Below are 57,671 nucleotides of genomic sequence, written 5' to 3'. Positions count from 1 at the left end.
CAAATGAATTGATGGAGCCACAATATACCGAGTTTCTTGACACCGAAGGGCTCGCAGAGCAACTGCTCGTTGATATTGGCTGGAGCTACAATGCAGCGAATGCTCCGAACAGCCCTCCGTCTCTGAGTGTCATAGGTAATCGCTCGCTCAGCGAAGACGGCAGCCTGAATGTCGCTCTTTCGGCGACGGACGCGGATGCTGACTCCCTCACTTACTCTCTGGGTGCCAACAGTGCCGCACTCGGTGCCAGCATTAGTGGTACCACGCTTAACATCAATCCAACTGCTGATTTCAACGGTTCAGGAACCCTCACAGTTAACGTCACAGATGGCGAAGACACTGACTCAGAAACCATCACGGTGACGGTCACCCCAGTCAACGACACGCCAGTATTGGCCAGTATCGGAACCCAGACGGTTAACGAAGAATCGAGCACCTCTGTCACGCTGAGTGCGAGTGACGTCGACGGAGACTCCCTGACCTACCAGCTGGATAGCGCAACAGCGGCACTGGGAGCGTCTGTGAGTGGCAACACTCTCAGTATCAACCCGACGACAGACTTCACAGGCTCCGGCAGCGTAACGGTCAGCGTGTCAGATGGCAGTCTGAGCGACTCTGAAACCTTCACGGTGACGGTCAACAACATCAATGATGCGCCTGTACTGTCGGCGGTATCAGATCTGACAATCCCAGAAGACACTTCAACCACAATCACGCTGACTGCAACCGACATCGACGGCGACAGCCTGACCTTCAGTGCCGTATCAGCCGATACGGGCGTCGCGACCGTTGCGGTAAGCGGCTCAACCCTGACAGTCACTGCAGCGACCGCAAACTCCGCGACCACGACGATTACAGTCACAGTGTCTGACGGCACCCTCAGCGCCGATACCAGCTTTTCAGTCGAGCTGACAGACCCATCAGCCGTTCCGCCGATTACAATGACGCTTGGCGGCGTATCAATCAATGACGGAGCAACCTATGAAGCCCCACTCGGAGCGCTCACAGTCACTCCGGCTGGCGGCACCGGAAATTACACGATCAGCGCCTTCTTCAACGGTGAGGATGGTAGTGAGCTGATCAGTAATGGATCTCTACTCATGCCGGATTCGGGTGCCTTCGCGGGAGTCTATACGCTCGACGTCAGTGACGGCAGTGGCAACACAGCGACCTTCTATGTTGAGCGTCCGCTTCGCCTGACCGCCTCCGTCGACCCTCTACTGCAAAGCACCGACTCTGCATCGCTCTATATCGAAGGTGCCAGTGCAGCAGCCACCATCAGCCTGTCAGCCACGGGAGGAATCTCATTCACCGATACGACGGGAGCTGCGCTGACCTCTATCGATGCACCGGACTCCACCGCAGACTTCAATCGAGCCAGCGTTGGCCTGTCCCTGAGTGCCATCCTCAACGGTACAGTAACCGCAACGGCAAGCAATATTCCAGACAGCGAACTCAACCTCAGTATCGTCGCAAGTCGCACAGTGACTATTACGGTGAGGGACGACAGTGGCCGCCCGGTTGCTGGCGCGGACATCACCATCACAGACGAAAGAGTTGAAGGATGGGGCCTGGACGCAGACAGTGAAACAGATGCCAATGGACGAGCAACCATCACACTACCAGCGACTGCGGTAGACATTGAAATAGACGGGGATGAGTTCAGTTCAGAAGAACTGCAGGTGCCGGCCAATACCAACGCAGTTTCTGTGACACTTGAACCGGCAGCAGTGTCATACACGCTCACCGGTCTGATTCAGGCGCAGGGCTTCAACTTTGACTCTGAACTGCCCGAAGTCCGGATTAATCTCAGCGACGGTAGCCAGTCATTGGCGGACCTGAACGAATTGAGCAATACCCGAGTTGAGTATGAGTGGATGTCAACTCTGGCGAGCGCACTGCCGGAGAGCATGACCGTTGACCACAGCGCCCTACCACCGGTCACCGTGAACCTCAACCCAGCTGCCAGCTCTGAAATTGTCGATATCACCTTGATCACAGAAGCCGATGACGACTCAGCAACCGGCGCCGGCGCTGTCGGGATTTGGGCAACACTGATACTGCTGGGCCTTAGACGTCGTTTACTCAGCCCCAGAGCAGCTTAAGGCCTACCAGCAATGTAATGACCTCATACAGTCGCTTAATCAGCAGATTACCCGACTGTATAGAGGTATGCGCACCAAGGTAGCCGCCCACCAGCGAACCGGCAATCAAAGCAGGAATCCAGTCCCACTTCACTTCAGCGACCGCCCCCATAGTTACAGCTCCCGTGCCATTCCACCCCAGCCCCACCGCGACCAGTGTCTGAGCGACCGCGAGTTTGTACTCAAGACCGAACCAGTACACGAGCCAGAGTGTAACGAACAGGCCGGACCCTGCGGATAAGGCGCCATTGGCAAAGCCGATGATAAACAAACCCACTGCGCCGATGGCCAGCCCGGTAACGTCACGATGTTTTTCTGAGGTAGATAACCCCAGCTCAGGACGAAACCAGGAATACAAAGACAGCATCAGCGTCAGGATACCGAGCGCGATTTCCGCATGGCGCCCGTTCACGTCAAGAATAAAGAGCGCGCCCAGAACAACACCCGGTGCACCCGCAAGAAAGATAACCAGCAGAATCAGTTTATCGAGATGCCCTTCTCTCAGGTGCCGCATTGTCGCCCCAAGACCAAGAGCAACTGTCGCGATTTTATGTGTCGCCAGCGCCAGCGAAAAAGGCAGCCCCATGAAAATCAGAATAGGCAACTGAATCAAGCCGGCTCCACCACCAGCCAATGCTGAAAACCAGTTGGCAACAACGGCAATAAGAAACAAGACCAAATGTTCTGTATACTCGACCATAGAATTCTCAGTTAAAGGGATACCCCTGCATGACTTACGCTCTCTACTATCACGACTATTGCCCATTCTGTCAGCGCGTTCTTATGGCACTGCCGAGCTTCAGTGTTGACGTAGAAAAGCGCAACGTAATGCAAAATAACGAATACCGAAAGCAACAGCAGGAAGCAACCGGTCGTACCACGGTGCCCTGCCTGCTGATTGACGACGGTGAAACTCAGGAATGGATGTACGAATCCGGCGATATTATCCGTTATCTGAAGTCGCTCTGATTGTCTCCAGCAGCGAACCTAACGCCTCAGATGAACCAAGCAGACGCTGAACGGTATCTACAACCGCCTGTGTCTGCGGGTCGACCTCTACATTGATCATATCCCCCACACCCACCAGGCCGAAGGTGGTTACGTCACGAGTCTCAGGGATCAGATGCACAGCAAAGCGGTCGCCAGCCACTTCCGCGATTGTCAGGCTGCAACCGTTAAGTGCGACATAGCCTTTATCTAACAGATAAGGAGCGAGATTATCCGGCCGCTCCATCCACACCACCAGATTATTCGCAGTCTCAATAACCTCAACGACCCTAATCTGCTGCATGACGTGGCCCGATAGCAGATGACCGCCAATCTCATCACCGAACTTAGCTGCACGTTCAATATTCACGATACTTCCAGCCTTCAGGTCGCCAAGGTTGGTGACCTTAAGGGTTTGACCAATAGCGTCAAAACTCACACGGCTACCAGTGCTACTACCAGCACCACTCCCAGAGCTGGCCGGAATAATTTCCCGTGCCGTCAGACAGGTGCCGTTGATAGCAACAGAAGCTCCAATCACAAGCCCATCAACAAGCTCATCAGAGAAATCAAAAATAAAGGTCGCGAAATCCTCCTTCTTGAGAACATCAGCAACAGCAAGTCGGGTCTGCACAATTCCAGTGAACATTTCGGGCCTCGGGTCATCACAGTTGTGGCCATTATGCACTATACTCGGGGCTTATTCATAAAAGTCGAACGACCCTCTGGAAGGTGATTTTGGACGTTAAAAAATCAGGGCTGATTCTGTCTGGTGGTGGTGCCCGAGCTGCGTACCAGGTCGGTGTATTAAAAGCTATCCATAAAATTCTCCCCAAAGGCCACTACAATCCGTTCGATGTTATCTCAGGAACATCTGCAGGTGCGATTAACGGCGTAGCACTTGCCAGTTATGCAGAAAATTACCGGATTGGTATTAAGCACCTCGAACGAATATGGATGCACTTCACCCCTGATCATATTTACCGCACCGATTTTCTCGGAGTTTCACACGGCATATTGAGAATGGCGCGCTCAATGGTCATGGGAAAACGATTTAAAAATGATCCAGTGTCGCTGCTCAATAATCAGCCATTACGGGAACTACTCGGCGAAGCCATTAAATTCGACCAGATTCAGGGCGCTATTGATAACGGCGCACTTCATGCGATCGCGGTTAACTGCTCGGGCCTTGAAACTGGAGAGTCAGTCGCTTTTTTCCAAGGGCATTACAGTATTACCAACTGGAACCGTCACCGTCGGATTGGAAAACGTACGCGAATAACGCTTGACCACCTCATGGCGTCTTCAGCGATTCCAATGATATTTCCTGCGGTTAAATTACACGGCGAATATTTTGCCGATGGCGCAGTTCGCCAGCTTGCGCCGATCAGCCCTGCACTTCATCTGGGTGCAGAGAAAGTTATGGTGATTGGTGTTTCGGGTATCGCCCATAAGCGTAAAGATCACGTGAAACCTCCGGCGGCTTATCCAAGCCCGGCGAAGGTCATGGGTCATATGTTAAATGCCGCTTTCCTCGACAGTATGGAAACCGATGTCGAGCGCCTGCGCCGTATTAACCGGACTCTGACCAGTATTCCTGAAGATGTTCGAAAGGAAGCAGGAATGGAGCTCAAACCCATTGAGTTACTGGAAATCAATCCAAGCCGTTCCATTGATCAGATTGCTGGCGAGCATGCTGCTGAAATTCCTAAAGCCCTGAAAATGACCTTGGGTGGCAGTGGTAACGCAGGCCAGAACGGATCAGGTATTCTCAGTTACTTGCTGTTTTCTAAAGGCTTCTGTAAAGCACTGATTGACCTCGGTTATAGCGATGCCATGCAACGCGCCGATGAAATTCGCGGATTTTTCTCAGATCATTTTGAGGAAGAAAAGTAATGAGCACTCCGAAACGAATTGTCGTACTGACTGGCGCGGGCATTTCAGCCGAATCAGGCATTAATACGTTCCGGGATAATGGCGGCCTGTGGGAAAACCACCGCCTCGAAGATGTAGCAACGCCAGAGGCCTTCGAGCGTGACCCCGCGCTGGTTCAGCGCTTCTACAACGGTCGCCGGGCGCAACTTGCTGACGTCAAACCCAACCCTGCTCACATTGCTCTTGCTGAATTCGAAAAGGAATTTGCCGGTGACTTTTTACTGGTGACACAGAATGTTGACCATCTGCATCATGAGGCTGGCTCACAGAACCTCATACATATGCATGGTGAACTGAAAAAATCGCGTTGCCTCACCACCGGGAAAATCCATAGTCAGCAGGCAGATATTGAAGCAACCAGCCTATGTGAATGCTGTGGTACCGCCAGCTTGAGACCACATATCGTCTGGTTCGGCGAAATGCCGTTATACATGGATGAAATCTATCAAGCGTTAGAGAAATGCGACCTGTTCATCAGTATCGGTACTTCTGGCAACGTCTACCCAGCAGCCGGATTTGTAGAGGTAGCTAACAGCGTTAATGCCAGAACGGTAGAAATAAACCTGGAGCCTTCACGTGGCGCCGATGCGTTTCAGGAAGCCTTACACGGCCCGGCCTCAGTTAAGGTCGCTGAGTTTCTATCTACAATCAGCTGAGGCTCTATCTACAATCAGCCGAGGCTCTATCTACAACCAGCTGAGGCTCCTGCTTACCCACCTCAAAGAATACAGGCATAAAAAAACCCGCCGAAGCGGGTTTTTTCAACAGTACTGAAAATCAGTCGTTGTTAGTCGAACCAATCTTATGGATCGACAGGTCAGCACCGTTGAACTCTTCTTCTTCGCTCAGGCGAATACCCGATACAGCCTTCACCAGACCGTACACGATAAAACCACCAATCAGAGCGACTGCGATACCAGCAACAGTACCAATCAGCTGTGACATCAGGCTGACGCCACCAAGGCCGCCCATTGCTTCTGTGCCGAAGATACCGCAGGCAATGCCGCCCCACGCGCCACACAGGCCGTGCAGAGGCCATACACCAAGTACGTCATCGAATTTAGGGAACTTGTTCTGAGCCAGAGTGAATACCCACACAAACAGCGCACCAGCAACACCACCGACCAGCAGAGCACCTATGGGATGCAGAACGTCTGAACCCGCACACACAGCAACCAGACCTGCCAGAGGACCGTTGTGGATAAAGCCCGGGTCATTGCGACCAACGATCATTGCAACAACAACACCGCCAACCATCGCCATCAGGCTGTTAACAGCAACCAGACCTGAAATGCCATCCAGCGTTTGCGCTGACATCACGTTAAAGCCAAACCAGCCAACAGTCAGAATCCACGCGCCCATAGCCAACCACGGAATGTTTGATGGCGCGAACGCGGTGACTTTACCGTCACGGTAACGGCCACGACGAGCGCCCAGCAGGAAGACAGCTGCAAAGGCAATCCAGCCACCAACACCGTGCACAACGACTGAGCCTGCGAAATCGTGGAAGCCAGCACCGTACGTTTCTTCTAACCATGCTTGCAGGCTGAAACCAAAAACGGCATTCCCGTTCCAGATGATGCCTTCAAAAAATGGATATACGAATGCAACCGTCAGGGCAGAAGCAATCAGAATTGGGTAAAACTTCGCACGCTCAGCAATACCACCAGAAATAATGGCTGGAATTGCCGCCGCAAAGGTCAGCAGGAAGAAGAACTTCACCAGCTCATAGCCATTGTTTTCAGTCAGCTCCGCAGCACTGGCGAAGAAATCCATGCCGTAGGCTACCTGATAACCGATGAAGAAATAGGCAATGGTTGAGATACCGAAATCAGTAATGATTTTTACCAGAGCATTTACCTGGTTCTTATGACGTACTGTACCGACCTCTAGAAATGCGAAGCCCGCGTGCATCGCCAGTACCATGATGGCACCCAGCAGAATAAACATTGTGTTCGCGCTGTACATAAGAGTTTCGACAGCGGAGTTGATACCTGTGATATCCACGAGTTGTCCTCTGATAGTTCGTTAAATGTGTATTTGGCGCGGCGCACTCTAGCGGTGCCCTTTGCGCAACATCAGGGCAAAAGCCCATTAGAATCCTTCGATAGGGGAACGTTTAAGCAGAAGGCGTGCCACTTTGTCCACTTTGCGACAATCGAGCAATAGAAAACGCACAACTATAGAGCTGACGTGCGCTAGCGTGATGCAGGAATTCGTACGCGAAAAGAATGATCAACCAAACCCACCCCAATATGGCACCAACATCTAACACAGAAAATGTGATTGCACTTCAATAGTGCATTCAATCTGCAGGCCACATCCCATCCATCATCATTGGATAGGCCACGGGCCTAAAATCAGTAAACTCGATGTCTCTGACTATCTCAAAATCACTCCAGAGCATCCGTGCTCCCTTCAACCACTGGGTCGAAGCAACGCGTTTATGAATCATCTGGAGTTCTTCAGACGTGGCTGGCCGTGCCGGGCCAGCTTTGCCGTAGAGCCGGACTCCGGGTTCCGAGGCAAAACGTCCTGTTAGCAGCGACTTAAGCCAGAACCAGCGCCCCACATTTACTGCCGACACGCAGACGCTTGGGTTCGAGTCTATGTTCTCACCCAATGACACTGCGTAGTGATCGAAGAAGAACCCTGTCTGATCATCACGGAGGAATACCGTGCCGACAGGGGTAATATGCGGAGTACCGTCAGGACAGACCGTCGCAATAGAGCAGTGCACTGCTGAGGTCTGCGACTGCTCTAACGTGCGTTTGATTTGTGGCCAGTTCGATTTTAATGACATGCTTTAACCCTCCCTGGTTAAGCTAAACTTAAAGTTTAATTGCCGTGCGAAATTTCAAAACACACATGAATATTCTGGCGACGTTCGAAGTCCTTAGGGATCGACTTGCCAGTCACATCCCGGATGCTGAACTCTGACAGGGCTTCACGGTCGAGGCTGAACTTACGCAGGTTGTTAGAGAAGATCAGTGTTCCGCCCGGTGCCAGCCGGTCCATCGCCATGCGGATCAGGTCAACGTGGTCACGCTGAATATCGAGTACGCCTTCCATACGCTTCGAGTTTGAAAAAGTCGGCGGGTCCATAAAGATAAGATCGTACTCGCCGGTGTCGTCTTTCAGCCACTGCAGGCAGTCGGCCTGAATAAAACTGTGCCCGTCCGGGTTCAGATCATTAGCACGGAAATTATCACGCCCCCAGTTGAGGTAAGTCCGCGACATGTCCACACTGGTCGTCTTTGCCCCGGCTACCGCGGCATGCAGCGACGCGGTCGCCGTATAGCAGAACAGGTTAAGGAAACGCTTACCGCCCGCCTGTTTCGCGATATGCAGACGTGTCGGCCGGTGATCAAGGAACAAGCCTGTATCGAGATAGTCACGAAGATTCACCAGCACATTCACCTGCCCTTCGCGGACGCTCATGGTGCGCTTTTCATCGCTCTGCTTTTCGTACTGACGTTTACCACTCTGACGTTCACGACGCTTAAGAACAATCTGCTCCGCAGGTACGCCAGTGACTTCAGGTAAGGCTGCCAGAACATCCAGCAGACGTTTCTCGGCGACCTGAGGGTCAATCGATTTAGGCGGCACGTATTCCTGAACGTGGAGCCAGTCTTCGTAGCGATCGACCGCCACCGCGTATTCCGGAATATCCGCATCGTAAATGCGGTAACAATGAACGTTCTCGCGGTTTGCCCACTTACCGAGGTTCTTCATGTTCTTCTTCAAACGATTGGCAAACGCCTCTACCGGGCCACGAATGGCCGTTGGCTGCGGTCGAGAGGAACGTTCATCAGCGGCGCCGAAGACCAACAGCTTGGTTTCGATTTTGCCGTTCATAAACTTATATTGTTTATCAAGAGGACGACGGATAGCGCGGGCCAGGTCCGTATTGCCGGTAAAGATAGCAACACGCCACTCAGGTAATTTCATCGTGGCATCATGCAGTTGCTGATACAGAGGCGCCAGCTGAGGTAGTTCGCTCAGGCGCTCACCATAAGGCGGGTTAGAAATCACCATACCGCCCTGCTGTATCACCTCTTTCTGCACGCGCAGATCGTTAATATCGCGGCGCTCCAGATGCACCTTGCCAGCCAGACCTGAACGCTCCAGGTTCTTGTTTGCCGCATTCAGCTGCTCAGAATCAATATCAAAGCCATACAGACGGTTCTTCATAGCATTGATGTCATCGGTACGACGCTGGCGCGCTTCATCAACCAGCTTCATCCAGAGCTTACGCTCATGACTCTTCCAGCGATCGAAACCCCAACCCTGTCGGTTAAGCCCTGGTGCAACATCTGCGGCCATGAGCCCGGCTTCAATCAGCAAGGTGCCGGAGCCACACATAGGATCAACGAGGGTCTTGCCCTCTTTTGCCAACTCAGGCCAACCCGCACGGATCAGCAGGGCCGCGGCCAGGTTTTCTTTCAGCGGTGCTTTACCCGGCTGCAGGCGATAGCCCCGACGGTGGAGGCTGTCCCCGGAGACATTCAGAAACAGCGACAGACGCCCTTTGCGCAACTGGGCTTCGATACGGATATCACCCGACTTATCGACCGATGGACGCACGCCCGTCTGCTCACGGAAGACATCGACCACCGCATCTTTGATGCGCTGCGCACCAAACTGAGTGTTGTTGATAAAACGACTGCTGCCGTGAAAATCGATACGGAACGTGGCTTCAACAGGAAATAAAGAGGGCCAGTCGACCGTCTTCGCCATTTTGAACATTTCATCGGCGCTTTCTACCTGACATTCCAGTAATGGAAGCAGCAATCGGCTGGCGAGACGTGACCATAAACACACCCGGTACGCCGCTTCAAGATCACCGTGCCAATAGACGCCAATGTGGCTTTCTTTATCAACACTTCCGCCTAAGTGTCTGATTTCATCGGCCAGCAGTGCCTCGGTGCCTTTTGCACAGACAGCCAGCCAATTGGTATTTGGATCGTTATATTCTACGTCACTCATACATTCATACACTCAGGGTAATAGCGAAAAGGCGCTAAAACCTTATCACTTAGAAGAAATAATTCATTAACATTCACCGTGTTGTCACGGTACAACTATACGTGGTCCGCCGATTTTTCTGTGGCTAACCGATGTTTTAATAACAGCGAGGAAGCAACTCTATGAAAAGACAGAAACGCGACATGCAGGAAAGAGCCTTTGCACGTGGCTACCGGGCAGGCGTAGAACGCCGCTCCAAAGATCTGGCCCCAGCAGGCCCAACACACGACGACTGGATGGCTGGTTGGCGATCCGGACGCGAAGACAACTGGGATGGTTATACCGGCGTTTCTGGTATTCATCGAATGGCGGTGTAATTACCCGCCACTGAAGAATTTTACTCCACTCCTGACGAGTTTCGTCAGACTCACGCCTCCCCCACCCGGGGAGCTTGGCCCGGCTTTGCCGGGCTTTTTATCTGCTGTTATTTAATCAGTGTCGATCAGGCTTTACTGAGAGAGCGTACACACTCACCGATCAGCTCTGGACCACGATAAATAAAGCCAGAGTAAACCTGCACCAGAGATGCGCCTGCACGTACTTTATCAACCGCGTCTTCACCTTCAAGAATACCGCCAACGCCGATCACCGGCAGACGATCGCCCAGCACACCACACAGGCGCTCAATGGTCATGGTTGAAAGATCGGTCACCGGCGCGCCGGATAAACCACCAGCCTCAGCGCCATGCTTAGAACCTTCAACGCCTTCACGAGACAAGGTGGTGTTGGTCGCAATGACGCCGTCGATTTCACAATCGAGAAGCGTCTGCGCCACAGTATCAATTTCTGCGTCTTCCATATCGGGCGCAATCTTCACGAAGATTGGCTTGTAGCCATGCTCTTTTGCCAGCTCGGCCTGACGCGCTTTCAGCGGCATCAGCAGGTCACGTAGTGCATCGCCGTACTGCAAGGTGCGCAGCCCTGGTGTATTCGGTGAAGAGATATTGACCGTGATATACGTGGCGTACTGATAGACCTTCTCAAGGCAGATCAGGTAATCGGACGTCGCATCTTCAACAGCGGTGTCAAAGTTCTTGCCGATGTTGATGCCCAGCACACCTTTAAACTTCGCTTTCTTTACTTGCTCAACGAGGTGATCAACACCTTTATTGTTGAAGCCCATGCGGTTGATGATGGCGCGCTCTTCCGGCAAACGGAACAGACGCGGCTTTGGGTTACCAGGCTGTGGACGCGGTGTGATAGTACCGATCTCAATGAAACCAAACCCCAGGCGCGCAAAAGCATCAATGTAATCGCCATTTTTATCCAGCCCCGCCGCCAAGCCGACCGGGTTCGGAAAGGTGATTCCAGCAACGGTTACTGGCTGGTCTGGCACCTTCTTAGCCAACAAACCCAGTACACCAAGCTTCTCAGCTCTGCCCAGCATCTTCAGCCCCAGATCATGGGATGTTTCTCCATCCATCATAAACAGGAACTGTCGGGCAAGGCTGTACCAACTCATAGCTATCTCTCAATACATCAGGGTGATAATAGATTTGCGCGCATTATAGGGACTAATGCTGCCGCTGTAGATCCCTCTCGGCTAAAAAGTCAGCCGACGCGCTCAATTCCCTCGAATTTGCCTTGCTGGTTAAACAGAATCGCAAAGCGTCCGCGCACACCATCACGGGTAACAACGCGCTGCAGCACACCTGCCGGGAAGCGTACTTTCCTGCCGTCAGTTGAATACGCCAGTACCGTCCGGGCATCACCCTGATAGTAGCGGAGATACTCATCGCTGCTGATATTCAGGTCGACAATGATTCGTTGCATCATGGTGCGACTCCCTGCCGATCGCCCGCAACCGCACGTTGTTCACGCTTCACATCCTGCCGGATACGCCACTTTTCCAGCCACTCCCGAACGCCTTTTATCCAGGAAATACGGCTTTCGGTCATAAGTTCAGGGTGACGCTGAGTCAGAATAACCTCGGGCTGAAGATAATCCGGAAGCACTGCAAGACCGTGCTGGTTAATAAGCACAGGCGCCAGTTCGCCATAACGCTGCCAGGGCAGCAGCGTTGGATTACACACAGGCCCGGTATTCAGTACTTTCTCGAGCAGGCCGAGTGTACGCATCATCGAGCAGTTAACACTCTCATTCCAGGCCGGATCAATGTACTCACGCCAATCGAACTTTGCCGCGACGACCCACTTTTCATCTTCACAGGCAACATAAGGCGGAAGGGCCCGTTCCGACAGAGGGTCCGGGTACTCCGACAGAATCCGATTCCAGAACCTGAGGCCGTTAAAATTAGCGACCAGATCAGCAAACGAGTAAACCCCTGTCGTTTCAGCGCCGAAATAGACTGACTCAGTCCACTCCCCGAACAGAAGGGCGTGCTTCAATGGCAGAGTCATCCTCTCCGTTTCGCGAAAATAGCTGAAACCCTCAGTAAAAAAGTGTCCGAACTTATCCGTACCGACAAAGTGCTCGCCGACACGAACGACTGACGCCACCCGCTCAGACAGAACGAGGGTCGGAGAATGCGGCCAGGTGAAATCGCGATAGATGGAATCCGGAAGGGTCATTCGAATACGATCGAGATCAGGGTGCTGCTCAGCAAACGATTCGACCTGACCCACAATTGGCCGGGCCAACAACACACGGAAAGAGTCGTAGAGACGGTCCACATCACAACGCGACTGCTTGGGAACACGCTGAACTTTACGGGGCTTGAGGTGTGGGGCATTGCGGTTAGCTCGTACCAGAGCACGGTCAATCCGCTGCGCAACCTCTGCATTAAGAAGCGATCGGCTATCGGCCATGTCCACGGCAGGCAACTGGCTGAAATGATCAACCTCTGCCGCTTTCGCAATCAAAGGTAGAAAATTGGACAGCAGAAAAGGAAGAACTAGTAGTCTGATCAAAACCTGAATACACGCCGGTGAAAAACGCAGTTTTACACCGGCGCAGGCATCAGATCAAATCTCAGGCGTGGCGACTCGCCTGAGCAAGGTCCAGAAGCTCTCTCAGAGCGACCGCAATCATCGGGAAGCTGGTCTGCTCGATACTCTTGAGATCTTCAAGCATACGCCCCCAGCGCTCAACCAGGATGTCCTGCTCTTTCTCCCAGTGCTCAATCGCCAGTTCGAGATCTGTTTCGTCAGAGTGTCCTTTAAGGATACCGACGGTTAAGGACCGCTGCTGCCAATCAAGGTCATCACGGAAACTTTCACGTGCCATCGCTTCCCAATGGTTACTGGTGGGCAGATCATTAATCTGACGCAAGAACCAGTTAAGCGACAGGTGATCGCCCACACCGAAGTAGGCCTGAGTAACACGTTCGACCGGGCAATCCGATTGAGCCGCCGCTTCGATAATACCCAGCGAAGAATAAAGTTCTCCTGCACCGGCAGTAAACGCCGCTAACGTCTTTGGTACACCCTGCTCCTGTCGTTTATCAAACTCCTTCTGCCAGCGCTTGAGTGCGTCACCCTTAAGAGTCGAACTCAGATTATGAGCTATGTGTTGAACTGCCGTGCCGAAGCGTTCAACTTCACTGGCAATATCGACCGCTACACGACGATTACGCAGGAACCAGCGAGTGGCACGTCGCACCAGACGCATCAGCTCCGCCATCATATTTTCCTGCACTTCCGTCGAGACCTTGTAGTCCAGCGCACTTATCTCCCGCCAGTGTTCATGTAGCGAGAAGGTATCACGTGCTGTCACGTACGCACGCGCAATATCAGTAATCGAAGCACCAGTGGAGTCACCCAGACGGTTCACGAATGTGATCCCCATGTGGTTAATCATGTCATTCGCTAACTGAGTCGCGATGATTTCTTTACGTAGCCGATGGTTATTAATGGCTTCAGAAAACTTCTTATTCAGCGCCTCAGGGAAAGCCGTCGACAGAATCTTCGAAATATATTCATCAGACGTAATCTTCGACGCATTCAAGCGCTCTTTCATATCCGCTTTAGTATATGAAATCAGCACAGCCAGCTCTGGTTTCGTCAGGCCCGTATTATCATTGCGGCGATCCTGTAACTCTTCTTCATCCGGTAAGAATTCGAGTGAGCGATTGAGCTTGCCCTGCTGCTCGTAGTCCTTCATCAGACGAATATATTCATCGAGACGTTCGCGGCAGTCACGATAGGCTAGTGCAATCGCCTGTGTCTGATGGTAGTTGTTATTTAATACCAGATCCGCGACAGGATCGGTCTGCTCAAGGAAAACCTGATTGCGCTGTTTACGAGTGAGATCACCATTATCCATGATCTCATTGAGCATAATCTTAATGTTTACTTCGTGGTCAGAGCAGTCTACACCACCTGCGTTATCGATAAAGTCCGTGTACGACGCACCGCCATTCAGCCCAAACTCGATACGACCTAGCTGAGTTACACCGAGGTTCCCTCCTTCGCCTATAACTTTGGCACGGACATCTCTACCGTTAATTCTGAGTGTATCATTGGCCTTATCACCGACATCGGAATCAAGCTCAGACGATGCTTTGATATAGGTTCCGATACCACCGTTCCAGATCAGATCGACTTCAGCTTTCAGCGCCGCTTTAATCAACTCATTCGGTGCCAGCTTGCTCTCTTTGATACCGAAACGTTTCTTCATTTCAGGCGTAATGTCGATACTCTTTGCTGAACGTAAAAATATACCGCCGCCCTTGGATATCAGAGACTTATCATAGTCCTCCCAGCTGGATCGCGGCAGCTCAAACAGTCTTTTTCGTTCTTTGAAGCTAGAGGCTGAATCTGGTTCAGGGTCGATAAATATATGCATGTGGTTAAATGCCGCGACCAGCTGAATGTGCTCGGACAGCAACATGCCATTACCGAACACATCACCGGCCATGTCACCGATGCCGACCACAGTGAAATCATCCGTCTGAACATTCACGCCGCGTTCACGGAAGTGACGCTGCACGGACACCCAGGCACCGCGTGCTGTAATGCCCATTTTCTTGTGGTCGTAACCCACCGAGCCACCGGAAGCAAAACCATCTCCCATCCAGAAACCGCGGTTGACTGCAATTTCATTGGCAATGTCTGAGAAAGTTGCTGTGCCCTTATCGGCTGCAACAACAAGATATGGATCAGGCTCGTCGTGACGAACCACTGACTCAGGTGGAACAATCTCACCTTCAATCAAATTATCAGTGACATCCAGGAGCGCACTAATGAACGTCTGATAACAAGCCACACCTTCAGCTATAAAAGCATCGCGTCCACCGTCAGTCGGTGGACACTTCGACACAAAGCCACCCTTAGCACCGACAGGGACAATGACCGCGTTTTTCACCTGCTGTGCTTTCACCAGGCCCAGCACTTCCGTGCGGAAGTCATCGACGCGGTCAGACCAGCGCAAACCACCACGGGCGACTTTTCCGCCTCGTAGATGCACACCTTCGATACGGGGAGAATAAACAAATATCTCAAACATGGGGCGCGGCAGAGGAATATCGGTGATCTCTGACGGCTTAATTTTGAATGAAAGATAGCTCTTTGTTTTTCCATCAGCATCTGGCTGGAAGTAGTTGGTACGCAGCGTGGCCTTGATCAGCTCTATATAGCGACGGATAGCTCGGTCTTCATTAAGCTGATCTACACCGTCAAGCGCTTCATGAATCTTACCTTCAACCTCAGCGACGGCTTTATTACGATCATCAGCAGACTGATCATTAAGGCCAAAACGTGCATGAAAAAGATTAACGATCTGAGCACTGATCGGAATATAACGGCTCAATGTGTCAGCAATGTAGTTCTCAGAAATACCGAAGCGAATCTGCTTCATATAGCGTGCGTAGGCTCTGAGCAGTGCGATGTCTTTCCAACCCAGCTTAGCACCCAGCACCAACCGGTTAAATGAGTCGTTCTCAGCCCGGCCATCCCAGATGGCACGGAATGCTTCCTGAAATACCTGTTTCACCTCGGCAATATTGATGCTGTCAGACAGGGTATATTTCAGTGAGAAATTATGAATCCAGACACGACGGCCATCACTGCAGACGATCTCATAAGGATGCTCACCCATCACCCGCAGACCGAAGTTTTCGAGCACAGGAATAATGTCAGACAGCGGTAGAATGCTATCCGGGTTAAACAGCTTGAACCTGAGTTCATTCTGGCCTCCCTCCAGCTCCCGATAGAAGGACATACCGAGTTCACCTGCAGAGGCAGACTTTAAGGTATCCATATACTGAATATCAGCTACGGCAGTGCGGGCAGAAAAGTCCTCGCGGTAGCCCGCCGGAAAGGCAGACCGATATTCGTGATAAAGAACATTACCGCGCTCTTCTCCGACCTGTTCCACCAGCGCAATATGCAGATCATCAGTCCAGGAGCGGACCACCTGACGAATCTTATTGGCGACAATATTTTCGTCATAACTCAGCTCTTTTTCTGGATTCAGGCGAACAATAAAATGGGTCCGGGCCAGAACAGATTCTGAAAAATAAGTGTTGAACTCTATGTCTAGTGGACTGAATTCCTGAGCCAGAATATCTTCCATTTTCTGACGTAGCTCTGTGTTATAAACATCACGCGGTGTGTATGCGATGCACGACAAAAACTTACTGTAGGTATCCTTGCGCAGGTACACTCTCGTCTGGCGTCGTTCCTGAATATTCAGAACACTATTGGCTGTCTTATAAAGTTGATCAACATCGGATTGGAATAATTCGTCGCGGGGATACACTTCGAGGATACGATCGAGCTCTTTCGCGCTATGGCTCGAACGCTCAAAACCCGACTTCTCACGAATCGCTGTCAGTTTACGGCGGATAATCGGAATATTGTTCGGGGTTTCGATATAAACAATCGAAGTAAACAGACCCATAAACCGCATACCACCGACGACGTTTCCATGTTTATCGAATCGCTTTACAACGACATAATCGGGATAGGCAGGACGATGTATACGGCTGCGGTTACCGGACTTCATAAAGTTGATCAATGAAGGACCGGTAATGAACTCGCGGATTTCGGGTTCGAGTTCTTTCAACTGAACACGCGAACGCGTAGTGTCTATATTGCGGAAAATCCCAAGGTCGTGATCAGGATCTCGATCTACAATTTTACCGGATTTCGCATCACTGACGGTAAACTCATCATATGCCAGAAAGGTAAAGTGATTAGATGCCATCCAGTCAACGAACTCAGCGGCCTCAGTACAGGCTTCCTTGTCATTGACTGTGCAGGCATCACGCAGCTCCTGAGCTGTACTCTTTGCCTTTCCGAGCATTTCAGGAAAGTCGCGGACGCAGCGCTGAACTTCACTAAGCACATCTTCAATTTCCTGAGCCAGATCCGTCATCAACTGCTCATCAGAATGATGATCTACTTCGATATAAATAATGGCTTCAGGCGTTTTTCCTTTTCCTGGTTTCTGCCACTGACCCGTCGCCTTGAACTGGCCGCTCTCGTCACGCCCTGCATGTAATACACAGTAATGAATGGCGTGCAGCGACATCTGACGGGCATTGAGCTGCATTCGTACAGAATCTACCAGAAACGGCATGTCGTCGAAAACGATCTCGATCACCGTATGAAGTGACTGCCATCCATGATTTTCATGGTCGGGATTAAATACACGCACCTTCGGCTCACCGGCAGATCTATGCTGAATAAACTGCCAGCAGGACAAAGTCGCTCCGTACAGATCCTCTACTGACCGGCCGAGCACCTCATCTGAGGGTGCACCAGAGTAGTAAAGATCTGCGAATCGCGTTAACTGAGACGCGAGGGAAGACTCATTCCGTTCATTGATCAGAGCGTGTAAAGGTGTAAGCATTGCAGTCACTCGCCACAAGGTTCCAGTAATAGTTATGTCTAAAGCTTAGACTATCTGTCAGCTTTGCCACTTGAGCGTACGCAAGGATTGTTTACGCTACTTTACGGACATGCAGATAACTTTATTAACAAGGCGTGATCAGAGCGTTGACCGCCACAGCGGAATCTCTAAAATCCTTGTCACTCTGGAAAAACAGAGGCCAACACACCGATAAGAATCAGGACTGGATTCAGATGAGCTTACAGAACGGGTTCCAACAACTCCGTGATAATTTACAGAAAACCATCATTGGTCAGCCTCAATTGGTAGAGCGACTGCTCCTGACACTATTAGCGGATGGGCACTTATTGGTTGAAGGCGCACCTGGCCTTGCAAAAACCAAAGCCATTAACGCGCTGGCAGACCGAATGGAAGGTGAATTCAAGCGTGTTCAGTTTACGCCCGATCTCCTGCCGGGAGACATCACAGGTACTGAAATTTACCGCCCTGAAACGCAGAGCTTTGATTTTCAGGCCGGGCCAATCTTCCATAACCTGATTCTCGCCGACGAAATTAACCGGGCACCGGCGAAGGTTCAGAGCGCTCTTCTTGAAGCCATGGCTGAACGTCAGGTAACCGTCGGCGGTGTTACTCGTGAGTTGCCTGACGTATTTATGGTCATGGCCACTCAGAACCCAATTGAGCAGGAGGGGACCTATCCTCTCCCTGAAGCTCAGCTGGACCGCTTCCTGATGCACGTAAAAATTGATTACCCCGATGCCAGCGCAGAGCAGTCGATTCTGCGCTTGGCCCGTGGCGAAGCGCTGGCTCACAAAGACTACGATGGCAGTAAACTGACCGAGAAACACCTGATTGCTGCTCGCAGCCAGGTACTGCAGATGCACATGAGCGAAGCCGTCGAAGAATATCTGGTGCAACTTATCATCGCGACGCGTGAACCCGGTAAATACGGCGATGATCTCGCACGCTGGGTCGAGTTTGGCGCCAGCCCCCGTGGTACCATTGCGCTTGATCGCTGCGCCCGCGCGTATGCCTGGCTTGAAGGGCGTGATTACGTCAGCCCCGATGACGTACGTGCCGTAGCGCACGATGTGCTGCGTCATCGTATTCTGCTCAGTTTCGAGGCCGAAGCCAGTGGCCTGACCACAGATACTGTCATCAACGAACTGCTGTCGCGGGTACCAGTAGCCTGATGATCCGCCGCGAGTTTTCTGATGGAACAGTGATCAACCCCGCTCGCCTTGCGGGTCTGAGGGTACTGGCCAACCTTCTGCCACTGCACCGGCAGAAGAAAATCCTGAACGAGCAATCGGGCACTCATGCCTCTCGTCTGCGTGGCCGGGGCATCGATTTTGCGGAAGTTCGGGGATACCAACCCGGTGACGACATCCGCTCAATGGACTGGCGTGTCACTGCACGTACCGGTGAACCTCATATCAAGGTATTCCGCGAAGAACGAGAACGCCCTGTACTGCTGGTCACTGACCTGCGCAGTTCCATGAACTTCGGTACCCGGCGTGCACTCAAGCGAGTGGTGGCAGCTGATATTTCAGCCCTGCTGGCTTGGGCAGCTGCCATGCAGGGAGACCGCGTTGGCGGCCTGATATTCAACGATACCAACGAATTCGATCTGCGCCCGCACACCGGCCGGAAAACATTGATGGCCTACCTGCATCGTTTGGCTGAAATGCCCGTCACAGAAGCCGCAGCCGCTCAACCGCGCATGCTTGATATCTGCCGTCACCTGGCCCGCGTTGCACGCCCGGGATCTGCAGTTTATATCGTCTCCGACTGGCAGGGCTTTGATAAAGAGTGTGAGCGAGCCTTGTATAGCGTCTCCCGGCACTGTGACCTGATTGCTATACGCGTCATTGATCCACTGGAAATTCAGAAGCCTGCGGGCGACTACGTTCTGACCGACGGCCGACAACGCTCGCGACTGAGCATCAGCAGCCGGGACAGCGCCCAGCAGCTCACTGCCTGGCAGGAACGTACTAACCAACTGAAGCACTCGCTGCTGCACCTGCAGGCACCATTAATTGATGTTCAGACCCACGAGGACCCTCTCGATTGTCTGCGTCAGGGGATGGGCTTCACCGCAGATCTGTCCGGAGTCACAGTATGAACCCGGGTGCCCTGCCGTTAGAAGACATCATTGAACCCGCCGCCATTGGATTATTTCCGTTGGCCTGGGGGTGGTGGGCCAGTGCAGCCGTCGCGGTTGCTGTCGTTACCGCAATGACATGGCTATTTATTCGCTGGCACCGACATCGTGCGATGCTCACGCTCACGTTGCCGCTGCTCGATCAGGCAAAAAATGATTACGCTGAGAACGAAGACTCAACACGGTATTGTCAGAGCCTGAACAAAACACTGAAGCGTTACCTGAAGGCCTGTGACGAAAACAGCCAACTATCGCTCAGCGGAGAGGAATGGACGGCCTACCTGAACCGCATCAACTCCAAAGCGACACTATCCAGTAAGACAATCAATGCACTTGCTCACGGCTCATATCGACGTGAGCCTGACCTGGCTGTTGAGTTAATCGACAGTGAGCTGCGTCAGTGGTTAAAAAGAACAACGCCAGAACGAGTGCGTAAAGCCGTCTCGAATACTGGCAGGAAGGCGCCCCATGTTTGAATTTCAGTTCCCATGGGCATTTTTACTGCTGGTGCTGCCATTCATTGCGCGCTACCTGCTACCGGCCAGAGTTCAGGAAGACGCTGCCCTTAAAGTGCCAGACCTGAGCGACTGGAACAGCACATCAGGCAGTACACCAGACAACACTGCGAGTGGTATGCGCTGGGTTGTGCCAGCGTTAGCCTGGCTGGCCCTGGTGTTTGCGCTGGCCCGCCCTGTCTGGCTCGGAGAACCAATTCGCCTGCCCGCTGAAGGTCGTGATCTTATGCTCGCGGTCGATATCTCAGGCAGTATGGATACCGCCGATATGGAGTTGAATAATCGCCCGGTGAATCGCCTCGAAATTGTTAAACACGTGCTGAACGATTTTATTAATCAGCGCGAAGGCGATCGCCTGGGATTGATTCTGTTTGGCTCGAACGCCTATCTGCAAGCACCACTGACGTTCGACCGTGAAACCGTGCGTACCTTTATGAATGAAGCCGCACTCGGACTTGCCGGGAAACAAACCGCGATAGGTGATGCCATTACCCTCGCCGCCAAGCGTATGCGCGAAAATCCGTCAGACAGCCAGGTGATTGTTCTGCTGACCGATGGAGAAAACACGGCCGGCAAAGTAGACCCCGTCAGAGCCGCAGAACTGGCTTCTGAGCTGGGCATTAAAATTTACACCATTGGTCTGGGCGCTGAGAGCATGCAAGTCCCAAGCTTCTTCGGCAGTCGTACAATCAACCCATCACGTGAATTAAACGAAGGCGAGCTGCAAAGTATCGCCGACCTGACTTCGGCACGGTTTTTCCGCGCTCGTAATACTGAAGAGCTGAGCCAGATTTACGACTTAATTGATGAGCTGGAACCGACCGAGCGGGAGAATAAAACTTACCGACCTGAGTCCGGACTGTTTCAGTGGCCGCTGCTTGCTGCCCTGTTGCTTGGCTGGGTTCAGCTAGTGCTTGTACGACGGGGTCTGTCATGAGTGAGTTTCTGAATAACATTCACTTTATGCGCCCTATCTGGCTGATCCTCCTTATTCCGGCTGTCGTTATGACCGTCTGGCTGGCACAGCGGACGCTGCGCAAAGGTCGCTGGGATCAGTTGATTGATCCCGCACTGCAAGCACACATGCTCGACCGCACACCGGGTAAATCGTCCATGCTCGGCGTGATTGCCATATTCATTGCCTCAGCCATCGCCATCGTCGCCATATCCGGCCCAAGCTGGCAGCGCAAAGCGGTGCCTGTGATCAGTAACCCGGATGCTTTGGTGCTACTGATTGATATGTCGCTTTCAATGAACGCAACCGATGTCGCGCCTGATCGCGCCACCCGGGCAATTCGTAAAGCCACCGACATCGTCCGCGGCCGTGAAGATGGCATCACTGCTGTCATCGCCTACTCAGGAGAAGCCCACACGGTCGTGCCCTTTACTGATGACAAAGCAACCGTTGAGCACCTGCTGACATCACTGTCTCCCGAGATCATGCCGAAACTCGGTAGCCGACCAGATAAAGCTCTGACTCAGGCTCAAACGCTAATGACGGATGCCGGTGTCAATGAAGCCTCCGCTCTGCTGATTACTGACGGTATCCAGAACAAAGACGTCGAGCGCATTGCTCTCGCTCTGGGTGACTCGATTGACCTTAGCCTGATTGCCGTCGGCACGGCTGAAGGGGCCCCCGTCCCTATTGGCGACCAAGGGTTCCTAAAAAAAGGGGATGGCACCATCGTCCTGCCAAAGCTGGATACCGCGCCGATGCAGGCACTGTATGAGGCTACAGGCAGCCGCTGGCGGGCCATGAGTTATAATGACAGTGACTGGCGCAGCCTCACCAACAGTCTTCCCGGGAGTAACGACGCCAACGCACAGGAAACAACATTCGAAACCTGGCAGGATGCCGGCTACTGGCTCACCTTTTTGCTGATCCCCATCGCCATTGCAGGCTTTCGCCGGGGTGTACTGTTCAGCCTTGTTTTAATCCTGCCACTGCTCCCCGAAACGGCGAGCGCGAACGCCTGGAAAACGGACAACCAGCAAGCCGCTGAACTTATGGAGAGCGACCCGGCCCGAGCTGCTGAGCTGTTCAATAACCCTGAGTGGAAAGGCACAGCGCACTACCGCGCCGGAAATTACGAAGCTGCAGAAGAGGCCTTTACGCAAAGTGATTCTGCACAAGCGAAATACAACCTGGGCAATGCCCGCGCTCAACAAGGCAAGCTGGAACAGGCGGCTGAAGCCTATCGTGATGCACTGAAAGCAGATCCTGACCTGACGCAAGCGCAGAAAAATCTCGACCTTGTCGAAGAAGCAATGAAGCAGCAGGAGCAATCGTCGTCTGACTCTGAGGGTGATTCTGAAAATTCTGACAAGAATTCTCAGAACGACCAGCAACAGGACAGCTCGCAAAATAATGGTGAGAACAGCTCACAGGGCAATTCATCAGAGTCGCAGAATTCAGACCAGAATCAGAACAACAGTAGTCAGAATAACAATAGTCAGAACAACAGCAATTCCTCGGAAAATTCAGACGGTTCTTCAGGTCAGAACTCAGATAACCAGAATTCAGACTCTGAAGAGGACTCTGAACAGGAGTCAGCTGATGATGCCTATGCTGACAACATGGCTGAAAAAATGGCAGAGAAAAAGGCTGAAGAACAAGCCCAGAAGCAGGCTGAAGAAAAAGCCGGAAAGCAAGAACAGCAGCAAGCAGGAAAAGCCCAACAGCCTGAGACCGGAAAATCCGGAGATCGCGGTCTGGAAGACCAGCAGGAATCACAGAACGGCGATGAAGGTCAGGCCCAGAAACAAACGGTCGCAGAGCAACAGAGCAATGAAGAGAATGGAGAGTTCAGCCACCTGTCCCGCGAGCAGCAAGCGGCGATGGAGTCTGTACTCAACGAGGTCGAAGATAACCCGGGTCTGCTGATGCAACGGAAGTTTTTATATCAGTACCGCCAGAATGCAGATCAGACGGAAGAGGATGTTTTATGGTAATCCGCTGGATTATTACCGCAGCGCTATTAATAACCAGCCAGCTGGTACTCGCGGCTGAATTTATCTCAAGCGTTGATCGCAAACAGATTGGCCGCTCAGACCCGGTGACTCTGCAACTGCAGCATGTCGACAGCCAGGGTGGCTTTCTGAATCTGTTATCGACCGACATGCCAGACCTGTCGCCACTGGAGCGCGACTGGAATGTCGTCGGCCGCCCACGCATCAGCAAAGAAAGTTCAAACGTTAATGGCAAAAGTACCTCAACCACTCGCTGGGAAGTTGAATTGTTGCCCCGCCGGGCGGGTGAAGTACTGATTCCGGCCTTATCATACAAAGGCGAATACAGTGATCCTATTCGAATCAATGTCGAAGACACTGCGACGACAGAACCCGAAAAGTCGGAGCATTTTTTCTTCGAAGTAGAAGTCAGCAGCGGCACTCACTACGTACAGGAACAGCTACTTTATATTGAGCGCATGTACTACACAGTGAATCACGACGACGCATCTCTGTCGGAATTTGAAGTCGCTAACGCCCGCGTTCAACCTCTCATGGACCCGAAGAAACACATTACCGTGGTTGATGGTCAGCGTATCGGTGTTTACGAACGCCGCTACGCTATTTTCCCTGAATCTTCAGGCACATTAGTAATACCGGGGCAGCGCTTCACAGCGCGTGTTACCGACCGCTATAACCGCTTCCGTGGCTCGGCCGAAACCATCGTCAGCAAACCCATCGAGTTAACCATTAATCCGATTCCTGACAGTTATCCGCAAGCGCCATGGATTCCGGCCAGCCGCTTTGTTCTGGAAGAAACATTCAGTACGCCTCCGACCGAGTGGCAGGCAGGCGAACCAGTGACCCGTACTTTTACTATCAAAGCGACCGGGCTGAATTCTGGCCAGGTTCCCCCCGTCCCGATGGCAGACGTAGAGGGTTTGCGTTACTACCCGGATCAGACTCAGGACAACAGCTCTATTTCAGAACAAGGCATTGTGACCACGATTACTCAAAGCGTCGCCCTGGTTCCGGGAGTTGCAGGTGAGCTTATTCTGCCCGAAGTACGTATTCCATGGTGGAATACACTGGAAAACCGTGTTGAATACGCGACCTTGCCCGAGCACGTAATCACGGTCACTCCAGCAGCGACTGCGCCGCCCTCTTCTCAAACTTCACCCGGCATTTCTGAGCCCCCTGTCGAACCAGTCGCTGGCGAACTACCCGCTGATTCAGGGATCTGGAAACTTGCACTGGGTGCCTCTGTCGTTATGAATGGTCTGTTATTAGCAGTGGTTGCCTGGCTGATGCTGCGCCAACCTTCGAGTAGTGCAGCATCTGCAGTTCCGGATCATCAGGCTCGTAAAGAAGCCGCCGATAAAAAACAAAAAGAAGACGAGCACTACTACTGGCGAGAGCTTAAAAAGTCTGCCCGCGAGAACAATGCTCAGGCCATCCGTGAAAACATTATTCATTGGGCTTCAGCGGCATCAGGACGCCCGATGACCTCGCTTGCTCAGGCTGAGGTCTGGTTGAGTGATGTCAGGTTAAGCGCAGCTCTGGCTGAGCTGGATGCGACTCTTTACAGCGCCGATAAAAACAGCGCTTTTAATGGAAGTAGTATTACGCTGTTAATCGAAAGAGCGATGAAAGCAAACAAATCGCAGGAAAATCAGGAATCCCTTCCCGAACTCTACTGAGCATTATCAGGCTTTGCTCAGTTTCTTATGCTCGGTTTTCATGAGCGCGCTGAGCAGTCTTATTGACTGTTCAGCTCGTCCAGTAAGGCTTTAAACCCTGCCTCATCGTACACCGTCACTTCTAGTTTCTGCGCTTTAGCGAGTTTCGAGCCCGCTTTATCACCTGCAACCAGAAAGTCGGTTTTTGCCGATACGCTGCCCGTGACTTTAGCTCCCAGAGCCTCGAGAGCCGCCTTGGCGTCGTCACGTGTCATGTCCGACAGTGTGCCGGTAATGACCGCGGTTTTACCACTCAGAGGCGCGTCTTCAGCACTGCTGACGGGTTCTTTTTCTTCCCAGTGAATACCGGCTTTCTGTAACTGCTCGATTACCGTGCGGTTGTGCTCTTCAGCAAAGAAATTAACGATATGTGCAGCCACGATATCGCCAATGTCGTCAACCGCCACCAGCTGCTCATGCGTGGCAGACATAATACGCTCAAGGAAACCAAAATAACCGGCAAGATTGTTGGCCGTAACCACGCCAACCTCACGGATGCCGAGAGAATAAATAAAGCGAGCAAGCGTCGTGTGCTTCGATTTCTCAAGAGCGTTCAATACGTTCTGCGCGCTTTTTTCAGCCATACGCTCAAGCCCGGCTATCTCTTCGACGGACAGATGAAACAGATCATCAAGAGTGTCAATCAAGCCCGCTTCGACCATCTGCTCAATCAGCTTATCGCCCAGGCCTTCAACGTCCATCGCCTTGCGTGAAGCAAAGTGTTTAATCGCCTCTTTACGCTGAGCAGAACACACCAGCCCGCCGGTACAGCGAGCGACAGCCTCACCCTCTACTTTCTCCACATGTGACTCACAGACCGGACAAGCATCCGGCATCTGAATATCAGTCACAGTATCGGGACGACGTTCTTCAACAACAGAAACGACTTGAGGAATCACATCCCCTGCACGTCGGATAATAACGGTGTCACCAATTTTTACACCCAACCGGGCAATTTCATCCATATTATGGAGCGTTGCATTACTGACCGTTACGCCGGCCACATGCACAGGTTTTAAACGCGCTACAGGGGTTAAGGCACCGGTACGACCAACCTGAAAATCAACGCCCAATAATTCTGTTAATTCTTCTACCGCCGGAAATTTATAAGCAATCGCCCAACGCGGTGCTCTGGCGACAAAACCAAGCTGCTGCTGTAATGCCAGAGAGTTTACCTTGAAGACAGTTCCGTCTATTTCGTATCCCAGGCCCAGGCGCTTTTCACCAAGGCCAGCAAAAAATTTTTCAGCCTCTTCACGACCAGTTACAACTCGCATTTCTTCGTTAATGCGCAGCCCCCACTTCTGGATCTGCTCCAGCGTCGCGCTGTGAGTTTCTGGCAGCGTATATTCCTCACTGACCACTCCAAGACTGTACGCACAGAATTCCAGCGGACGCTTCGCCGTGATACTGGAATCCAGTTGTCGCAGCGAGCCCGCTGCCGCGTTTCTCGGGTTAGCGAATATTTTCTCACCCTGCTCCCGCGCACGTTCGTTGTAGGCTTCAAAGCCTCCCTTGGGCATATAGACTTCGCCGCGAATCTCAATGCGCTCGGGCACATCATCACCGATTAAACGCAGGGGAATATTTTTAATCGTGCGAACGTTCTGGGTGACATCTTCACCTGTTTCGCCGTCGCCACGCGTCGCTGCACGCTCCAGTAAACCATCGATATACAACAGGCTGATCGCCAGACCATCCAGCTTTGGCTCACAGGCATACTCGATGTCTTCACTGCTCTTCAGGCGATCACGAACGCGCTGATCGAACGCCGCAAACTCCTCTGCATTCATGGCGTTGTCCAATGACAGCATAGGCCGCTCGTGCTGAACTTCAGTGAAACCTGATAGAGGTGCTCCACCGACCCGCTGAGTGGGCGAGTCAGAGGTGATTAGCTCAGGATGCTCACTTTCCAGCGCCTGTAGCTCACGCATCAGGCGATCATATTCAGCATCAGGGAGCGACGGCTCGTCGAGCACGTAATAGAGGTAATTATGGTGATTTATCTGGTCGCGTAATTCCTGAATTTTATCTTCAGGTGCGGAAGAAGAAGAGGCGCCGGATGAAGGCGCCTCTGAAAACATATCTTGCTGGCTCATACTCGTTTTTTCGCAGCCAGCCGTTGCTGGCGTTCATATTCCAATATCTGCTGACGCTCATGTTCCATCGTCTGAGTCGTCATCGCACTGTGTGACTCGTCGAGCACATCAGCATTGAGGTTACGGGAAACCACCATCGCCATTTCAGACATCGCTTCGTACGCTTCCAGAGGGCGTTTGGCCCCCGGCAGGCTCATGAAGAAACTCAGCCCCATAAAGCTCTGATCTGCCATATGCGAAGGATCAAACGTACCCGGATTACGTACCTGTGCAACCGAGAACTGAATGCGCCCCTCACCATCAGCTTCTTCAAAACGGTGGAAAATATCTTTCTCGCCATAGCGCAGGTCACAGCTGTTGAACAGGAACAGCAGATCACTGCCGTTAAAACCGCCTTCTTCGCGAGCGATGGTATGTATCACCAGTACCAGTTCCGGGTCAGGTCGGTTGGCCAATACCTCTGCATTCGCACCGGCATAATTGACCGGCTGCGAGATAACCGGCTCTTCCGGCATGCTCTCGACTTCCTGATCAAGGTGCGGATCTTCAATATGTTCCGGGTCTTCGACTTCTGAGGTCTGGTAGGTCTCATTGGTATCCTGCGAAGAACCGACAGGAGATGACGCTTCAGTTTGTTCCTGAGTCTGTGAATCCTGATACGCGTCAGACATCACATCGTCTGTGGTCGGCGCACGATCAGTTTTAGCTACAGGCTCCGTTTGTAATTCCGGAGAAACGACGCGCGCTGGAGAGACGATACCTTCTTCGAAACTACGCTCATCTCCCAGTTCCTCAACGTCCAACAGCACCGGCACCTTTTCATTCAGGTCGACAGGCTTAACTGTCGGGATAATATCCGCTCTCGGTGGGGTCGTTTGCGCTGCTGGTTCTGAATGTACTGTTGGCTGTGTCGATAAGCCCGATGGCTCAGGAGAAGCCTCAAAAGAAGGCTTGTGAGAAGCCTCCTGAAGCGGGCTTTCGTCTTCACTGTCAGAAATTGCACTGCCGATTTTCAGATCGTCTGCGGCTGAAACGTCATTCTCATCATGGTTACCAAACGACGGCTCGCGGCGCTCCGCTGCCTGCAGGACTGTATCCGGAGTTGCGGCATCCGCTTTTTCCGATGAATAACCGGGCTGAAAGTGACCGTCGCCTGCTGGTGATTTCTCAGAAGCAGGCGCCTTTGCAGAGGCACTGACTACACGAACAGTACCCGGTAACTCGGGGTTGTAATCTTCATCATCCAACTCATCCATGCCCGGCTGAATGTCCAGCCGTAATGCTTCAGCACGAGCCCGCTTCATGCGGCGGAATCCATCGACCATGATAGCGGCAATAGCCAACAGGCCTATCAGGATCAATACTGTGCGCCAGCTCCACTCCATACGTTCCTCAATAATTCTTTCTGTGTTCTAACAAATATTGTCTATCGATGTCTCAGACAGACCGCTGTACTGGCCTGTGTGGGGTATTACACCACGAGCAGCCATAAAGGCAAACTACCCTTTTGAGTTTCATCACAGGTCTGTTTAATTTGTACTCAGAGCATAGAAAGGATCGTCGGTTCCCTGACGTCTGAGGTTATCTAAAAGAAGGAATACACCGATCTGTGGTTTTTCTGACGGTTCTTAAGCGGTGACGCAATTAAGCTCAGCCGTTTTCAACCATCACTGCGGCTTCTTCAACATCGACAGATACAAGTCGTGACACACCCGGTTCGTGCATGGTGACCCCCATCAGCTGATCGGCCATCTCCATCGCGATCTTATTGTGGGTGATGTATATGAACTGAACCTTCTCAGACATAGCTTTAACCAAACGCGCATAGCGGCCAACGTTGGCATCATCCAGCGGCGCGTCTACCTCATCGAGCATACAGAAAGGCGCCGGATTGAGCTGGAAGATAGAAAACACCAGCGCAATGGCAGTCAGTGCTTTCTCACCACCCGACAGCAGGTGGATCGTGCTGTTCTTCTTACCCGGTGGTCTGGCCATGATGGCGACCCCCGTCGTGAGCAGATCATCGGTGGTCAGCTCGAGGCTGGCATGACCGCCACCAAAGACTTTCGGGAAGAGATCCGCGAGACCGGCATTCATGCGATCAAAAGTTTCCTGGAAACGGTTCCGGGTTTCTGCATCGATCTTACGGATTGCGCCTTCGAGAGTATCGAGCGCTTTCTCCAGGTCATCATTCTGAGAATCCAGATACACCTTACGCTCGGACTGCAGCTTGTACTCTTCAATGGCCGCCAGGTTGATCGCCCCAAGACGCTGAATACGCTCGCCAATACGCGTCAGTTCATTCGCCCACTGCTCTTCATTCGCGGCTTCCGGCAGGCTATCAAGTACATCAGCCATGCTGAGCTTGTCTTCACGCAGCTGATCCACCAGCCCGTTCCGACGAATATCGAGAGCCTGACACTCCATGCGAATCTGTTCGAGCTTGTTACGCTCAGCCAGTGCCTGCTGCTCCGCTTCTGAGCGCTCCTGCTCCAGCTGACGCAAGCGTGTGTCCGCCTGTTCGAGAGCATGGCGAGCCTCCGTCATGACCTCTTCGGCCTGCAGTTTCTCTTCCTGGAGAGCTTCCATCTCGGCCCTCAGCAGTTCGAGATCAGCACTGTGATCGCGGTTTTGGTTAGCATTGATCTGATCGCGACGCTCTTTGAGTTTCTGCATGGCCTCGGCCAGGCGGCTGATTGCATGACGAGTACTCTCATCGCGACTGTTGAGCGCCTGAAGTTGCAGCTGTAACTGATGCAGGCGATCTTTCTGCTGCCCTGCGGCCATACGAGCCTGACTCAAACGCTGCTCGACCTCACTGCGCGACTGTTGCAGACGCTCACGCTCGTCGGTGTCTTCATCCACGGCACTCATGGCCTCCTGCCATTCAAGGCGCAGCTCAGCTAACGCTTCGGATTCGAGTGTTCGGGTTTCTTCGGTCTCGCTCAGCGATTGCTCAATTTTTTCGGTACGCAGGCGCAACTGCTCAGCCTTCGCTTGCTGACCTGACAGCGATGCTTTCTGCTCCATCAGTTTGCGTGAAATCATCTGCCACTCTTGCTGAGCATTATCCCTCTGCTGTTCTAATGAGCGCTGACGCAAGAGCACACTTTCAAGATCGGCTTCCCACTCTTCAACGGAAATATCCAACTCATCAGCTTCAGCGTCGATGAGTTCGAGCTCCTGCTGGCGCGCAAGAATACCGCCTTCGTTATCCTGATCCCGGGCCACCCGCAACCAGGCAGGCCCCAGCCAGATACCGTCGGGGGTTATCACTGATTCGTCCTGTGCCAGCTGTGAGCGCATCGCCATCGCTTCAGGCAAGGTCTCTGCGATGCGGACTTTGCCCATCAACGAACTCAGGTTCTGATCCGTCGTCAGCTTATCGAGCAACAGGCCGCCACCTCCGGTACCTGCGCTGTTGGCCGTTGATTCCCATAACGTCAGCGTGCCGTCGGCAAAGCCCGACAACCAGGGTTCTGCAGCGTTTACGTCATCGACAACCACCGCTTGCAGATAATCACCCAGCACGGTTTCCACGGCGGTTTCCCAGCCCTCTGCAACCGTCAGCTGCTGCGCCAGACGAGGCTTACGGGCCAACTGATGACTTTCAAGCCAATGGGTCACACCTTCACTGCTTTGACCTAACGCGGCTTTCTGCAATGCCTCCAGAGTCGCCTTACGCCCCAGCATCTGTTGCAGGCGCTGTCGTCCCTCTTCCAGTTCTTTACGTCGGCGCTCGCTGTCTTCGCGAACGTCTTCCAGCTGGCCCCGAATCTCTTCAAGTCGTGCCTGTTGTTCTTCTGCCTGTAACTCAGCTTCGCTGACTTCTTCCTGCAGCAGGGCGAAGTCGCCCAGGTCGGGATCTGAGGTCAGTTGTTCACGCTCCTGCTTCAGACGCTCGATCTGCTGCTCTAATCTCAGTACCTGCTGTTCGGTCGCCTGAATACGGCTCTGAGCCACATCGGCGCGTCGGGTAGGCTCACTGGCACGCTGAGTAAAAGCATCCCACTGGGATTGCCATTGGCGCTGGGCCTCTTCGGCTTCCAGCAGCTCGGCAGCATGTTCTTCTTCTGCCGCCTGAAGCATCTCGACTTCGGGCTCAAGCATTAAACGCTGCTCTGCCAGCTCTTCCTGTTGAAGCTGATCCTGCTCCAGCTGACGCTGGGTATCGAGGATGTTTTTTTCAACTTCGGCAAGATCGCTGTCGAGCTGCAATGCCAGCTGCGACTGATGCTCTATCTTCTGCTCCTGACGGGCAATACGGTTACCTACCTCGTAGTATTTGCCCTGCGCCGTATTAAAGGCATCGGTCCGCGCCTGATGATCGAGACGCAGCTCTTCAATGCCCGCGTCTGCTGCGCGCTGCTTTGCCATATGCGCTTCGAACTGCACTTCATGCTCGCGGATTACCTTTTCACGTTGCTCGTATTCTTCGTTCAAAGCAGTCCAGCGAATCGCCAGAAGTTCGGCCTTTTTCTGGCGCTCTTCTGCTTTCAGTTCTTTGTACTTTTCTGCGGCCTGCGCCTGTCGCTGAAGGTGCGCCAGCTGGCGTTCTAACTCATCGCGAATATCACTGAGGCGCTCAAGGTTTTCCTGCGTGCGACGCATGCGGTTTTCGGTTTCACGACGACGATCTTTATATTTGGATATACCCGCAGCTTCTTCGACGTAGACGCGCAATTCTTCAGGCTTCGCTTCGATTAAGCGCGAGATCATGCCCTGCTCAATAATCGCGTATGAACGTGGCCCGAGGCCGGTACCTAAGAAAATATCGGTAATGTCTTTGCGGCGGCACTTAGTGCCATTGAGATAGTAGGTCGATTGACCGTCACGCGTCACCTGACGGCGCACACTGATTTCGCTAAATTTCGCGTGCTCACCTTTTAAGGTACCGTCGCTGTTATCAAACACCAGATCGACACTGGCTTTACTGACTGGCTTACGCTCGGCTGAGCCGTTAAAGATCACGTCCGTCATGGCATCGCCACGCAGGTACTTAGCCGAACTTTCCCCCATCACCCAGCGTACAGCATCAATCGTGTTCGATTTACCACAACCGTTCGGCCCGACGATACCCGTGAGATTGGTATTGAACGGCACAGACGTCGGATCCACGAAGGATTTGAAACCGGATAGTCGGATGGCTTTCAGGCGCATAGCAGGGGGGGACGTCCTTTTAACTGAACCGGGGCCATGCCACCGGAAGCCGCAATAAAGAAGATGATGTTATCACAGTTCGCGGGGGACAAAAGCCGGACGGCTCTGACGATGACCGAGGGTCAATCCAGAGCCGGAACCGGATTTTCAGCCATGGCATCCAGTACCAGCTGGCGCTGATAAAGACTGAATTCACGGAAGAGCGGAGGCAGTTCGTCTGCTTTGCGGGCCAGAATCAATTCGACGACTTTGGCGAAAAAGTGAATTGTACGCTCCAGACCTTCCTGAGAAAAACGGATAGATAGCGCGTAGGTCCGCTGAATGGCTGGCTGAAGATCACTCAGCAGAGTCGACAGATACGGATTATTAATGACGTCAGAAGCAGCGCGCATCAGGTCAAAGCCGGCCAGCATAAACATGAACTTGTCTTTTTTAAGCTCTGGGGACTGGAGCTTCATGGCTTGATTTAACAGGGGCATTTTATTTTCGTCAGTCCACTGCAAGGCGACCTGAGTAGCCAACAATGTCAGAAGAGCCTCGTAGACATCGTAGAGACTATTCACCCGCTCAACAGTCAGCTCTGCCACCATAGCGCCACGGCGTGGCTGAATGGTGACCAGATGCCTGGACTCCAGCAATAACAAGGCCTCGCGAACAGAACCACGACTCACCTGCAATTCCTCGACGACGCGAGCTTCCTGGATTCGCTCACCAGAGATCAACTCTCCTTTGATGATGCGCTCCGCCAGATGGGCCGCTATTTTTTCTGCAAGACTTTCGTGGGCTACAAAACTCATAACTATACTGAAATCAGTGAGATGCGCGGCATAGTACCACATTGAGCCAATACCACATTGATATTGGAGGACTTTTGTCTTCTCCGAACCTGTAACCTATCAGAGTTAATGTTAGATTGTAGGACAATACAACAATCAAACAACAAGACTAATTCAAATTCCTGTTATGGAGGCCGTATGACTCAGGCAACAGCACAGACTATCAGCGCCGATGATTGGCGCATGCAACTCAAGAAGTACGGTTATCTGATCGTTTTGATTCCGGCTGTGCTCTTTCCAATTGCTCTGTTTGGTTGGGAAGCAACCGGCAGTCAGCATGACGCTTGGTGGTATTTCCCTATTTTTGTTGTGTTTGGCATTATCCCTCTGCTCGACCACCTGATTGGTAAAGACCCCTTCAATCCAGATGAAGAGGCTGATGTGCCACGCATGTCTCTGGAGAAGTGGTACCCTTTCCTTACCATCATGACTCTGCCTGTCATGGCAATCACGATTGCTTACGGCGCAGCGCTCTTCTCGAGCGCAGAAGTTGGCCTGTTCGGTAAGATTGGTATGGTGATCTCAATGGGCGTGATCACTGGTATTGTCTGCATTAATGTTGGCCACGAGCTGATCCACAAGGACAGCACTCTGGAGCAATGGACCGGCGGTCTGCTGCTGGCTCTGGTAACCTACGCGGGCTTTAAAGTAGAGCATATCCGTGGTCACCATGTGCATGTCTCAACGCCTGAAGATGCGTCGTCTTCACGCTATAACCAGACTCTGTATCAGTTCCTGCCGCACGCGTACTTCCACAATTTCATGAATGCGTGGAAACTCGAAGCGAAAAAACTGAAGCGCAAAAATCTGCCAGCGCTGCACTGGAAAAATGAACTGATCTGGTGGTACGCCATTTCAGCGGCAACCATGATCGGTTTCGGCCTGGTATGGGGCTGGATGGGTGCCCTGTTCTTCGTCGCGCAGAGCTTCTTCGCCTTCACCCTGCTGGAAATCGTTAACTACATTGAGCACTACGGTCTGCACCGTCGTAAGCTGGAAAACGGCCGCTACGAGCGCACGACCCCAGCGCACTCATGGAACAGTAACTTCCTGCTGACCAACCTGTTCCTGGTACAACTGCAACGCCACTCAGACCACCACGCTAACCCTAAGCGTCGTTACCAGGTACTGCGTCACTTTGACGAAAGCCCACAGTTACCAAGCGGCTACGCAGGCATGGTGGTACTGGCAGTGATTCCACCACTGTGGTTCAAAGTAATGAACCCACGTGTCGAAGCCTACTACAAAGGCGAAGAACATCAGCTGACTGCTAATCAGCAGAGCTAAAACCGCTTTAACCCCCTTGGGGAGCCTCCGGGCTCCCCTTTTTTATGCCTGCCTCCTGCAAGAAGAGATCGAAGATAACGACGCGCTCAGCCAACGCCTGGCGGGCGACCAGATCAACGCATGGAGCCAGCGTTAAGCTGGCCCATTGACGTTTCAAGGTGATGATTTCTACTTCGCAGACTGAACGAGCGCGGGGACAGAATCATCACCCATCTGCCAGTCTCGATAAGGTTGGTCTACCATTGCGAGACCGAGAATCGCGCGATCCATATTGCGGGTAGCTTCGGTGATAAACTGATCCACGGGTCCCCCCTTCTCTTCGTGAGCGATGACCGCATGGACGTCATATACCTTATATAACTGGCGTTGAATTCCCATTAGTCCAAGATCAAAGAGAACCGGATCTGTCCCTACGTCCGCGAATATAAAGCCGTCTATACGACCGCTCTCGACCTTACGCAGTGAGCCTTCAATGGAATGGTCTTCAATTACCGGAAACGGAAAAAGATTAGCGTGGCCGCTATGGGTGGCAATCCGGTAACTCTTGAGGTTATCGATATCGAGCGCCACGCCACGCCGGGTGTAGAGCACAAAATTAACTGTGAAAATGGTGGCAGACGAATAACTAAACGGCAGCGCAGCATCTGTATCTTCACGGCCTCTGATCAGAGGAAAATGAAAATCAACCTCACCTTGGGCAGCCATCATTAATCCACGCTTGAAAGGAAACCGTTCAACGCTGATTTCGCGCCCGGTCTCTACACTCCATTGGCGAACCACATCAACCAGCGGGTGTTCCGGGCCCTGACCCGGAGCATCCCCCATGAATGGGACGACGACCTTCAAAGGCTTATCTGATTCAATCTGAGCTTCAGGGGTTCCCGTCTGCGCGTCCGCAAACCCTTCAGTAAAAAACGCAACGCAAAAGAGAAGAAGGAACGCTTTTTTCATAAATTGGGCCTCTTTATATGTACTCCCCCTGCACAGAAAGCTCCCTGATGTAATGACTAAATATTAGTCGCAGAATGTCTGATGCTCAATGTAAATGCGCAAAAAGTCTTAGAGTATTTCCAGCGTGTGATCGCCTTCGCAATCAGACAGATACAAAGTCAGGTACCAGAACGCCAAGTACCATCTCACGCCCCTGGGCGCTTTTAAGCTCCTTTGATTGGGTTGGGCACGTCCTGCTTCTCAACATCCTCTTCTGTAACGGCTTCCTCTGCGCGCTCCCGGTCTTCCTGATCTGCGGATTCGCCTTCCTGCTCTTTTCCTTTCTGAGGTGTGTAATTCAACGCGGTATACAGAGAAAAATGATCAGAGCCAATATGAGGTAAACGCTCAATCTGACTCAGAGTGAAGTGATGACTGTGGAAAACATGATCCAGCGGCCAGCGTAAAAACGGGAAGTCGGCATGGAAGGTGTTAAATGCTCCGCGACCGATCCTAGGGTCGAGCAGTCCACTGATATGACGAAATAAACGCGTGGTTGGCGACCAGGCAACATCGTTCAGATCACCGGTAACAATTATCGGTTCATCCGAGTCTGCAACATTACGAGCAAGCACTGCGAGTTCAGCATCGCGTGGTGATGACACCTCACTCTCTGTCGGACTTGGCGGCTCAGGGTGCATAAAATGCATACGTACCTCTACTCCTGAACGGAGGGTCACACAGGTGTGCATCGACGGAATATCATCTTTCACCAGGTACTCAATCGTACTGTCATTGAGCGGCAAGCGGGAATACAGGTGCATACCATAAAGGTTATCAAGCGGACACTTTAACGTATGGGGCATCTCATCTTCGAGCACGTCGAGCTGCTGCTCCCACCATTTGTCTGACTCTAAGGTCACCAGAATGTCTGGCTGATACTCGCGTACCAGAGAAATCAATTTTTCGGAGTCATGGTTAGGGGTCAGCACATTCGCCGTAATGATGCTGATCTGATTATCCAAATCCTGAACGGTGGTTTTACGTACTTCCGTTTTCCACAGCGGCGTGTACGGTAAAACCCATTTGAGTTGCCAACCTAAGGCAATAGCAACCATCGCGATACACGCCCAGTAGAGGCCGTGACCGGAATTGCCGACGAGCAGCAGGAGTAAGAGAACAACAATACCAAAAGCTACGATCTGGATACGTGGAAAGTCCAGGCCTCTGACGATCCAGTGTGTGAAGCGTGTTTCCGGTAATGCAGTCGCGATTGCAATCAGAAAAGAGGCAGTAATTAAAACGGTGAACATAACGATGGCTCAGATTTACTGTACAACCACTATAGCCTGCCTTTCTGAGTGGGATAAAGCTTATAACTCCCTTTCGGCGCTAGAAGGAAAACAAGTCGCGGTGCAAACAATTGAAGCTCCTATGACAGCTCTGGTAAACCAATACGGCGGAACGCCCATCGAAGGCGGTATGATGAGAAACGTACTGGCTTACACGGATGAGCGAGTTTCCCCCATGATATCCACCGCGATCGCGTACCTTGTGATGGGCAGTGGCCAATCTGGCAACTCAACCGGCGTACTCCGCAATCCCCTCTCACAATCAACTATGCAGCTGATTGGTCGCGCCGAGCAATTTCCCGATGAACTTGCTCAGCTTCTTCGTGAGGATTTCTTATTAAAATTTAATAACTATGCGGGACGTGTAGATACCGAGATGAATCTGGTTCCTGATGAATTCTGGATCGAAATGCCAGCAGACGAGACAAACAAACTAGAAGATGCAACTCGCTAAGTACGTCTCACGATGCGGAAAAACGGATACTACGACGGCACAATGCTCCGCATTGCTCGTAAGATTCGCTGTCGGTTTAATCCAGAGAAAGCCGAATGTGTTGATCCTGTTGAGTAGATGGGCAACACAGACCACCAAGGGACAGTAATACTAAGAATAATTCCTGATTTTTCTATTGGATCAACTCGTGTAGGTTAATCAAGTTAGCCAACATCAGGAGGATGCATGCCAAAGCCAAGGAAGCAACTGGTATCACTCGAAGCAACACCCTACTACCACTGCGTTTCACGATGTGTAAGAAGAGCATTTCTCTGTGGCAGTGACAACCAAGGCCGTAGCTTTGAACATCGACGAGGCTGGATCGAAAAGCTCATTCTCGATCAGGCACAAATCTACTGCATAGACATTGCCGCATACGCCGTCATGTCGAATCACTTCCACGTAATCCTACACATCAACCAGGCACGAGCACGCTCGCTAACAAACCTCGAAGTCGTACAGCGTTGGCACCAACTGTATGCAGGTACTCTACTCTCACAAAAGTATGAACGTGGAGAAGAACTATCAGAATCGCAGCAAGCCATACTGGACGAACGCATTGAAGAATGGCGAGATCGCCTGATGAGCATCAGCTGGTTTATGCGACGCTTGAACGAGACCGTAGCAAGACTCGCCAACGAAGAGGATCAATGCAGCGGCCACTTCTGGGAAGGAAGGTTTAAGTCCCAAGCACTATTGGATGAAAAGGCTCTTGCTGCATGTATGGCCTATGTCGACTTGAATCCAGTGCGTGCCGCGATGGCCAAAACACCTGAAGCATCTGGATACACATCGGTTAAGAAACGCGTCGAGAAAGCTAAAGAAGCACGCACGCCAAACCATCCCAAACAACAAGCCTATGGCCTCATGCCCTTTGCAGGAAATCCCCGCCAGGACATGCCCGAAGGCATTCAGATGCGGCTAACTGACTACCTCGACCTCGTCGAATCATTCGTCTCATCCATGAGACTCACCCTTCGGGCAGCCTGACGGCTGTGCAAAGTGTTCCATACACTTTGTGGACGGGCCGCCAGATCCGCAACAACAAGCGCGGCTCTATATCTGAGGCTGAACCCACCATCATGGATCGACTCGGCATAGACGCAGAACACTGGCTCTACATCACCCAGAACTTCGAATCAGAATTCAAAGGCATCGTCGGTGCAGTCCACGAAGTGAAGTCTAAAATCACTCAATTCTGGGACGATCAGCGAGAACGAAAGCGAGCGGCAGGCATCGCCGCCTGCAAGTTACGCCTTTCCTGAAGCAACTACCTGCCCCATAGATACCATCAGATTAGTCTGAGGCATTCGCTCGTTATGAATACCGACTTTCGACTCGAAGATACCTAATTCGAAGCCTCTAACGAAGTTTTCGACTAACTCGCCTCAGTCGGCAATTTTGAAGGCAAAGAAATCAGGCTTTCTCTCTAACCATGACTGTCCAAGTAGTAACCATGACTGTCCAAGTAGTTCGTCGGCAATTTTGAAGGCAAAGAAATCAGGCTTTCTCTCTAACCATGACTGTCCAAGTAGTTCGGCACTGTCCAAGTAGTTCGGCAGTAGTTCGGTCCAAGCTAACCATGACTGTCCAAGTAGTTCGTTAAGTAGTTCAATGCTGGTTCATTAGAGTTCGATAGTTTATTTTCGCTTCAGGGGTTATAGGAGTACGTATTTTGTCAAATAGGCTTTTAGACATTGTCGTGGCTATAGTATTTTTTGGCATCGGTGGATATCTGATCGTTTTTCCAATAAATGAGCCGTTCGGAGCTGCTCCTGGTAAGGAAGCATTAGGAATGCTTGCAACATATCTGAACTCATTAGCGCCCGGAGGAGAAGGGTTACTCTATATACTGGCATCAATAATCTTCGCCTACAGGGCGATATTTTCCCAAGGTAAATGAAGCCCTTCTTGAGGGGCTACATGGACGCCCACTCCAAGTAAAATACCAGTAGCAGCTCCAAAACTAGTACCACTATGAATGTCCTATCAGGCTACCAGATTAAGGAAACTAAAGTGGGTGTCCTATTAGAGCTAACGTGGGTGTCCTATTAGTCCCTCTATTAGTCCCTTTATCCTTATTCATACCTCACTAACGCAAGGAATGCACTTTATCCTCCAGCTCCGACCACTTCTGTTTTACATTCTGAAGCCATTGATCAAGCTCAGATTTCCACGAGTGAGCATGCTCTTCTTCAGGCAAAGGTGGGAGGATATGAGCAAAATACGTGTTGTCCAATAACCGGTGAAGAATACGTTCTCCCGGAAAAGGTTTTCCGTTATTAAGTGCTCTGGCACCTTTCAGAAGATGACGGATGTCATACTGCGTCGGGCTGATATCAGCAACACGCTTGGGGATACCCAGCAACTGATAAACGCCAATTCGTGCTGTTCGCACCGAGCTCTCCATCGTAAAAACGACGTCATTGTTCGTCTCTACAAATTGACCAACCAACGCCAGATTACGACAACCATCAGGAACGACGCGTGGACGATCTCCCGCAGCGCGAGGCATGAACTCTGCTGTGATGTATGGCATAAAAGCCGTCCGCACCTTAGTAGACGCCTCAATATCCTGTAACTCATCTTTCAACCCAAGATGATAGCTAAGCTCCTGCAGAATGTCGCGACCGGTACATTCGCTCATCGGTTTACTGACGAAATCACCCGGTACATCAATACGCAGAGCATATACCCAAGCCACTAACACATCTTCCGGTTGGTCACGAAAGTGCGGCTGTCGATTAAGTGTGACGCTCATAACCCAGGCAGAATCGGTAAAGGTGATAATGCCGCCTGTTACAGTACGGCCTGAATATGGGTCATTTACTGAGAGTTCGGCGAATTTCTCTGTCAGAACTGATGGAGAGCAAGTCAGTGTTGCCGAAATCCACGCAGAGCGATCCGTATCACCAACGAACTTATCAGGCTGACCAAATCGCGGCGACCGACGTGCCAGGTTCTGCCACAGCTCCCAGTCGCTTCCTGGCCCAGGCTCATGAACTCCCCGAGCGGAGCGTGCAACCGTATCCATATCACCATAACCCGATCCTTCAGTCATTGATCCGGTCAAAGCAAACACCAGGTCATCATCAGCGACCTCGATACGCTCACCATCTCCATACAACAGGCCGGTAACCGTCAGCTCTTCACCTACCTCACTGAACTCAAGATCACGGATTCGTTCCTGCGTAACAAACTGGACGCCTTTTGCTTTCAGCATAGTTACCAATGGCAGAACAAAGCTCTCGTACTGATTGTATTTAGGGAATACCAGCGCGGACATGTCGTTCAAGCCATCAATTGCATCCAGAAAACGATGCATATAGAGCTTCATCTCCAGCAGGCTATGCCAATTCTGAAAGGCAAACATGGAGCGCCAGAAGAACCAGAAGTTCGTCTCAAGAAAGCTCTCTGAGAAATATTGTTCAATGGTGAGATCATTGAGATCTTCTTTACGTTTCAGAAGAAGCTTCAATAACTCCCATTGGTGCTTCTTGCTCAAACCAAAATCACTGAAATCGCGAATCGTGCCGCACTGATGCATCAAGCGCGCTCGAGAATAATTTGGATCAGCATCGTTCAACAGACGGTATTCGTCTAACACGCTGAAACCTTCTGGTAATTCCAGCGCCGGCACCTCCTGAAACATGTCCCAGAAGTTGTCATAATTCCAATTCATTTCACGACCGCCGCGGATAAGATAACCCTCTTCAGCATTACCCGCACCATCCAGTGAGCCACCTTCTTTAGGCAAGCTCTCATAGACAGTAATATTAGCAGCGGGCATGTGCCCATCGCGGATCAGGTAAAACGCCGCCGCCATACCTGCAATACCACTACCGATAATATGCGCCCGGCGTTTCTCAACACCGGCGGTTGGTAAAGGCCGGAAACGCATGTAAGGACCCGTCATATCCGGAGGGGGAAGAGTATTACTGGCTGAATTGCTCCAATACCCGGAGGTGGCATCTGCCTCGGTGGTAGCGTTGCGGGGGGTTGAACCTGTCATCTTACTCTGCACCTGCAATAGTGATTTCTCATGCAAGATAGCAGACAGGATGGAATACTTTATTGACTTCAGTCAGTCGATTGGCCCACTGAGACACATATGTGTTCCGTGAGAGTTACCTCACTTTCACAGCTACTCGCTCTGATATTGCATACCAAGCAGGATGGAGCACTCTGAACTGCCGGATGCATAAATGCTTGAGCAAAGAAAACCCTCCTCTGCGAAGTAACTCAGCAACTCATCCCCTGCAGCTTCATACTCACTCAAGGTAGCTCCCTGACTCTATGTATCGCCTGTAAATCCAACTGCTCCTGTGACTTCACACTCACTGCTGGAATATTCGGTCTGACCGCCGCTTCGGCAATGGCCTGGGCATCCCTTTGATCGTTTTTATGCATCTGAACAAACGGTTTTACGTGGCTACATGGACACCCACTCTAAGTAAAGTATCAGTAGCAGTTCCAAAACGATACAACTTCAATTCCAACATCATAAATTCTACGAACTGAATAGTTCGTCATTAAGAATCAGCGAGGTTGATGATCTACAGGGCACGAAGAAAGCCAGCATCCGCTGGCCTGGTCACAAATGATAATTGTGTGAAGAGTTATCCAAGCAGCCTACGGCAGTCACCTAACCCTGGAGGTCGTTGGTAGTTCATCGCATCACAGGCACTGCGGAGTCGTTGTTCATTTCCTGCGAACGTCTTAAAGCACTGTTCAAACTCAGATGCCATTGTTAGCCACTGCGAATCATCCACTCCAAGCCTCGTGAGAATATCCTCAGCGTTCTGAGAAATCGCTCCACGCTTATCGTCTCTGAGAACCCGCCCAGTCCAGTCAACCAATTCCAGATAATCCGTCAGACGCATCTGAATCCCCTTCGGCAAATTCTGGCGCGGATTTCCTACAAAAGGATGCAGCTCTTTCACCTGTTGGTTTGAATGATTTGCCTGCGTCGCTCTCTTAGCCTTCTCTGCCCGTTTCTTGATGGACGTATGCTTCGATTGCTCAGGCGTGTCTGCCATTTGAGCGCGCACTGGATTCAGATCAACATAAGCCATGCAAGCCGCCAGGGCGGCATCATCCAACAAAGCTTGAGACTTAAAACGACCTTCCCAGAATCGGCCTGAACACTGGTCTTCCTGATTCGCTTCACGGGCAATCGCTTCGTTCAGAATCCGCATAAACCAGCTGATGTCGCACAAACGCGAGCGCCACTCTTCTATGATCATCTGCAAACGAGCCCGCTGCGCCGAATCGAGAGTATCGCCTCTGAGAAATTTTTGAGAAAAAACATTACCCTTGAACAGAGAATGCCAACGCTCAATCACCTCGATATCCGTCCATTCATCAGCCTGCTTTTTGTCGATATACAGAACGACATGATAGTGGTTACTCATGATCGCATAGGCTGCGATATTGATGGCAAACGTCTGTGGCAGAGCCAGTAACTTTTCTTCGAGCCACCCACGACGGTGTTCATAACACTCGCCCGTCGATTTATCCGTGCCACATAGAAAGGCCCGGCGGACACATCGTGAAACACAGTGGTAGTAAGGAGTGGCATCCAGCGATATCTGCTGCTTTCTTGGCTTTGGCATAGTGTTGATCCTTCAACAAAGATTACCTGAGCGTATCAAAGCCTAAATGTTGATCAATCGGAAGAAAGTACTACGGTGGGTGTCCTATTAGTACTTTTCCTATTAGTACTATCAATCGGAAGAAAGTACTACGGTGGGTGTCCTATTAGTAGAAATCCGTGGAAAACAGGGGGCTGCCTTCCGCTTCGACTACTTCAACTTTATCTGTGAGAAGGTCATTTAACATGACAAACCTCGTTTAGTGATATTTTTATTGTGTGATCCTACCCACGAAAAGTAGACACCGTTTCAGGCACACTTCTCGTGATATTCCTATTCATACTCTGCCGGGCTTTTATAGCCTATCGCAGAGTGCCTTCGAACTCGGTTATAAAACAGTTCGATATATTCGAATACGAGCGAGTACGCTTCCTGCTTTGTCGTTGGTTGGTCTGCATAGACGGATTCAACTTTGAGCCTTGAGAAGAATGTTTCCATGGCGGCGTTGTCCCAGCAGTTTCCCTTTCTGCTCATACTAGGGCGTATGCCTTTGCTGAGCAACCTGTGCTGATATTTTCCTGAACGATATTCTTTTCGCCATCGTGACAGCATGAATGGATGTATGTCGAGAATATTGGCTACCTCCTGAACCTGAATCCCCTCAATCAGGCTTAGCTGAACTGCTTTGACTTTAAACTCGTTCGAATACTGCCAAGTCTTTCTTGGCTGAGTATATTTTGGCATTGGACACCTCGTCAGTTTGAATTTGGTGTCCGTTTTATCGGGGCAAGATCACGACTGTTCAACATGCGCTTATTAGCTCTTTTCATAATGCTTGTCGAACTCCGTTACTATATTCGGATTATAAAACTTCTGGCTACCACCCTCGGGCTTACTCGGGTTATACAGACGGGAATGACAATACTTACTATCACCTTCTAAAGATCTTCTGATTCTATGATAATCATGATTGCTTTTAAAATTGGAATACCTTTTCTTAAGTCGCGTTGTTAAAACTCTAAAATTCCAAGGATATTTCTCAATTATTTGCTCTTCCGCCAACCTAACTGCCGGGGCATTTGGATCACTTGTAACTCTAATCCCAGCACCGTCACTTCCCTTAGCTTTTTGAAATTTAAGATCAATTTTAAGAGCAAAATTGTAGTTTCCAGCTTCATCACCGCCTTCTTCGTATTCTTCTTCTGCTTTTTTTATATAGGACAAAAGTTTCTTTTCATTAGCGTTTAGGGACTGCCCGGAAGCTGAATCAAAATCCCTAAAAAATGATAAAGGCATTAGGTAGAAATTATATCGGGATAACACGTCTCCAAACCACTCTTGCACAAGGTGCAGATAGTTTTGGAGAGAAGCCGTTCCAATCTCTTGTATTTTTAAAGCCAAATTAAGATCGTCATTCATAAAATGAATGCTGTTATCTCTAATTTCCACTAGTGTTTCTAAATTTTCCTTAATAGCTTTATCTATTTTAACTCCATATTCTTCAGCAACAATTCTATACGCTTCATACATACTCACTGACATAGGGTTGCCGGCACGATTGGTTTTCGTATACAGCTTAGTAGATTTGCTTCCATCTTTATTGATTCTACGCTCTTTAACATAAAGAGATTGGACCTGATTTGACGCCAATTGAAGTACTTTTGCCTTAAAAAGTAATTCCCACGAATTTATACATAATACTGAGAAAGTTTCTTCTCGATATTTGAAATCTGGTTTGTTGTAAGTCTCTATCGCAGCAATCATTGCAGAGATAGATTTTTCCAGCATGGCTCTATTTCTTGATTTCATGATTCCTCGTCAGAGCTAACAGCGTAATAGTGTGCCGGCACACTTTGTCGATCTTGACAAAAGTCCCATTCGATCATAACCCATTGATTTTAAAGGGGCATATTCCATCACACTGCTAATCCATTCTGTGAAAGTGTGCCAGCACACTATTTCATTTTTGACAGGCACACTAATTTGTAAACCAAAGTTGTAACTTACTGATTTAATTGAAGTTCAAGCTAGCATTCACCGGCAAAGCGTGCAAAACCAAAACAACTAAATATCACTTACCACTTTTCGAATCTTCACCAGACTCATCATCATCATCCTCGAATATCCTCGACGGATCACCAGTATGCTGAGGCTCATCAAAGTCTGGACCATTCTCAAAGATTTCCTCAGAGCGTTTTTTCAGCTTTTCCTGAATCTCTTTCAATCGCTCATTATTCGACTTATGTTTCTCAGTCATACTACAACCTCTTGTATAGGTAATGAGGTTTCTGTTCATGCACGTCGTCAAACCCCATAGTACCTTTGACGTATTTATATCCGTAGCGGGAGTAATAGTTTACGAGCTCTTGGTTGGATGGGTGCATGATACGCAGTTCGTCTGCACCAATGCGTAGTGCATAAGCTTCTGCTGCGAGCAGGTTTATTTGCATGACCTGCCCACGTAGCGGGCAGTTGTCTGGTGCGCGCTCAACAAAATCTATTCTGAGTCGAGAACCGTTATATGACGGGCGACCAATAGACAGGCCGCATAGAATATCGGACTTCCAGATCGCAAGTTCAAATCGTTTGGGGTAACGAAGGCTGTAAACGTTGTAGCCAGCAGTCCATTCCCAATCAACTTGTCGCTTATCACTCACCTTCCAGGCCTTCGCCCGAGCTAGCGAATGCGAGTCGATACCTTTCAGGCTGATCACATCTTTATATTTTGATGGTAGTGACGCTTCAGCTAATTTGCGAGCCTCTAGTCGAAGTTGCTCGTATCTTCGCTCTGCATCTAAGTGCGTTGCTTGCATTAGATATCCTTATCGTAAAACTGGGCATTTGCGTAACGGTACTACCCTACCATCAGGCGATCAAGTATGAGTACACAAACACTGATTATGCCCCTCCCATCGCGAATAGCCTCCGGCTGATTTACTCCTGCAAATCCCCGCCCTTACCCAAATCTCAGGCACAAAAAAACCGGCCAAGTGGCCGGTTCTTTTTGTAACGCTGGAGGGCGTAGCGAGCGCCGCTAAGACAAGGCGAAAGTAGCAGAGGAAGCGCAGTGTACACGTAGTACATGAGCATTCCGAAGCTACTTTCAACGCCGTATTAGCAAGCGCAGTAGCCCGTCAGATTACATTTTTTCCCACACAGTCGCGATACCCTGACCGAGACCGATACACATAGTGCTCACACCGTACTTACCGTTGTTCTGTTCCAGAACGTTGATCAGCGTGGTTGAGATACGTGCACCAGAGCAGCCCAGTGGGTGACCCAGGGCGATTGCGCCGCCGTGGATGTTGATACGCTCTTCTGCGATGTCTTTCAGCTTCAGGTCTTTAACACATGGCAGTGACTGTGCTGCGAACGCTTCGTTCAGTTCCCAGTAGTCAATGTCAGTCACGTCCAGACCAGCGCGCTTCAGTGCTTTCTTAGTCGCTGGTACTGGGCCGTAACCCATGATTGCAGCGTCAACACCAGCAACGGCCATACCCACGATACGTGCACGTGGCTTGAGGCCCAGTTCCTGAGCTTTTTCGTAGCTCATCAGCAGCATAGCTGCAGCGCCGTCGGTGATCTGTGAAGAGGTACCTGCAGTTACGGTACCGCCTTTAGGATCGAACGCTGGGCGCAGGCCAGACAGGCTTTCTGCAGTAGTTTCTGGACGGATAGTTTCGTCCTGAGTAACCAGTACTTCTTTGCCGTCTTTGTCGTGACCGTACATAGGTACGATTTCGTTCTCGAACTTACCTTCCTGAGTCGCTTTGTGCGCCAGGCGGTGTGAGCGAGCTGCGAATTCGTCCTGCTGTTCACGGGTAATGCCGTGCATTTTACCCAGCATTTCTGCAGTCAGACCCATCATGTTGGATGCTTTTGCAGAGTACTTAGACGCTTCTGGGTTGTGGTCGAAACCGTGCTGCATGTCGACGTGACCCATGTGCTCCACACCACCAACAACGAATACGTCGCCGTTGCCAGTCTGGATAGCCTGCGCCGCAGTGTGGATCGCAGACATTGCAGAACCACACAGACGGTTAACAGTCAGTGCGCCTGCTTCTTTAGGCACTACAGTCATCAGACCGATCTGACGAGCAACGTTGAAGCCTTGCTCTTTGGTCTGGTTAACACAGCCCCAGATGATGTCTTCGACCAGCGCTGGGTTAACGTCTGGGTTACGCTCAAACAGAGCGTTGATCAGGTTAGCAGAGATGGTTTCTGCACGTACGTTGCGGAATACGCCACCTTTGGAACGACCCATTGGTGAGCGCACTGCATCTACTACAACTACGTCTTTTGGATTGTAAGACATGGTTTAAATTCTCCTGGTGCGCTGATTAACCGAAGTAGCTTTCGCCGTTCGCTGCCATTTCACGCATGCGATCGGTTGCTTTGTACAGATTGCCGAGGTGAGCGTACTTGTCGCACAGTGCAACGAAGTCAGCCATGCCAACGGAATCCATGTAACGGCATGCACCACCACGGAATGGAGGGAAGCCGATACCGAAGATCAGGCCCATATCTGCTTCAGAAGCAGTGTCTACGATGCCTTCTTCAATACAACGTGCTACTTCGATACACATTGGAATCATGCAGCGTGCGATGATTTCTTCTGCGTCGAATTCTTTTGCGTCGGCAACAACTGGCTTGATCAGCTCGTAAGTTGTTTCATCAACAACTTTCTTCGGCTTGCCACGCTTGTCGGTTTCGTAAACGTAGAAACCTTTGCCGTTCTTCTGGCCGTAACGTTCGTTTTCGAACATCACGTCCATGGCTGACTTGAAGTCTGCCTTCATGCGATCTGGGAAGCCTTCAGCCATCACTTCGTTGGCGTGAACGCCAGTGTCGATACCAACAACGTCAAGCAGGTATGCAGGACCCATTGGGAAACCGAACTTCTCCATCACTTTGTCGATCTTGGTGAAGTCGCCACCGTCACGTACCAGGCCAGCGAAACCAGCGAAGTAAGGGAACAGTACACGGTTAACCAGGAAGCCTGGGCAGTCGTTTACAACGATTGGGGTTTTACCCATTTTCTTCGCGTAAGCAACAACAGTAGCAACCGCTTCTTCTGAAGTTTTAGAACCACGGATAACTTCAACCAGAGGCATCATGTGCACTGGGTTGAAGAAGTGCATACCCAGGAAGTTCTCAGGACGCTTCAGGTCTGCCGCCAGCAGGTCGATGCTGATGGTAGAGGTGTTAGAGGTGATGATGGTGTCTTCAGTTACCTGATCTTCCAGGTCTGCCAGTACAGCCTTCTTCACTTTCGGGTTTTCAACAACAGCTTCTACAACTGTGTCTACGTCACCGAAATCGCCATAGCTCAGAGTAGGACGAATGCGGTTCAGCGCTTCACCCATTGCAGCCGGCTTCATTTTCTTCTTCTCAACGCGCTTGGCCAGCAGCTTGTTGGCTTCGTTCAAGCCCAGCTCGATACCTGCTTCGTTGATGTCTTTCATCATGATCGGGGTGCCTTTCAGTGCAGACTGATAAGCGATACCGCCACCCATGATACCTGCGCCAAGTACCGCAGCCTTGTTAGTAGGCTTGGCTTTCTTGTCGTACTCTTTTGCTTTTTTCTTCAGCAGCTGGTCGTTCATGAACAGACCGATCAGAGCGTTGCTCTCTGACGTTTTAGCCAGCTGTGCGAAACCTTTTGCTTCTGCTTCCAGCGCTTTGTCGCGTGGCGAGTTAGCGGCTTTCTGCATGGTTTTAATCGCAACGATTGGCGCTGGGTACTGACCTTTGGTCTGACCAGCAACGAAACCTTTAGCAGTTTCGAATACCATCATGCCTTCCATCGCGTTGAGCTTCAGCTTAGCTTTCTTCTCTTCGCGACGAGCCTGCCAGTTGATTTCACCAGCGATGGCTGATTTCAGCATTGCTACTGCTTGCTCTTGCAGCTTGTCAGCTGCAACGACTGCATCAACAGCACCGTCTTTCAGTGCTTTGTCCGGACGGTTTTCAGCGCCCATGCAGATCCATTCGATTGCGTTGTCTGCACCGATAACGCGTGGCAGACGAACGGTACCACCGAAACCAGGCATCAGGCCCAGTTTAACTTCAGGCAGACCGACCTTGGCTTTGTCAGACATGATGCGCAGGTCTGAAGCAAGGCACATTTCAAAACCACCACCCAGTGCGATACCGTTGATCGCTGTCAGAGTTGGTACTTCAAGATCTTCGAATGCGTTGAAAATCTGGTTGGCTTCGAGGGTCCAGGCAGCGATTTCTTCTTCGCTACGCTTGAACGTTTCGCCAAATTCGGTGATATCCGCACCTACGATAAATACGTCTTTGCCAGAAGTAACAAGAACACCTTTAACGTCACTGTTGCCCTGGATTGCTTTAACAGCAGCGTCCAGATCTTCAATAGTTACGCGGTTGAACTTGTTAACTGATTCGCCCTGCAGATCGAATTTCAGTTCGGCGATTCCGCCGTCGATCAGGGTTACCGTGATGGCTTTACCTTCGTAAATCATCAACTGATCTCCACATGGTGGTTAGCTGTTGGCAGTCAGATACCCGTTTGGATACCGCGCCGGTTGGTGAAACAAGGCTCAATTGCTTAAAAAGCAAACAATTCATACGAGCGTTTGAATCTGAGAGGCACACCTTCCCAGAGAGGCGCATGAAAGTCAATAGATCACGCCAGATTCAGAATCAGGGCATGTCGGGATATTGACGTTCATAGACCTTTAGCACCGCTGCCGATCAGGCCAGAATTGTTACCCTTTGTAAGCGTCTATGGGCTGGATTGTAAGTTAAGAATAAACTGACGGGATTGCTTGTTAGAAAGTCACCAGAGATACATTATGAACAAGACCCGCGTTACCCTTTTTGTTGTCAGCCTTATTTTCAGCCTTCGTGCTCTTGCCTCAGACCCTGCAGACATCCACGCGCTGAAGGTTCAGGTAACCAATGCCATGGCCAGCTTTTATATGTATCAGGGCCTGGATGCGGATCTGAAGTATGCCAACCGGATCGATGAGTCCATGGCCTCAGCGCATGCAGCCGCCAGTCGTATTATCAGCGGCACAGAAGAAGAGATTTCAGCCGATACCGCAAGCCAGCTGGTGAAGCGCTGGGACTATTTCAACAGCCTGATGGCTGCTAACCGCAAAGATATTGTGACCCGCGGCTACCCGGATATGCGTCTGGTGAACGACATGGGCGACGCTTGCCTGGCATTAATCACTGCGGCGGATCAGCTAGACAAGACCGGCGACGTCAGTGAGGTTACCCGCCTTGCCCGCGCCCTGGCCTTCCGTATGTCTGACATAACGTCTCAGTACACAGGTCGGGGAACGAGTTATCTGGGGCAGGTATTCGTCGGGTATCAGGAGCAGAGCCCGAAAGAGATGGCTGCGGAATTTGAGCAGCTTCTGGACAAGCTGGATGCAGTTATTCCTGAGGAAGACGAGCTACGCGTCAGTGCCATCCGTCACAAGTGGGAATTTTTGAGTCGTTCTATTTCGAACTACAACGAAAACTCGGTGCCGTTTCTGGTGGTTAACTACAACGACAGTATCGTTGAAGCGCTCCACCAGCTGGCTGCTTCTTACGAGTGAACGACTGAGTTCAGTATTTCGGTAAGAAACGCTTCATAGGCGGCTGCATTGGCCGTCTTGTTTTCTGCCGGCATCATAGTCACCCGGTTGCTGTATACCTCAAGCAACAGCAAATCATCCGGCAGTTCTTTCACAAGGCGTGTCAGTAATTGAGCGTCCTGTTCGCTGCCCTGATCATGCCAGGCAAGCCCTTCTGGCAATCCATCGCTATCCCAACCTTGCTGACCAACGACGCGCCACAAAAGCTCACCGCTATCGCGCTTTTTCGGTTTCGGGTCCATGAGGGTGTAGTTCGTTCCTGTAAAGGCGTCACGAATCCCGGTTTTCGCCGAGTCAGGTTTAAAGGTGTACTGGCGCACATGAAGCTTGCGCTTTATCGCATCCAGACGCAGATCTGCCAAACGCTTATCACGCGGGCTCGGTTTTAACCAATAAATAGAGCCAAATACGACCAGCCCTACCAGTATTGCTATTGGCCAGATCATTCGGTCATCTCCTCAAGTTCGAGCCAGCGCATTTCAAGCGCCTCCAGTTGCTCTTCGATCTCAGCGAGTTTTGCCAGTGTTGCCTGCACGTGATCCTGATCACCGCTGTAGAAATCTACCGCTTCGGTCACGGCAACAATGTTATCCCGCTCAGCTTCCGCCGTGGCAATCTGCTCGGGCAGCATATCCAGTTCACGCTGAAGCTTGTACGACAGCTTTTTCTTTTCCGCTTTTTCAGCAGGTCTCTTGTCAGACTGCGCTTCCGACTTAGTTTCGGGCTGTGCTTCTGGCTTTTTATCAGCGGATTTCTGCCCCGGTGCTTCGGCTTTCTGTACTTTTTTATGACCACCGGTACGTTCATGCCAGTCGCTGTAGCCACCGACATGTTCATCAATATGGCCACTGCCATCAAAAACCCAAAGCTGAGTAACAACGTTATCGATAAAGGCACGGTCGTGCGATACGAGTAATAACGTGCCGTCGAAATCGATCAGACGCTCTTCAAGTAGCTCCAGAGTTTCGATATCCAGGTCGTTGGTCGGCTCATCCATCACTAGCAGATTGCAGGGTTTCAGGAAGAGCTTGGCCAGCATCACGCGATTACGCTCACCACCGGATAACGCTTTAACCGGCGTACGCGCCCGCTCTGGTGGAAACAGGAAGTCGCCCAGATAACCAATCACATGCCGGCTCTGACCGTTTACGACTACGTGGTCTTTGCCATCTGCGACGTTGTCGGCAATGGATTTATCTTCTTCCAGCACATCACGCGACTGATCGAAATACGCAACTTCGAGCTTGGTGCCCGTGCGGAGATTGCCTGACTGAGGCTGCAGCTTTCCGAGTAACAGCTTTAATAAAGTACTCTTACCCACCCCGTTCGGGCCGACTAAGCCGATACGGTCACCGCGCATGACTAAGGTCGAGAAATCTTTGACCTGGCTGACGTCTTTCCAGGCGTAGCTGACGTCGGTCAGTTCGAACACCTGCTTACCTGAGTTCTCAGAGCCGGTCATGCTGAGGTTGGCTGTACCAACGCGGTCACGACGCGCCGAGTGCTGCTTGCGCATTTCTTTCAGGCGCTCAACGCGGCCTTCGTTACGCGTACGACGAGCTTTAATGCCCTGGCGAATCCACTTTTCTTCTTCGGCGAGGCGCTTATCAAATAAGGCGTTCTGGGTGGCTTCATCTTCCAGACGCTTTTCACGAAACTCTAAGAAGCCGCGGTAATCACCCACCCAGTTATAAAGGTTACCCCGGTCCAGATCGACGATACGTGTAGCCAACGCCTGAACAAATGCCCGGTCGTGACTGATAAATACCAAAGCGCCGTTAAACTGCTTGAGCTGTTCTTCCAGCCACTCGATGGTTTCAACATCCATGTGGTTGGTTGGCTCATCGAGGATCAGTAATTCAGGATCAGTCACCAGTGCCCGCGCCAGCATGACACGACGCTGCCAGCCGCCAGATAACTCATTGAAGCGGCTTTCTGCAGGAAGATTCAGGCGCTGAATCATGGCATCTACACGCTGTTGGATACGCCACCCATCAGCGGCTTCGATTTTTGTCTGAAGTGTCTCCAGCTTTTTCAGGTCAGCGTCGGCACCACGAGCCGTTTCTTCGTGATATCGCGCCAGTACCGCTCCAAGGTCACCAATGCCATCGGCGACAACATCGTAGACTGACTCGTCGACACTTTTAGGAAGCTCTTGCTGCAAAGCGGCAACACGCAGCGTATCCCGATACTGAACCACCCCATCGTCCGGGATAATTTCACGGTTGATGATTTTAAGCAGCGTCGACTTGCCTTCACCATTACGACCGACGACACACAGGCGTTCACCGCTCTGTACATCGAGATCGACTTTATCCAGCAGAACATGGTCACCAAATGCCAGCTCAACCTGCTGTAGTCTGACTAATACCATTAATAGAGCCTTGTAAATATGTTGTGGCATGCTCACCATGCCCAATTAGCTGGCGCGCATAGTATCAGCGAGCGAGCGTGCCTGCGAACGTAACGATGAGGCCTGAGTGGAATCTTCAAATATGATTGTCCTGCATCTGCAACAATCTGTAACGTTAAATGTTATGGTCGGCCATTGTTTTAAACATATCCCGCAGGTACAAAAACGGCCACCGTCGTGTCCCGTTTCAAAAACATGGCGGCTAAGATAGAGGGAATGCCGTATTGGCGCCCCCGGATTTCAGGAAAGTATTATGAGTTACGCACTGAAGCTGAGCTTCTCACACAAAGTCGCACTGGCGATCCTGTTCATTCTTGTTCTGTGGGTGGCAACCGGCCCTGCACATACTGAAGATGTCACAGAGCGGCCGCTCTCTCAGGAAGAGCTCAACCTGATGGTGGCTTATAAAGTACTCAAACCTGAAACCAAAGAACGCTCGGTAAAAGTCTCTGCGCATGTCGCAGCTAACCGCGCGGTGGATATTGTGGCTGAGGTCAGCGGAAAAGTGACCGGCCTGCCAGCAACAAAAGGCACGCAGGTAAATGAAGGCCAGTTATTGCTTGAGATCGATCAGCGCAACCTGCCCGCTCGCCTGAAACAGGCAGAAGCACAACTCAAGCGTCGTAAACTCGAAACGCAAAGCACACGTAACCTGTTTGATCGTGACCTGACGAACCAGTCTGCGGTAGTGATCGCAGAGTCCGAACTGGCAGAAGCGGAAGCAGCGCTGACCGACATTAAACTGGATCTCGATGCCACGCGCGTAAAAGCCCCTTTTGACGGTATCTATGACCAACGCTACGTCGAAGAAGGTGAGTACGTATCACCAGGTACTGCGCTGGTGCGCGTCATTGATAACCGCACCATGCTGATTAAAGGTGCTCTGTCTGAAAAGTCGATTAATGACGTGAGTGTTGGCTCTGAAGCCTACGCAGAATTACCAACCGGCAAGCGTGTAAAAGGCACTATCCGCTTTATTGCTGCGTCCGCCTCTGCAGACACCCGCACATACGCCGTAGAGATGGAAGTCACAGGTGACCGTGCGGGCCTCTATGATGGCCAGACCGCAACATTAATAATTCCTCAAGGTAAACAGGATGCCTACGAGATCTCGCCTGCCCTGCTGATTATCGCCGAAGACGGTGGCCTCGGGGTTAAGTTACTTGATGAAGATAACCGGGTGGTCATTGTCAGCGTCGATATCCTCGAAGCCGGTACCGACGGTATCTGGATTTACGGCCCCGAGGGCGACATTCGTCTTATTACGGTGGGTCAGGGCTTCGTCGACATCGGCCAGAAAGTCGAAGCCAAAGAACAGGAATCTTCGCGCTCTAAGAAAAACGAAGACACCGATAGCACTCAGCGGGATGACGACGCAGGCGATAATCAGCAGAAGGCCGCTGAAATATGAGAAGTCTGATCGAAGCCGCTATCAACCGGCACCGCACTGTCATTATGCTGTTTGTGCTGATGCTGATCACCGGCACAGCCACGCTTATTACGATTCCGAAAGAAAGCTCGCCTGACGTAACTATCCCTAACGTCTACGTGTCGGTCATTCATAATGGTATTTCTCCTGAAGATGCCGATACTTTGCTTTATGAACCCCTGGAAACTCAACTGCAGGGTCTTGAGGGCCTGAAAGAAATGGTGTCTACCGCGACCTTCGGGCACCTGTCTATTCAGTTAGAGTTTTACAGCAACGTCGATATCGACAATGCACTCGAAGACGTACGCAACAAAGTCAATGATGCCGTTGGTGAGCTGCCTGCCGACAGTGAAGAACCTATTGTCCGTGAGATCAACGTTGCGCTTTTTCCGGTGATGGTGGTTACCGTTGCAGGAGATGTCGACGAACACGTTCTCTATCTGGCTGCGGACGAACTGAAAAAACGCATTGAGTCATTACCGGGCGTACTGGAAGTCGATATTAAAGGTAAGCGCGAACAGGTCGCTGAGTTGATTATCGACCCTGCAAAAATGGACAACTATGGTCTGTCTCTTACCGAAGTCGGTAACCTGCTACGTAACAACAGCCTGCTAGTTGCCACTGAAGACATTAATAATGAACAAGGGCGCTTCAGTGTAAAAATTCCGGGCAGGATTAACGATATTGAAGGGCTGCTGAGGCTACCGGTTAAATCGGTCGGTGACGAAGTGGTTCTGTTTCAGGACGTGGCCGTAGGTCGTCTTTCTTTTAAAGACCCTTCTACCGGTGCACGTGTTAACGGCCACCAGGCCGTTACCCTGGAAATTAAAAAGCGTATCGGCGCCAATATTATTGAGACGCTGGATGAAGTCCGGGTCATTACAGATGCTGCCAAAGATATGCTTCCTGAGGGAATAAAACTCGGCATCATTCAGGATGAGTCGAAACAAATCCGTACCATGTTGAACGATCTGTTCAACAGTGTTCTGGTGGCTACGCTTCTTGTATTCCTGCTGATTCTCGGCAGCCTTGGTGTGCGCTCTTCCATACTCGTCGGCCTCGCCATTCCCGGTGCCTTCCTGATGGGGATTATGGCCATCAACGCGATGGGCGATACGCTTAACATGGTTGTTCTGTTCGCGCTGATTCTCTCTGTGGGTATGCTGGTCGACAGCGCCATTGTAGTTGTCGAATACGCCGACCGACGACTGGCTGAAGGCATGCGGGCGCGCGATGCCTATAACGAAGGCGCCCGCCGGATGGCGTGGCCGATTATTGCCTCAACGGCGACGACCTTAGCGGTCTTCCTTCCCCTGCTCTTCTGGCCGGGTGTTATGGGTGGGTTTATGAAATACCTGCCGCTGACACTGCTTTTTACGCTCACCGGCTCGCTGGTCATGGCACTGATTGTGATTCCTGCGGTAGGCAAGGTGCTCGGACGTGCTGGGCATCATGATCAGGAAGCACTGGATGTGATTGTCGCTGCCGAAAACGGTGACTTCGAGAAAATGAGCGGGTTCTCGGCCCGCTATGTAAAAGTGCTTCGCAAAGCACTGGAAAATCCCGGGAAGACCTGTCTCATTGTTCTATCGTTTGTTACCGCTTCCTTCGGAATTTATGGCATTGGTGGACACGGCACCGAGTTTTTCCCTGAAGTGGATGTTGATGTCGCCATGGTGGATGTTCGTGCCCGTGGCAATCTCTCATTCGCCGAGCGCGAAGCGCTGGTCAGAGAAGTCGAATATGAAATCTTCGACATGAAAGAAATCGACGCCATTTATACCTCTGTATTTGTGACCGCACCGCGTGGTGGCATGGAGTCATCTCCGCCAGACCTGGTTGGCCGCATTCAGCTGGAATTAGTCGACTGGCAGTCACGCCGTACTGCTGACGATATTCTTGCAGAAATTGAAGAGCGCACAGCGCACTTGCCCGGTATTATCATCGAGACCCGCAAAAAAGAAGGCGGCCCAGCCGGCGGCCCACCGATTCAGCTGCAACTCAGCAGCCGCAGTGAAAGCAATATTATTCCGATGATGGAAAAGATATTGCCCATTCTCAAGGAAGACCCTGAGCTGAAAGACGTGCGCGACGACCGTCCTCTTGATGGCGTCGAATGGCGTCTGGATATTGATCGTGAAGAAGCCGTACGCTTTGGTGCGAGTGTTGCGGAAATCGGTTCACTGATCCGGATGATTACCGGCGGCCAGGTCATTACTCAGTTCCAGCCTGACTACGCCGACGAAGAACTCGATATTCTTCTGAGGTACCCAGAGCAGAAACGCACGATCGACCTGTTCACCGATATTAATATCAAGACAGCAAAAGGCCTGGTACCTCTCAGCCAGTTTGTTACCCGCGTACCGATTAATAAAACGGGCGATATTGTGCGCGTCGACGGCAAACGTCGCTACCTGATCACGGCGAACGTCGCCGAAGGCGTCAACTCAAACGAAAAAATCGCTGAGCTTGGTGAAAAACTGAAAGAATTCGACTGGCTGGAAGCTGAAGTTGAACCGAAATTCCGCGGTGACTTTGAGCAACAAATGGAAACCGGCATATTCCTGATGAGCGCCTTCTCTATTGCTATCTTCCTGATGGTGACCTTGCTCGTGACCCAGTTTAATAGCTTCTATCAGGCAGGCCTGATTATGAGCGCGATTATTCTGTCGGTTGCAGGCGTACTCATGGGACTGTTGATCCGTGGTGAGCCATTCGGAATTGTAATGAGCGGAGTGGGTGTGATTTCGCTGGCGGGCATCGTGGTGAATAACAATATCGTATTGATTGATACCTACAACCAGATCCGTATGACCGGCGTTAGCGCCTTTGACGCAGCTATGCGCACGGGGGCCATACGTCTGCGCCCTGTGCTTCTGACGGCTGTTACAACGGTTGTCGGCCTGATTCCTATGGTGATGCAGTGGAACATCGACCTGATCCACAGAGAAGTCAGTATGGGCGCTCCTTCGTCGCAATGGTGGACCCAGTTATCGACCGCGATTGCAGGCGGACTGACCTTCGCCACCGTACTGACATTGATCTTTACCCCGGCATTGCTGGTTTGGCGCGACCGCAATAAGGACCGCGACCACGAACATAATGCAAGTCACTGAAAAAAGTAGAAAAAATTGCATATAGCGTTTGACATCCGCCCTGACGCGAGTAGAATGCGACCTCGCTTCAGGGCATGGGTGATTAGCTCAGCTGGGAGAGCATCTGCCTTACAAGCAGAGGGTCGGCGGT

General features: G+C 51.3%; 41 protein-coding genes and 4 pseudogenes (1 of these 45 running past the window's edge). 18 read left to right on the top strand and 27 right to left on the bottom strand.

What is annotated here, in order from left to right; translation table 11 throughout:
- Positions 1 to 2,105: the 3' portion of a tandem-95 repeat protein gene (locus tag AC5E51_RS12100; protein ID WP_491778643.1), read on the top strand. 853 nt of this gene lie to the left of the window's left edge; only the last 2,105 of its 2,958 coding nucleotides appear in the window; its start codon lies off the left edge, out of view; it ends in the stop codon at positions 2,103 to 2,105.
- Here the strand turns inward: AC5E51_RS12100 and AC5E51_RS12095 are convergent.
- Positions 2,086 to 2,844, bottom strand: coding sequence for a sulfite exporter TauE/SafE family protein (locus AC5E51_RS12095; protein WP_297530599.1), 759 nt, complete (start codon positions 2,842 to 2,844; stop codon positions 2,086 to 2,088). The two genes, AC5E51_RS12100 and AC5E51_RS12095, sit on opposite strands and share 20 nt — an antisense overlap.
- A gap of 29 nt (positions 2,845 to 2,873) precedes the next feature.
- Here AC5E51_RS12095 and AC5E51_RS12090 point away from each other — a divergent pair, with 29 nt between their 5' ends.
- Entirely contained in the window at positions 2,874 to 3,113 is a 240-nt protein-coding gene (locus AC5E51_RS12090; protein ID WP_068437806.1) for a glutaredoxin family protein, read from the top strand.
- Here AC5E51_RS12090 and AC5E51_RS12085 read toward each other — a convergent pair.
- Positions 3,088 to 3,780, bottom strand: coding sequence for a riboflavin synthase (locus AC5E51_RS12085; RefSeq protein WP_068436223.1), 693 nt, complete (start codon positions 3,778 to 3,780; stop codon positions 3,088 to 3,090). The genes AC5E51_RS12090 and AC5E51_RS12085 overlap by 26 nt on opposite strands.
- Before the next feature lie 89 nt (positions 3,781 to 3,869).
- Here AC5E51_RS12085 and AC5E51_RS12080 point away from each other — a divergent pair, with 89 nt between their 5' ends.
- Entirely contained in the window at positions 3,870 to 5,027 is a 1,158-nt protein-coding gene (locus AC5E51_RS12080; protein WP_273091900.1) for a patatin-like phospholipase family protein, read from the top strand.
- Entirely contained in the window at positions 5,027 to 5,722 is a 696-nt protein-coding gene (gene cobB / locus AC5E51_RS12075; protein ID WP_297530593.1) for a Sir2 family NAD+-dependent deacetylase, read from the top strand. Before AC5E51_RS12080 ends, cobB begins: the two co-directional genes overlap by 1 nt.
- Positions 5,723 to 5,843: 121 nt before the next feature.
- Here the strand turns inward: cobB and AC5E51_RS12070 are convergent, their stop codons facing one another.
- The 3 genes from AC5E51_RS12070 to rlmKL form a co-directional block, all read right to left on the bottom strand.
- Positions 5,844 to 7,067 carry an ammonium transporter gene (locus AC5E51_RS12070; protein WP_297530617.1) on the bottom strand — a complete coding sequence of 408 codons (1,224 nt, stop codon included), beginning with the start codon at positions 7,065 to 7,067 and terminating at the stop codon, positions 5,844 to 5,846.
- 304 nt (positions 7,068 to 7,371) lie between these two features.
- Positions 7,372 to 7,869, bottom strand: a complete 498-nt coding sequence (locus tag AC5E51_RS12065) for a pyridoxamine 5'-phosphate oxidase family protein (RefSeq protein WP_068437816.1) — start codon at positions 7,867 to 7,869, stop codon at positions 7,372 to 7,374.
- Between the two features lie 35 nt (positions 7,870 to 7,904).
- A complete protein-coding gene (gene rlmKL, locus AC5E51_RS12060) occupies positions 7,905 to 10,055 on the bottom strand; it encodes a bifunctional 23S rRNA (guanine(2069)-N(7))-methyltransferase RlmK/23S rRNA (guanine(2445)-N(2))-methyltransferase RlmL (RefSeq protein WP_491778642.1) in 2,151 nt (716 codons plus the stop codon).
- Positions 10,056 to 10,216: 161 nt separating this feature from the next.
- Between rlmKL and rmf the strand changes: the two genes are divergently transcribed.
- A complete protein-coding gene (gene rmf / locus AC5E51_RS12055) occupies positions 10,217 to 10,411 on the top strand; it encodes a ribosome modulation factor (protein ID WP_068437823.1) in 195 nt (64 codons plus the stop codon).
- A gap of 125 nt (positions 10,412 to 10,536) precedes the next feature.
- Here rmf and AC5E51_RS12050 read toward each other — a convergent pair whose 3' ends face one another.
- The 4 genes from AC5E51_RS12050 to AC5E51_RS12035 all read right to left on the bottom strand — a co-directional run bounded on the left by AC5E51_RS12050 (position 10,537) and on the right by AC5E51_RS12035 (position 17,849).
- A complete protein-coding gene (locus AC5E51_RS12050; RefSeq protein ID WP_068437826.1) occupies positions 10,537 to 11,556 on the bottom strand; it encodes a quinone-dependent dihydroorotate dehydrogenase in 1,020 nt (339 codons plus the stop codon).
- A gap of 89 nt (positions 11,557 to 11,645) precedes the next feature.
- Positions 11,646 to 11,870 carry a DUF2835 domain-containing protein gene (locus AC5E51_RS12045; protein WP_245820026.1) on the bottom strand — a complete coding sequence of 75 codons (225 nt, stop codon included), beginning with the start codon at positions 11,868 to 11,870 and terminating at the stop codon, positions 11,646 to 11,648.
- Positions 11,867 to 12,964, bottom strand: coding sequence for a hypothetical protein (locus AC5E51_RS12040; protein WP_491778641.1), 1,098 nt, complete (start codon positions 12,962 to 12,964; stop codon positions 11,867 to 11,869). The genes AC5E51_RS12045 and AC5E51_RS12040 overlap by 4 nt, the downstream gene beginning before the upstream one ends.
- A 61-nt stretch (positions 12,965 to 13,025) precedes the next feature.
- A complete protein-coding gene (locus AC5E51_RS12035; RefSeq protein WP_301378869.1) occupies positions 13,026 to 17,849 on the bottom strand; it encodes an NAD-glutamate dehydrogenase in 4,824 nt (1,607 codons plus the stop codon).
- A 233-nt stretch (positions 17,850 to 18,082) separates the two neighbouring features.
- Here AC5E51_RS12035 and AC5E51_RS12030 point away from each other — a divergent pair, with 233 nt between their 5' ends.
- The 6 genes from AC5E51_RS12030 to AC5E51_RS12005 are packed head-to-tail and all read left to right on the top strand — an operon-like array spanning position 18,083 to position 25,177.
- Complete coding sequence (locus AC5E51_RS12030) at positions 18,083 to 19,042, top strand: AAA family ATPase (protein ID WP_297530580.1); 960 nt, start codon at positions 18,083 to 18,085, stop codon at positions 19,040 to 19,042.
- Positions 19,042 to 19,974 carry a DUF58 domain-containing protein gene (locus tag AC5E51_RS12025; protein ID WP_301378867.1) on the top strand — a complete coding sequence of 311 codons (933 nt, stop codon included), beginning with the start codon at positions 19,042 to 19,044 and terminating at the stop codon, positions 19,972 to 19,974. Before AC5E51_RS12030 ends, AC5E51_RS12025 begins: the two co-directional genes overlap by 1 nt.
- Entirely contained in the window at positions 19,971 to 20,489 is a 519-nt protein-coding gene (locus AC5E51_RS12020) for a DUF4381 domain-containing protein (protein WP_068442852.1), read from the top strand. Before AC5E51_RS12025 ends, AC5E51_RS12020 begins: the two co-directional genes overlap by 4 nt.
- Positions 20,482 to 21,465, top strand: a complete 984-nt coding sequence (locus AC5E51_RS12015; protein WP_068443619.1) for a vWA domain-containing protein — start codon at positions 20,482 to 20,484, stop codon at positions 21,463 to 21,465. Before AC5E51_RS12020 ends, AC5E51_RS12015 begins: the two co-directional genes overlap by 8 nt.
- A complete protein-coding gene (locus AC5E51_RS12010) occupies positions 21,462 to 23,480 on the top strand; it encodes a vWA domain-containing protein (protein ID WP_068443621.1) in 2,019 nt (672 codons plus the stop codon). The genes AC5E51_RS12015 and AC5E51_RS12010 overlap by 4 nt, the downstream gene beginning before the upstream one ends.
- Positions 23,474 to 25,177, top strand: coding sequence for a BatD family protein (locus tag AC5E51_RS12005; protein ID WP_068440300.1), 1,704 nt, complete (start codon positions 23,474 to 23,476; stop codon positions 25,175 to 25,177). The genes AC5E51_RS12010 and AC5E51_RS12005 overlap by 7 nt, the downstream gene beginning before the upstream one ends.
- Before the next feature lie 59 nt (positions 25,178 to 25,236).
- On the opposite strand, the gene ligA is transcribed toward AC5E51_RS12005, so the two are convergent.
- From ligA to AC5E51_RS11985, 4 genes are all read right to left on the bottom strand, one after another.
- On the bottom strand, positions 25,237 to 27,315 hold the full coding sequence (gene ligA, locus AC5E51_RS12000) for an NAD-dependent DNA ligase LigA (RefSeq protein WP_308790935.1): 2,079 nt from the start codon (positions 27,313 to 27,315) through the stop codon (positions 25,237 to 25,239).
- Positions 27,312 to 28,700 (bottom strand): cell division protein ZipA, encoded by a 1,389-nt coding sequence (gene zipA / locus AC5E51_RS11995; protein ID WP_491778640.1) that lies wholly within the window; start codon positions 28,698 to 28,700, stop codon positions 27,312 to 27,314. Before zipA ends, ligA begins: the two co-directional genes overlap by 4 nt.
- A gap of 265 nt (positions 28,701 to 28,965) precedes the next feature.
- Positions 28,966 to 32,475, bottom strand: coding sequence for a chromosome segregation protein SMC (gene smc / locus AC5E51_RS11990; protein ID WP_491778639.1), 3,510 nt, complete (start codon positions 32,473 to 32,475; stop codon positions 28,966 to 28,968).
- A 122-nt stretch (positions 32,476 to 32,597) separates the two neighbouring features.
- On the bottom strand, positions 32,598 to 33,272 hold the full coding sequence (locus tag AC5E51_RS11985; RefSeq protein ID WP_068437017.1) for a GntR family transcriptional regulator: 675 nt from the start codon (positions 33,270 to 33,272) through the stop codon (positions 32,598 to 32,600).
- A 177-nt stretch (positions 33,273 to 33,449) separates the two neighbouring features.
- Between AC5E51_RS11985 and AC5E51_RS11980 the strand changes: the two genes are divergently transcribed.
- Positions 33,450 to 34,598 (top strand): alkane 1-monooxygenase, encoded by a 1,149-nt coding sequence (locus AC5E51_RS11980; protein WP_068437011.1) that lies wholly within the window; start codon positions 33,450 to 33,452, stop codon positions 34,596 to 34,598.
- A 168-nt stretch (positions 34,599 to 34,766) separates the two neighbouring features.
- Here the strand turns inward: AC5E51_RS11980 and AC5E51_RS11975 are convergent, their stop codons facing one another.
- Together AC5E51_RS11975 and AC5E51_RS11970 are read right to left on the bottom strand one after the other, a co-directional pair.
- Entirely contained in the window at positions 34,767 to 35,549 is a 783-nt protein-coding gene (locus AC5E51_RS11975) for a type 2 periplasmic-binding domain-containing protein (protein ID WP_068437013.1), read from the bottom strand.
- Positions 35,550 to 35,752: 203 nt separating this feature from the next.
- On the bottom strand, positions 35,753 to 36,841 hold the full coding sequence (locus AC5E51_RS11970) for an endonuclease/exonuclease/phosphatase family protein (protein ID WP_068437015.1): 1,089 nt from the start codon (positions 36,839 to 36,841) through the stop codon (positions 35,753 to 35,755).
- Between the two features lie 4 nt (positions 36,842 to 36,845).
- Between AC5E51_RS11970 and AC5E51_RS11965 the strand changes: the two genes are divergently transcribed.
- From AC5E51_RS11965 to AC5E51_RS11955, 3 genes and pseudogenes are all read left to right on the top strand, one after another.
- Positions 36,846 to 37,334, top strand: coding sequence for a putative solute-binding protein (locus AC5E51_RS11965; RefSeq protein ID WP_068434706.1), 489 nt, complete (start codon positions 36,846 to 36,848; stop codon positions 37,332 to 37,334).
- A 225-nt stretch (positions 37,335 to 37,559) separates the two neighbouring features.
- Positions 37,560 to 38,638, top strand: a pseudogene (locus tag AC5E51_RS11960) (transposase).
- A 410-nt stretch (positions 38,639 to 39,048) separates the two neighbouring features.
- A complete protein-coding gene (locus AC5E51_RS11955; RefSeq protein WP_491778638.1) occupies positions 39,049 to 39,276 on the top strand; it encodes a hypothetical protein in 228 nt (75 codons plus the stop codon).
- Between the two features lie 189 nt (positions 39,277 to 39,465).
- Here AC5E51_RS11955 and AC5E51_RS11950 read toward each other — a convergent pair whose 3' ends face one another.
- The 10 genes and pseudogenes from AC5E51_RS11950 to fadB all read right to left on the bottom strand — a co-directional run bounded on the left by AC5E51_RS11950 (position 39,466) and on the right by fadB (position 49,455).
- A complete protein-coding gene (locus AC5E51_RS11950) occupies positions 39,466 to 41,385 on the bottom strand; it encodes an oleate hydratase (protein ID WP_491778637.1) in 1,920 nt (639 codons plus the stop codon).
- A 275-nt stretch (positions 41,386 to 41,660) separates the two neighbouring features.
- Positions 41,661 to 41,813 (bottom strand): annotated as a pseudogene (locus AC5E51_RS11945) (IS110 family transposase); the annotation flags it as partial.
- 179 nt (positions 41,814 to 41,992) lie between these two features.
- Positions 41,993 to 42,988 (bottom strand): transposase, encoded by a 996-nt coding sequence (locus AC5E51_RS11940; RefSeq protein WP_491778636.1) that lies wholly within the window; start codon positions 42,986 to 42,988, stop codon positions 41,993 to 41,995.
- Between the two features lie 312 nt (positions 42,989 to 43,300).
- Positions 43,301 to 43,504, bottom strand: a pseudogene (locus AC5E51_RS11935) (integrase core domain-containing protein); the annotation flags it as partial.
- Positions 43,505 to 43,543: 39 nt separating this feature from the next.
- Positions 43,544 to 43,711, bottom strand: a pseudogene (locus tag AC5E51_RS11930) (transposase); the annotation flags it as partial.
- Positions 43,712 to 43,783: 72 nt separating this feature from the next.
- A complete protein-coding gene (locus tag AC5E51_RS11925; RefSeq protein ID WP_491778635.1) occupies positions 43,784 to 44,776 on the bottom strand; it encodes a DUF3644 domain-containing protein in 993 nt (330 codons plus the stop codon).
- Between the two features lie 262 nt (positions 44,777 to 45,038).
- Positions 45,039 to 45,224 carry a hypothetical protein gene (locus AC5E51_RS11920; protein WP_491778634.1) on the bottom strand — a complete coding sequence of 62 codons (186 nt, stop codon included), beginning with the start codon at positions 45,222 to 45,224 and terminating at the stop codon, positions 45,039 to 45,041.
- A gap of 1 nt (position 45,225) precedes the next feature.
- Positions 45,226 to 45,780 carry a hypothetical protein gene (locus tag AC5E51_RS11915; RefSeq protein ID WP_491778633.1) on the bottom strand — a complete coding sequence of 185 codons (555 nt, stop codon included), beginning with the start codon at positions 45,778 to 45,780 and terminating at the stop codon, positions 45,226 to 45,228.
- A gap of 326 nt (positions 45,781 to 46,106) precedes the next feature.
- Positions 46,107 to 47,282 carry an acetyl-CoA C-acyltransferase FadA gene (gene fadA / locus AC5E51_RS11910; RefSeq protein WP_491778632.1) on the bottom strand — a complete coding sequence of 392 codons (1,176 nt, stop codon included), beginning with the start codon at positions 47,280 to 47,282 and terminating at the stop codon, positions 46,107 to 46,109.
- A 25-nt stretch (positions 47,283 to 47,307) separates the two neighbouring features.
- Positions 47,308 to 49,455 carry a fatty acid oxidation complex subunit alpha FadB gene (fadB, locus tag AC5E51_RS11905; protein ID WP_491778631.1) on the bottom strand — a complete coding sequence of 716 codons (2,148 nt, stop codon included), beginning with the start codon at positions 49,453 to 49,455 and terminating at the stop codon, positions 47,308 to 47,310.
- Between the two features lie 333 nt (positions 49,456 to 49,788).
- Between fadB and AC5E51_RS11900 the strand changes: the two genes are divergently transcribed.
- Positions 49,789 to 50,544, top strand: coding sequence for a hypothetical protein (locus tag AC5E51_RS11900; protein WP_297530547.1), 756 nt, complete (start codon positions 49,789 to 49,791; stop codon positions 50,542 to 50,544).
- On the opposite strand, the gene AC5E51_RS11895 is transcribed toward AC5E51_RS11900, so the two are convergent.
- Positions 50,535 to 51,029 carry a hypothetical protein gene (locus AC5E51_RS11895; protein WP_301387883.1) on the bottom strand — a complete coding sequence of 165 codons (495 nt, stop codon included), beginning with the start codon at positions 51,027 to 51,029 and terminating at the stop codon, positions 50,535 to 50,537. The two genes, AC5E51_RS11900 and AC5E51_RS11895, sit on opposite strands and share 10 nt — an antisense overlap.
- A complete protein-coding gene (locus AC5E51_RS11890; protein WP_491778651.1) occupies positions 51,026 to 52,957 on the bottom strand; it encodes an ATP-binding cassette domain-containing protein in 1,932 nt (643 codons plus the stop codon). The genes AC5E51_RS11895 and AC5E51_RS11890 overlap by 4 nt, the downstream gene beginning before the upstream one ends.
- Before the next feature lie 292 nt (positions 52,958 to 53,249).
- Between AC5E51_RS11890 and AC5E51_RS11885 the strand changes: the two genes are divergently transcribed.
- The gene (locus AC5E51_RS11885) at positions 53,250 to 54,407 is read left to right on the top strand and encodes an efflux RND transporter periplasmic adaptor subunit (RefSeq protein ID WP_301387884.1); all 1,158 of its coding nucleotides are present in this window, start codon (positions 53,250 to 53,252) and stop codon (positions 54,405 to 54,407) included.
- Complete coding sequence (locus AC5E51_RS11880) at positions 54,404 to 57,541, top strand: efflux RND transporter permease subunit (RefSeq protein ID WP_491778630.1); 3,138 nt, start codon at positions 54,404 to 54,406, stop codon at positions 57,539 to 57,541. The genes AC5E51_RS11885 and AC5E51_RS11880 overlap by 4 nt, the downstream gene beginning before the upstream one ends.
- Positions 57,542 to 57,671 lie beyond the last annotated feature (130 nt).

Source organism: Thalassolituus sp., assembly GCF_984348125.1.
The sequence above is the reverse complement of the archived record's forward strand: the minus strand, read 5'-3'. Positions and strand labels throughout refer to the sequence as shown.

What these genes read in the sequence shown, in the direction of transcription:
- AC5E51_RS12095 (WP_297530599.1), bottom strand. Translation starts at nt 2,844, where the DNA reads ATGGTCGAGTATACAGAACATTTGGTCTTGTTTCTTATTGCCGTTGTT.
- AC5E51_RS12090 (WP_068437806.1), top strand. Translation starts at nt 2,874, where the DNA reads ATGACTTACGCTCTCTACTATCACGACTATTGCCCATTCTGTCAGCGC.
- AC5E51_RS12085 (WP_068436223.1), bottom strand. Translation starts at nt 3,780, where the DNA reads ATGTTCACTGGAATTGTGCAGACCCGACTTGCTGTTGCTGATGTTCTC.
- cobB (WP_297530593.1), top strand. Translation starts at nt 5,027, where the DNA reads ATGAGCACTCCGAAACGAATTGTCGTACTGACTGGCGCGGGCATTTCA.
- AC5E51_RS12065 (WP_068437816.1), bottom strand. Translation starts at nt 7,869, where the DNA reads ATGTCATTAAAATCGAACTGGCCACAAATCAAACGCACGTTAGAGCAG.
- rlmKL (WP_491778642.1), bottom strand. Translation starts at nt 10,055, where the DNA reads ATGAGTGACGTAGAATATAACGATCCAAATACCAATTGGCTGGCTGTC.
- rmf (WP_068437823.1), top strand. Translation starts at nt 10,217, where the DNA reads ATGAAAAGACAGAAACGCGACATGCAGGAAAGAGCCTTTGCACGTGGC.
- AC5E51_RS12050 (WP_068437826.1), bottom strand. Translation starts at nt 11,556, where the DNA reads ATGAGTTGGTACAGCCTTGCCCGACAGTTCCTGTTTATGATGGATGGA.
- AC5E51_RS12045 (WP_245820026.1), bottom strand. Translation starts at nt 11,870, where the DNA reads ATGATGCAACGAATCATTGTCGACCTGAATATCAGCAGCGATGAGTAT.
- AC5E51_RS12035 (WP_301378869.1), bottom strand. Translation starts at nt 17,849, where the DNA reads ATGCTTACACCTTTACACGCTCTGATCAATGAACGGAATGAGTCTTCC.
- AC5E51_RS12030 (WP_297530580.1), top strand. Translation starts at nt 18,083, where the DNA reads ATGAGCTTACAGAACGGGTTCCAACAACTCCGTGATAATTTACAGAAA.
- AC5E51_RS12025 (WP_301378867.1), top strand. Translation starts at nt 19,042, where the DNA reads ATGATCCGCCGCGAGTTTTCTGATGGAACAGTGATCAACCCCGCTCGC.
- AC5E51_RS12020 (WP_068442852.1), top strand. Translation starts at nt 19,971, where the DNA reads ATGAACCCGGGTGCCCTGCCGTTAGAAGACATCATTGAACCCGCCGCC.
- AC5E51_RS12015 (WP_068443619.1), top strand. Translation starts at nt 20,482, where the DNA reads ATGTTTGAATTTCAGTTCCCATGGGCATTTTTACTGCTGGTGCTGCCA.
- AC5E51_RS12010 (WP_068443621.1), top strand. Translation starts at nt 21,462, where the DNA reads ATGAGTGAGTTTCTGAATAACATTCACTTTATGCGCCCTATCTGGCTG.
- AC5E51_RS12005 (WP_068440300.1), top strand. Translation starts at nt 23,474, where the DNA reads ATGGTAATCCGCTGGATTATTACCGCAGCGCTATTAATAACCAGCCAG.
- ligA (WP_308790935.1), bottom strand. Translation starts at nt 27,315, where the DNA reads ATGAGCCAGCAAGATATGTTTTCAGAGGCGCCTTCATCCGGCGCCTCT.
- zipA (WP_491778640.1), bottom strand. Translation starts at nt 28,700, where the DNA reads ATGGAGTGGAGCTGGCGCACAGTATTGATCCTGATAGGCCTGTTGGCT.
- smc (WP_491778639.1), bottom strand. Translation starts at nt 32,475, where the DNA reads ATGCGCCTGAAAGCCATCCGACTATCCGGTTTCAAATCCTTCGTGGAT.
- AC5E51_RS11985 (WP_068437017.1), bottom strand. Translation starts at nt 33,272, where the DNA reads ATGAGTTTTGTAGCCCACGAAAGTCTTGCAGAAAAAATAGCGGCCCAT.
- AC5E51_RS11980 (WP_068437011.1), top strand. Translation starts at nt 33,450, where the DNA reads ATGACTCAGGCAACAGCACAGACTATCAGCGCCGATGATTGGCGCATG.
- AC5E51_RS11975 (WP_068437013.1), bottom strand. Translation starts at nt 35,549, where the DNA reads ATGAAAAAAGCGTTCCTTCTTCTCTTTTGCGTTGCGTTTTTTACTGAA.
- AC5E51_RS11970 (WP_068437015.1), bottom strand. Translation starts at nt 36,841, where the DNA reads ATGTTCACCGTTTTAATTACTGCCTCTTTTCTGATTGCAATCGCGACT.
- AC5E51_RS11965 (WP_068434706.1), top strand. Translation starts at nt 36,846, where the DNA reads ATGGCTCAGATTTACTGTACAACCACTATAGCCTGCCTTTCTGAGTGG.
- AC5E51_RS11950 (WP_491778637.1), bottom strand. Translation starts at nt 41,385, where the DNA reads ATGACAGGTTCAACCCCCCGCAACGCTACCACCGAGGCAGATGCCACC.
- AC5E51_RS11940 (WP_491778636.1), bottom strand. Translation starts at nt 42,988, where the DNA reads ATGCCAAAGCCAAGAAAGCAGCAGATATCGCTGGATGCCACTCCTTAC.
- AC5E51_RS11925 (WP_491778635.1), bottom strand. Translation starts at nt 44,776, where the DNA reads ATGAAATCAAGAAATAGAGCCATGCTGGAAAAATCTATCTCTGCAATG.
- AC5E51_RS11920 (WP_491778634.1), bottom strand. Translation starts at nt 45,224, where the DNA reads ATGACTGAGAAACATAAGTCGAATAATGAGCGATTGAAAGAGATTCAG.
- AC5E51_RS11915 (WP_491778633.1), bottom strand. Translation starts at nt 45,780, where the DNA reads ATGCAAGCAACGCACTTAGATGCAGAGCGAAGATACGAGCAACTTCGA.
- fadA (WP_491778632.1), bottom strand. Translation starts at nt 47,282, where the DNA reads ATGTCTTACAATCCAAAAGACGTAGTTGTAGTAGATGCAGTGCGCTCA.
- fadB (WP_491778631.1), bottom strand. Translation starts at nt 49,455, where the DNA reads ATGATTTACGAAGGTAAAGCCATCACGGTAACCCTGATCGACGGCGGA.
- AC5E51_RS11900 (WP_297530547.1), top strand. Translation starts at nt 49,789, where the DNA reads ATGAACAAGACCCGCGTTACCCTTTTTGTTGTCAGCCTTATTTTCAGC.
- AC5E51_RS11895 (WP_301387883.1), bottom strand. Translation starts at nt 51,029, where the DNA reads ATGATCTGGCCAATAGCAATACTGGTAGGGCTGGTCGTATTTGGCTCT.
- AC5E51_RS11890 (WP_491778651.1), bottom strand. Translation starts at nt 52,957, where the DNA reads ATGGTATTAGTCAGACTACAGCAGGTTGAGCTGGCATTTGGTGACCAT.
- AC5E51_RS11885 (WP_301387884.1), top strand. Translation starts at nt 53,250, where the DNA reads ATGAGTTACGCACTGAAGCTGAGCTTCTCACACAAAGTCGCACTGGCG.
- AC5E51_RS11880 (WP_491778630.1), top strand. Translation starts at nt 54,404, where the DNA reads ATGAGAAGTCTGATCGAAGCCGCTATCAACCGGCACCGCACTGTCATT.